We start from the raw sequence: 55,722 nt of genomic DNA, 5'->3' as shown, positions 1-55,722 counted from the left end.
AGTCGCGCCTCGACGCCGCCATCGAGACCGCACGCGCTCAAATTCGCGTCGCGGACGCACGCCGCGAGGCAATCGAGCAGGCGCATCAGCGCGCGGAGGGACGCGCCGAAGCAGGCGCTGCGAGAATTGCAGCACTCGAGGCCGAACTCAAGGCCCTGCGCGCCCAGGGATCGGATGCGCAAGTCGGCTTGCGTGAAGTCATCGCTCGCTGGGAAAAGGAAAACGAGGCGCTATCCGAGCGCTTGCAGCAGGAGCGAGAGTCGGCGGCGCGACTCCGGGACCGTGTCGACGAATTGCAGGACGAACTGCGCCACAACGCCGAGCACTACGCCCAGCAGATCAAGGACGCGGTCAAGGAAGCGGAACGGCGTGTCCATCCGATGCTGGTCGAGCTCGACTCCTTGCGCGGCATGGCGGCCACGTATCAGGCGGGCGCACGCGAGGCGGGTCAGAAAGAATTTGATTTTATTCAACAACTTAGCGCGGCCCGAAGCCGCGCCGATCGCCTCGAGTCCCAGGTGCGTTCCCAGTCCGACGAAATCGACGCACTGGTTCGCGAGCGCGACGCACAGCGCGTTCAGTCCGGAGCCAGCGCGGAGGTTGGTGCGCTGGTTGCATCGCTTGCAGCGGAAGGACGCCTGAGCACCGCCGAGATCGCCGGCCTGGGCACGCAACTAGACGCGCACGTTGTCGCGCCCGGTACCTGTCCGGCGTGCGAACTCGGTGAACTGGAGTTGCAGCGTCACGAAGACGAGTACGAACTCTCCTGCCCGAACTGTGAGCGGACGTCGGGCGCGGTGTCGTCGAAGCTCGCGGCCATCGACGGATTCGTCCGATCCGCTCGCGTCAGTACATCGTGACCGGCGACGCGGCCAACTTGCGATCAAAGGTGAGCGTTTTCGGGATCGTCGATCGGACCCTGCGCGTCGGCATCCTGATTCGCGCTGACGCGCGCCCGAGCGATATCCCGCTCCCGTATTTGCTCACCCATCCATTCCTGCCACGCGCGATGCAGCCGGTGAACCGAGATCATCTGCTGGAATCCGAGCCACTGTCCGACGCGATCGGGGTCTGTTCCGTCCTCGAACAGCTCCGCCGCGTAGGTGTTGCGCAGAGTCTGCGGACTCGCCCGCGCGACGCGCGAAGCGGCAATTCCCGAGGCGGCCACGACCGCGTCGATTGCACGCAGCATCGTCGCCTTGTGCATCGGGCGGCCTGAGGGCGCCGCCGGAAACAGCAGTTCGCCCGCGAGCTCCGCCGTCTTGCGCTCGCTGATCCAGTTGTCGAGCAAGTCGACGGCGAACGGCGCGAGACGCGCCTGCCGGATCAGCAGCGGATTCGAAGCGTCGACGGTGATGTACGGCGCGCCCGCCGCGTAGCAATCGACGTTCAACGGCGCCGCTTCGCCGGTTTTCACGCCGGCGCCCAGAAACACCGCAACCAGCGCCCGGTCGCGCCGCTCGCGCCAGCGCTGTCCGGCCGCAAGCGCGCCAACCGGCGAAAACAGATGCGCGACGAGCAGCGCGCGTTCGTCGTGAGTGAGAAAACCGGTCGGCTCGTTGTCGCGCGCTTTGCGCCACGCGGCGTTGCCATCCTGCGCGATGTACCGCGCCGGGTTCGTCGCCGCCGATTCCACTTCCCGCACGTGATCCAGCACGCGTTCGATCAGCCTCAGGTAGCGCATGCGCTGCGGACGACGAATATCCAGTTGGGCGACGAATTGCTCGATGACGGGGCGCTGCACGGTATGCAAGGTCGCGCGCTTCGCGGCGAGCCACTCGAGAAAATTGCCCCATTGCGCACGATAGACATCCGCCGATGACGCCCGAAACGACTGCTGGGCGAGCCATGCATCGAACGCGGCGTGCGGGTCCGCTTGCCAGTCGGCGCGCTGTTGGTCGAAGAGATCGGAAGTGTTCGGCATGGTGTCGGAAGGCGCGTTACGCGCTGTATTGCACTGCGCACAGGGTCGGGCTTCGAGCGCCTGTCGTCAAGCGATGGCGTTCGCCGAAGTGTCGATAACTGTCTTGCCGGGTGTGCACGTCGTCGCCTACTGTCGTCTATACGGCTTACTTCCACCCGCAAACATGAAGCGCAAAGAGGAGTGAACGATGGCCCGGCAAACCTGGCAGGAACGCCGCGCGAACGGACGCGCCGCGCGCGAGCGCACGCCGCGCAGCGCGCACGAGGCGATCGGCGATGTGGATCGCGATCCCATCGAACTCCTGCGAATGAGCAGCAAAGGCCGCGTCGACGCACTGATTCCATTGCGCTACGGACGCATGCTCGTGTCGCCGTTCACGTTCTACCGTGGCAGCGCGATTGTGCAGGCGCACGATCTGGCGGCGACCCCGGACAGCGGCATCGCCATCCAGATTTGCGGCGATTGCCACTTGTCCAACTTCGGCGGTTTCGCGACGCCCGAGCGTGCGCTCATCTTCGATCTCAACGACTTCGATGAAACCGCGCACGGACCGTGGGAGTGGGATCTGAAGCGCCTCGTCGCCAGCTTCACGATCGCCGGACGCCATTTGGGCCACGGCGATCTCGCCGCCGACGAGTTCGCGTTTTTCGCCGCGCGCAGCTATCAGACGCATCTACGCGAGTACGCCGAAATGAGCGTGCTCGATCTCTGGTACGAGCGCATCACCTTCGATCGCATGTACGACACCGTGCTGAGCGACGACGCCCGGCGGCGCATCAAGCGCGGCATTGAACGCGCGTCGCGTCGCACGCACGAGACGATGCTGCCGAAGCTCGCCGATCGAACCGGCGACACATGGCGTATCCGCGATGCGCCGCCCGCGGTCTTCCACATCCGCGGCAAGCACACGCTGATCGACGGGAACGACACCTGGATGACGCTGAAACGCAGCCGCGAGGAGATTTTCGCGGCGCTGTTGCGCGACTATGTCGCGACGTTGACGCCGGAGCGCGCGCGGCTGCTGGCGCAGTTCACGTTTCAGGATGTCGCGTTCAAGGTCGTCGGCGTGGGCAGTGTCGGCACGCGCTGCCTGGTTTTGTTGCTGACCGACCACCACGACAGGCCGCTCTTCCTGCAAATGAAGGAAGCGTCGACGTCGGTGGTCGCGAGATACGCGAAACATACAAACGAGTCGGAACACGATGGTCAGCGCGTGGTTCACGGACAACGTCTGATGCAGGCGGCCACCGACCCGTTTCTCGGCTGGGCGACGGGCCCGCTCGGGCGCACGCTTTACATCCGCCAGCTGCGCGACATGAAGATTTCCGCTGAGATCGAAACCTACAGCGACGAAGCCTTTCGCGAATACGCCGCGCTGTGCGGCTGGGCCCTCGCGCGCGCCCACGCTAAATCGGGCGGTCTGGCGCTGGAAATTTCAGGCTATATCGGCAACAGCGATCGAATGGCCGAAGCGCTGGTGCGCTACGGACGCGGTTATGCGGACCAGGTGGAAAAGGACTACGAGGTGTTTCGCACGGCGTGTCGCGACGGCAAGCTTCAGGCACGTTCCGATGCGGACATGGCGGCCGACTTCGCGCCCTGATGCTATTCGAATGAATTCGCCTGGAAATAGATGAACCGGGGGCACGCGGGTAGGACCGCGTGCCGGATGCAGGGGAGTCAGTGGGCGGCGATGGCGAGTTGCGGTCGACCGTGTCGGGCGGCACGCTCGTAGGCGTCGACCGCGAAGGCGAACACGGCTGGCAAGGCGTCGGAGCAGGCGACGTCGACTACATCGTCCGTTTCGGGGAAATGAAAGTTATCGGGCCGCGCGAACAATTCGCGTAACGCGGGTTCATGCCGTCCGGCAAAACCCAGGTCCGCCACAGCCTCGGCCTCGATGGCATGCAGCAGCCGCCACGTCAGCGGCACGCCCTGGTCGATGTAACGCCCCGCTACTTGACGCGTGATGCGCTCGAGGTCGCGCACCGCACGGGAGAACTGCTTCCTGCTTAGATTTTCGCCGTTCGACTCCATGATTCACCCCTTCCCACCTGGTCTTATTGTACTGTACAAACATACAGTACTTGTTGCAATGAAAATAGCGTCGCGCTACTCGACCTGGGTGTATGTGCGATTCCGCCTACGTGCATTTCAGACATCCGCCGCTTTGCGTGCTGGCGAACGAAGCGCATCGTGGAACCATGCTTAGGAAATCTCCTGAGCGGAACGCGCAGCCGCTTTCGGGCGTTCGTTTGAAGGCACTGCGCCACCACATAGCGTCGCAAACCACGGGAGAACTGAGATGAACAAGGATCAAGTCGAAGGCGTTGGCAAGCAGGTCAAGGGCAAGATCAACGAGGGTGTCGGGAAAATGACCGGCGACAAGGCTCAGGAAGCCAAGGGTGATTTGCAACAGGCGGCCGGCAAGGTTCAAAAGGGCGTGGGTGATGCACGCGAAGACCTGAAGGACAGTGTCAAGAAGAACCCGTAACACGGGCATCACGGCAACGCGTACGCGATGCCGCTTCGAACGGGACGCGCTGTTTCACGCGTCCCGTTTTTCTTTTGATGATGGGCGCCCGCGAGCACCGACTTTCTGCGCATAAAGTCGGCAGCAGCGGCGCGGGCGCTGGGGTCAGCGTTGACGGTCAGCCGTGAACAACCACCAGCAATGCTCGGGCATCGGCGCGGCCCACATTGCGGATCGCGTGCGCTTCATCCGCTGCATAGCGCGCGGTTTCTCCAGCCTTGAGCCGCCGCGTTGTCCCTGAGGCCTCCACTTCGATCGATCCGTTCAGGACGGTGAGATGTTCGCGGGTGCCGGGTTCATGCGCGTTCGACGTAAGCGCCGCGCCGGATTGCAACGTGAGTTCGTACCACTCGAATTTGCCCGCGAGTTCTATCGGGCCCCACACGCGCAGCTGATAGCCGCCGTTGTCGCCGCTCAGCGTGGGTATTTCGTGCGGCCCGGCGATGCGGATCGCCTCGACCGGTCTTTGTTGCGCGAACAACTGATCCAGACTGATGCCGAGCGCATTGGTCAGTCTCCAGGCGACCGCGATGGTCGGATTGGCCTTGTCGCGCTCGATTTCCGACAACATCGACTTCGACACGCCGGCGGCCCGCGACAGATCGTCCAGCGTCAATCGTCTTTCATTGCGTAATCGTTGAATCGTCTCTCCGACGCGCGGCGGCGCCGCACCGGTCGCCGTGAAGTCGCCTGCTTTTCCTTCCGAACCCGTGCTTGCCATGAATCGACCAATCCCTTAAAGTGTTCGTCATATCGGAATTTGGTTCGATATATCGAACGTGTCCGATGCGATGGATGCACTATAACAGGGCTATGGGCCGCGTGCGCGAGCAACGGAGCGCGGATTGCAGCAGCAGGCCGAGAACAAGGATTACGATGAAAGATCGATACCTCTCCCATCTTCGCTCGACGCTCGACGAGATCCGCGCCGCGGGGTTCTATAAATCGGAGCGCGTGATCGCGAGTCCGCAGTCATCGGGCATTCGGCTCGCGAATGGCAGTGACGTGCTCAACTTCTGCGCGAACAACTACCTCGGACTGGCGGACGATCGTCGTCTCATCGAGGCCGCGAAAGCCGGTCTCGACGCCGACGGTTTCGGCATGGCGTCCGTGCGCTTCATCTGCGGCACGCAGACCGTGCACAAGGAACTCGAACACGCGATCGCGCAATTTCTCCAGACCGATGACGCGATCCTCTATTCGAGCTGCTTCGACGCGAACGGCGGTCTGTTCGAAACGCTGCTCAGCGAAGAAGACGCGATCATCAGCGACGAACTCAACCACGCCAGCATCATCGACGGTGTGCGCCTGTCGAAAGCGCGGCGCCTGCGCTACAAGAACAACGACCTCGCGGATCTCGAAGCCAGGTTGCAGGAAGCCGACGCCGCCGGCGCGCGCTTCAAGCTGATTGCGACTGACGGCGTTTTCTCGATGGACGGCATCATCGCCGACCTCGCGGGCATTTGCGATCTCGCCGATCGCTACGGCGCGCTCGTCATGGTCGATGACTCGCACGCTGTTGGTTTCATCGGCGGAAACGGACGCGGCACACCGGAGCATTGCGGCGTGCTCGATCGCGTGGACATCATCACCGGAACGCTGGGCAAGGCGCTCGGTGGCGCGTCGGGCGGTTATGTCGCTGCGCATCAGGAGATCATCGACTTGTTGCGCCAGCGCAGCCGGCCGTATCTTTTTTCAAACACGTTGGCGCCGAGTATCGCGGCGGCATCGCTGAAGGTGCTCGAACTGCTTGATAGCGATGAAGGCGCGACCCTGCGCCACCGCGTACGCGAAAACGGCGCGCACTTCCGCCGCGCGATGTCAGCGCTCGGCTTCGATCTCGTTCCGGGTGAACATCCGATCATTCCGGTCATGCTTGGCGATGCGCAACTCGCATCGAAGATGGCCGATGCGTTGCTCGAGGAAGGCGTCTATGTGATCGGCTTTTCCTACCCCGTGGTGCCCAAGGGACGCGCGCGCATCCGTACGCAGATGAGCGCGGCGCACACGGCAGAACAGATCGATCGCGCGGTCGATGCGTTCGCGCGCGTCGGCCGATCGCTCGGCGTCATCAGCTGAGCGCCGCCGCAGACTTTATGCGCATAAAGCAAGGGGACCGGGCCACAAGTCCGCGTCCTTCGAAGCAGCACCACGAAGACCAAACGTCAGGATAAAACGCAATGAAAGCCCTCGCCAAACTCGAACGCGCACCCGGCCTCACGTTGACGCGCGTGAAGCGGCCGGAAGTCGGCCATAACGACGTCCTTATCCGCATCCGCAAGACTGCGATCTGCGGCACCGACATCCACATCTGGAAATGGGACGAATGGGCGCAGAAGACGATTCCCGTGCCGATGCATGTCGGTCATGAGTACGTCGGCGAGATCGTGGAGATGGGGCAGGAAGTGCGCGGCTTCGCCATCGGCGATCGTGTGTCCGGCGAAGGCCATATCACCTGCGGGTTCTGTCGCAACTGTCGCGCGGGCCGTCGCCATCTGTGCCGCAACACGGTGGGCGTCGGCGTGAACCGCGAGGGTGCGTTCGCTGAATATCTCGTGATTCCCGCCTTCAATGCGTTCAAGATTCCGGCCGATATCTCCGATGACCTCGCCGCGATCTTCGATCCTTTCGGCAACGCGACGCACACCGCGCTCTCGTTCAACCTCGTCGGCGAGGATGTGCTGATCACCGGCGCGGGCCCGATTGGCGTAATGGCCGCGGCGATCGCGCGGCATGTGGGCGCGCGCAATGTCGTCATCACCGACGTGAACGACTACCGGCTCGAACTCGCCCGCAAGATGGGCGCGACGCGCGCGGTCAACGTGGCGAACGAAGATCTTCGCGACGTGATGAGCGAACTCGGCATGACCGAGGGCTTCGACGTCGGTCTGGAAATGTCCGGCGTGCCGAGCGCGTTCACGGCGATGCTCGAATCGATGAATCACGGCGGCAAGGTCGCGCTGCTCGGCATTCCGCCGGCGCAAACCGCGATCGACTGGAATCAGGTGATTTTCAAGGGACTGGAAATCAAAGGCATCTACGGGCGCGAGATGTTCGAGACCTGGTACAAGATGGTCGCGATGCTGCAAAGCGGCCTGGACCTGTCGCCGATCCTGACGCACACCTTTCCCGTCGACGACTATCAGCGCGCATTCGACACGATGCTCTCGGGCGATAGCGGCAAGGTCATCCTCGACTGGACCGCGGACGCCGCCTGAGCGCCGCGCCCGTCACTGAGCGGCGTCCGCTGGCGCTTTCGAAAATTCGGCCTGAATGGCGACGTGCACATCGTCGCCGACGGCCGGATACCACGTCGTCAATCCGAACTGCGCGCGGCTGAAATGTCCGTCGGCTGAAAAGCCCAGCGTCTCCTGCTTTGTCAGCGGGTTCACCGCGTGGCCGTTGAAAGTCACGTTGAGCGTGACTGGCTTAGTCGTCCCGCGTATCGTCAGATCGCCCGTCAACACGCCCTTGTCGTCGCCGGTGCGCTGGAAAGCCGTACTGGCGAAGACGATGTCCGGATAGCGCGCCACATCGAACATATCCGGCCCTTTCAGCATTCGATCGAGCAACGGAACATTGGTGTTGACGCTCGACGCATCGATGGTCGCGCGTACCGAGCTTCCGGACATGCCGTCCGCATTCCAGGCGAGCTGCGCCGTCGTCTTGTCGAATCGGATCACGAAGCGCGAATAGCGGAAATGATCGACGTCGAACGTCACGTTCCAGTGATGCGGATCGAGCTGATAGTGCCCCGGCGGCACGCTCGCCTCGTTCGACGACACGCGATGCGTGACCACCTGCAGCGGCGTGCAAGCCGTCAGCGCGGCAGCAGCCAGAAACGAAACGACACGCTTATAAAACTTCATCGCGCTTTGCCTCAATTCCGAAAAGAGAAACTTCGACAAGTTTCGCCGAGAACGCAAAATCGTGCGCGAGTCGTCACGCGCTTTTCGTCAGCACACACGAAAATGGCGCGATCAGGTAGAGTTCGCCTCGACCACCATCTCAAAAAAAGGCGTCATCGCGCACGCGCGTTGACCGAGAACATATGTGCACATGGCTGTCCCGTTTCCGAACTTTCCGCGCACGTTTATTGACGGCGGCTGCGCTGGCCGCGTCGGCCTGGATGCCTGCCGCACATGCGAGCTGGTGCGGCGACGGTCTGTGGCTCGACGCGATGGTCGCCTCGCATCACTTTCACCCGGACAAGGATTTCGAGCAGTTCAATCCCGGCATCGGCGTGGAATGCTGGGTCGCGCCGCAATGGGCAGTGACGGGCGGCTACTTTCGCAATTCGCTGTCGAAACCGTCGTTCTATGGCGGCGGCGTCTGGGGGCCGGACTTCCTTCATTGGCATTACATCAGGCTCGCCGTGATGGCCGGCCTGATCTCGGGTTACGACTACGGCAGCTACGGCATCGGACATAACCATACGGTCGGGCCCGTGGCCGCGCCGCTCATCATGCTCGAATACAAGCGCGTAGGCGCGAACATCATCCTGATTCCGCCGATTCCTTCGAGCGATCTGCCGTTCACGCTCGGCTTCATGCTCAAGGTGAAATTCTAGGTATTCCGAATCAAATCACCCCAACGCCCTTTCGAATCTCGGATCATTCAAATAAGCAACATTGAAGCGGCACCACGGCGACACGCTGTTCGCATGCGCCGCGAAGATCGTCCCCGGAGCGAGAATCACATGCTTGTCCAGCATCTCCTTCGCGAACGCGATGGAATCGTCGCGCCCCGGCAAGCGCGCCCATAGATAAAGACTCTGGTCGCTGACCTTGAAGATGGTCGCGTTCAGACGCGTCAGCGCTTCGACGCCCGTCGCCGTCGCACGCTTGAGGCGGTCCTGCAAGCGATTCGTGTGGCGCAGGAAATGACCATCGCTCACGATCGCATCGAGCGTGCGCTCGCAATACTCACTGCTGCTCACATGCGTGAGCATCTTCACGTCGGCGAGATCGCTGGCGAGATCGGCATCGCAGGCGAGAAAGCCCACGCGCAGCGCAGCCGACACCGACTTAGAAAAGCTGCCGATATAAATCGTGCGACGCAACTGATCCAGCGCGCTGATGCGCGTGGCCGAGCGCGGCTTGAGATCGGCGAGGGCGTCGTTCTCGACCACGATCAGATCGTGCGCCTCCGCAAGTTGCAGGATGCGATGCGCCTTTGCCGCGCTGATGTCCGTCGCGGTCGGATTGTGTCCGACCGACTGCGTGAAAAAGAGCCGTGGCCGATGCGTCTTCAGACATTCTTCGAGCGCGGCGATATCCGGCCCGTCGACACCGCGCGGCACGCCGACGATATTCGCGCCCGACAGCTTGAGCTTGCCGAACAGCGCGTAATAACCCGGATCGTCGACGAGCACGGTGTCGCCCGCGCGCACGAAGTAACGCACGACCATGTCCATCGCCTGATTCGCGCCGTGCGTGAGGACGATCTGCTGCGGCGCGGCTTCGATCTCGTAGCCGGCGAGTTTCTGCTGCAAATGCTGACGTAAAGGCAGATAGCCGAAACGGCTGCCATAGCGAAACAGCGACGCAACACCCGTTCGCACCACGCGCTGATGGAAGTGATCGAGCCGCGTTTCTTCGAGCCATGCGACCGGCGGAAAGCCTTCGCCGAGATTGAGAAAGTCCGGCTTGCTCTGCAACTGTTCGCGCATGAGCCACACGGAATCCATCGCGCGATCGAGCGTGGGCGCGTCTTCGTCGTGTGGCTGCGGCTTCACCACGCTCGCGACGTAAAAGCCCGCGCCGCGACGAGGCTCGATGAGACCGTTCGCCGTCAGCGTGTCGAATGCGCTGATGACGGTGTTCTTCGAGCATCCATTGGCCTCAGCGTATTCCCTGATCGACGGGAGTTTGTCTCCCGCGCGCAGGACACCTTCGGTGATCTGTCTGGCGAGATTGTTCGCGAGTGTCGCCGACAGGCTCGGCTTCTCATGCCGCATCGTGTTGATCCGTTCTGAAAGTGACCCGGCCGTATTAGGTACAGTGCGCTCACTGTTTGCCGAAATTGTACCTTTGCAATGGGTACAGCCAGCCTATTATTGGCCCAGCCGATGCGTCGCTGCAAGCGCCGCGAGCAGACAGTCGGAAACACACCGCCAGTCAGAGGAAGACACATGATCGATTCGAAGTTGCCGAATTTCCGCGCGCTATCGCCCGCGCAGCGCCTCAGTCACATCGCGCAGGCCGCCGGTCTCGACGACGCCGAGCACGCGCTGCTCGCCAAACCCGGCGCGTTGCCGCTCGATACCGCGAACGGCATGATCGAGAACGTGGTCGGCACCTTCGAATTGCCGATGGCAGTGGCCGGCTACTTCCAGATCAACGGGCGCGACGTGCTGGTGCCGATGGCGGTGGAAGAGCCGTCGATCGTCGCGGCGGCGTCGTACATGGCGAAGCTCGCGCGCGAGGCGGGCGGCTTTCGCACGTCGAGCACGGGGCCGCTGATGCGCGCGCAGGTTCAGGTGGTCGGCGTGTCGGACCCGTATGGCGCGCGGCTCGCGATCCTGAAGCATCGCGACGAACTGATCGAGATGGCCAACGCGCGCGACAAGGTCTTGATCGGTCTGGGCGGCGGCTGCCGCGACATCGAAGTACATGTGTTTCCGGACACGCCGCGCGGCGCGATGATCGTCGCGCATCTGATCGTCGACGTGCGCGACGCGATGGGCGCGAACACCGTCAACACGATGGCCGAAACGGTCGCGGGCCGCATCGAGGAGATCACGGGCGGTAAGGTGCGCCTGCGCATCCTGTCGAATCTCGCCGATCTGCGCCTCGCGCGCGCGCAAGTGCGCTACAGCGCCGCGACGCTGCGATCGAAGGAATACGCGGGCGAGGACGTGATCGCCGGCGTCGTCGATGCGTACCTCTTCGCCGCGATCGATCCGTACCGCGCCGCGACGCACAACAAGGGCATCATGAACGGCATCGATCCGGTGATCGTCGCGACCGGCAACGACTGGCGCGCGGTCGAAGCGGGCGCGCATGCGTACGCGAGCCGCGGCGGACGCTATACGTCGCTGACGACGTGGGAAGTGGCGAACAACGGCGACCTCGTCGGCACGATCGAAATGCCGATGCCGGTCGGTCTCGTCGGCGGGGCGACCAAGACGCATCCGCTCGCGCGGCTCGCGTTGAAGATCCTGAACGTGAGTTCGGCGCAGGAACTCGGCGAGATCGCGGTCGCGGTCGGCCTCGCGCAGAACATGGGCGCGTTGCGCGCGCTCTCGACCGAAGGCATCCAGCGCGGCCACATGGCGCTGCACGCGCGCAATATCGCGCTGGCGGCGGGCGCAAGCGGCGCGGACATCGACTGGGTCGTGAAGAAGATGGTCGCCGCGCGCAACGTGAGTGTCGACTACGGCATGACGCTTCTGCAAGGACCGCGCGATGAGTGAGATGCCCACGCGCGTGCGCATCGTCGAAGTCGGGCCGCGCGATGGCTTGCAGAACGAGCCGTCGCAGGTGTCCGCCGACGTGAAGGCGGAACTCATCGAACGCTTGATCGATGCGGGTGTGCGCTATGTCGAAGCGGCGTCGTTCGTGTCGCCGAAATGGGTGCCGCAAATGGCCGATGGCGCGCACGTGCTCGAACGCGTCGCGGCGAAAGCGCGCGCCACGCACACGACGCTCGCCGCGCTCGTGCCGAACATGAAAGGGCTCGAAGCGGCGCTCGCATCGCGCGTCGATGAAATCGCCGTCTTCGCGGCGGCGTCCGAATCGTTCTCGCAGAAGAACATCAACTGCTCGATCGATGAAAGCATCGCGCGCTTCGCGCCGGTGATCGCCGCCGCGCGCGAGGCGAATGTGCGCGTTCGCGGCTACGTATCATGCGTGCTCGGCTGTCCGTTCGAAGGCGAGATCGCGCCGCAGGCCGTCGCGCGCGTCGCGAAGACGCTCTTCGACATGGGCTGCTACGAGATCAGTCTCGGCGATACCATCGGTGCCGGCACGCCATCGAAGACGCAGGCGATGCTCGATGCGTGCATCGAACACATGCCCGTCGCAGCGCTGGCCGGCCATTTTCACGACACGTGGGGCATGGCCGCGGCGAACGTGCATGCGGCCTTGCAACGCGGCGTCGCGGTATTCGACAGTTCGGTGTCGGGCATCGGCGGATGTCCGTATTCCCCGGGCGCCACGGGCAATGTCGCGACGGAGGACATCGTCTATCTGTGCGACGGCATGGGCATCGAAACGGGCATCGATCTGAACCGGCTGGCGCAAGCGGGCGCGTTCATTTCGGCTGCATTGAAACGCGAGACCTCATCGCGCGCGGCGCGGGCGCTGGAAGCCCGACGCCGACGGCAAGAGCAGCAGTGCAACTAGAAACTCCATCGAAGGAGGAGACATGGAACAGCAACTCGCCGCGCATGAGCGCGGCCATGCGCCGTCGCAGAGCGCGGAGCGGGCGGACTATCGGCTCGTCGAAATCTGGGGCGATACGGTCGATACGCGGCATCTCGCGTGGTCGGTCGTGCTCGGCATCGCAATCAGTTACGGCGCGTTCGCGATCGCCAATCGCGTGCTCGCCGCCCATGTGCCCGACGCCGCGATGGCCCGCGCCTACGCGATGCTCGTTGGCCTCGGCGGATGTCTGCTCGCGGGCGCGGTCTGCGCGAAGCTCTTCAGGCCGAAGCGCGAAGTGATCGAGGAAGCGCACGGCGCAGCGGGCCGCGAGGAAGTGCTCAGGCAGCTCGCGAGCGAAGCGGGCGGTCTCGGGCGCGTCGCGGACCTGCCGCCGGCCGTGGTCGCGGAAATGAAGGAGCTCGGCCTGTACGAACTTTTCGCCGACTATGAAAAACGCGAGGGAGCACGCTGATGGAACCGTTCGTCACTCAACTGCTCGTCGCGCTCGGTATGGGGCTGATCGGCGCGATCGTGTTCTCGGGCATCGGCCTCATCTCCGGCACCGATGAAACCACCACGCTCGCGCCGCTCACGCTGCTCGTCGTGTTGCTCGGCGTGCCGCCCGTCGGCGTGTTTTCGTTCTTCATGGCCGGCGCGGTGTCGAAGCACATGACGCACGCGATTCCCACCGCCTTGCTCGGCATTCCCGGCGACACGCTGGCCACGCCGCTGCTCCAGCAAGCGACGATGCTGCGCAATCTCGGCGTGCCGCATATCGCGCTGCGCAAGATGATCTCGGGCGCGATCGTCGCGGCGTTCGTCGCCGTGCCGCTCGCGGTGCTGTTCGCCGTGCTGCTCGCGCCGTTCGGCCCGGTCATCACGAAGGCCGCCCCGTGGGTGTTTCTCGCGGCATCGGTAGCGATCGCGTTCTTTTCTTCGGGACGCTGGGCTTCGGTGTTGCTGCTCGTGCCGTTCGTGCTGGTGATCGTCGGCTTGCAGGCGCTGACGGGCAAGTACGGCGTGAAGCTCTCCGTGAGTTATTTCCTCGGCATCGCGATCGGGCCGCTCATCGCCGATCTGTTCTCGATTCTTTCGCCCGCCGACCGCGCCCGCATGCGCCGCGAACGCGTACGCACCTTCTCGCTCGCGCCGGACGTGAAGGGCTGGAGCGGCTACTTTCCGAATCCGCTGAAAGTGCTCGACGGCCAGCAACGCGGCTGGGTCGCGGCGACGGCCGCCGTATCGAGCGCGACCTTCGTGTTCAGTCCCGTCGCGATGACGGTCGTGCTCGGCGAGCTCGTCGGCTCGCGCGTGAAGCATGCGTATCACCGGCTGACGACAGTGATCTCCGCGCGCAACGGCGTGACCGAAGCGACGTACATCGCCGAGGCGCTGATTCCGCTGATCGCGTTCGGCCTGCCGCTGAGCCCGGTCGCGGCGGGGCCTGCCGCACCGCTTTTCAACGCACCGCCGCGCTTTTTCGTCGATACGGCCACGGGCCACATCAACAACCTGCACACGATGATGACGACCTGGCAGTTCCTCGGCTTCGGTCTGCTCGCGGTCGTGCTGGCGGCGCTCGTCGCGTATCCGCTGTCGATGAACTACGCGCATCGGGCGGCGTCGTTCGTCGCGAGAAAGCTGAGTCACGAAGCGATCATCGCAACATTCGTCGGCCTGATCGTCGTGATCAGCGTGTGGGAAGGGCAGTTGCTCGGTCTGCTGGTAATCCTGAGCGTGGGCCTGCTCGGCGGATTGCTGTCGCGGAACTTCGGCTTCAATACCGGCGTGCAGTTCATGGGGTATTACACGGCGGTGCTGAGCGTGCCTGCGCTCACGAAACTATTCGGCGCATGAAGCACCACGCGGCGCGCTCGCTTCACTGCGAACGCGCCGCGTGCTGCAGACATTCCAGCAACAACGTGGCGGCGGGCGTCAACGGACTGTCCCGCCGCGTCACGACTCTGACCGACACGGCCGGCAACGGATCGGCGATCGGAAAAATAGCGAGTCCCTCGCCGACCCATTGATGTTCGAGCAACGCGGAGGGCAGCGCGGCCAGCGCATCCGATCCGCGCAACAGCCCATGCGCGATGATGAAGCTCGGACACTCGATCACGCGTTTGGGCACCATCAGGCCGCGCTCGGCATATGAATCGAGCAGCGCCTGCGTCGAGCTTTCCGGCGACGGATTCAACAGCCACTCCGCCTCCGACAATTCCGCCAGCGACGTGCAATGCCGCAACGGATGATCAGCACGCCCGACGATCGCCGAGCGGCTTTCATACAACTCGATGTGATCGAACTCCGGCGCGAGATGCTCGGGCACCACCACCGCGACGACGAAGTCGAGCGAACCGTCGCGCAAACGCGGCATCGCGACGCCCGGAAAGCCTTCGATGAAACTCACGCGCGCATTCGGCATCTGCCGCCGGAACGCGCGATACGCCTGCGGCAGGATCGACAGCGCGGCGGTCGGCGTGACGGCCGCGCTCACGCTGCCCGCGCCAGCGCCTTTCATCTGCGCGATGTCGTCTTCGGCGCGGCGCATCTCGCTCACGATCAGATGCGCGCGCACGCGCAGTTGCTGCCCGAACGCGGTCAGCTGCACGCCGCGCGCGGTCCGCAACACGAGCGGCACGCCGAGATCCTGTTCCAGTTCCTTGATGGCCTTCGTCAGCGCCGCCTGCGACAGATGCAGACTGCGCGCGGCCGCGCGGATGCTGCCTTGCTCGGCGGTCGTCAGGAACGCGCGCAACTGGTGGTATTTCATGCTCATGGCGACATCCTAGGGTTAGTACCGACAACCAATAGTCATCACGCATTGAATTTACCGTCTTTTGGTTTGCTTTTCGGCTTTATATGCTTGGGACACTTTGAATCCGCATTGAACAAGGAGTCGTCCCCATGCTGTCAGTCAAGCCCGTCATTCCCGGTATTGCCGCCATCGCGTCGGAATTCGTCGACGTGCGGCGGCGCATTCACGCGCATCCGGAGCTTGCGTATGAAGAAACGCAGACCAGCGATCTCGTCGCCCGATTGCTCGCGCAATGGGGCTACGAAGTGCATCGCGGTCTCGGCAGGACGGGCGTCGTCGGCGTGTTGACGGAAGGCGAGGGCGGCAAGCGCATCGGCCTGCGCGCCGACATGGACGCCTTGCCGATCGAGGAAACGACGGGCCTGCCGTACGCCAGCCAGCACGCGCGCACCATGCACGCATGCGGCCACGACGGCCACACCGCGATGCTGCTCTGCGCCGCGCGCTATCTCGCCGAAAGCCGCCAGTTCTCCGGCACGCTGATCGTGATCTTCCAGCCCGCCGAGGAAGGCGAGGCGGGCGCGCGCGCGATGATCGAAGACGGCCTTTTCGAGCAATTCCCGTGCGATGCCGTGTTCGGCCTGCACAACATGCCGGGCTTGCCCGCGGGCGACATGTTCTTCACGCCGGGTCCGGGCATGGCGTCGTCGGACCGCGTGAACATCACCGTGCGCGGTGTCGGCGGGCATGGCGCGATGCCGCACGTCGCGCGCGATCCGATGCCCGCGGTCGCATCGATCATGCTCGGGTTGAACAGCATCGTCGCACGTGAGGTGGATGCGCAAAAGCCCGCGGTCGTCACCGTCGGCAGCGTGCAGGCGGGCGACGCCTGCAACGTGATTCCGGAAACCGCGCTGATGAAGCTCTCGGTGCGGGCGCTCGACGCGGGCGTTCGCACGCTGCTGCAGGAGCGCATCACGGCGCTCGTGAATGCGCAGGCGCTCGCCTACGGCTGCACGGCGGAGATCGATTACGAACTCGGCTATCCGGTGCTCGTGAATCACGCCGAACCCACCGCCTTCGCCACCGAAGTCGCGACGAAGATGCTCGGTGCGCAACGCGTCGAGCCCGCCGCGCGGCCGCTGATGGGCAGCGAGGACTTCGCGTTCATGCTGGAAGCCTGTCCGGGCACGTATGCGTGGATCGGCAACGGCATCGGCTCGAAGGGCGGCTGCATGGTCCACAACCCCGGTTACGACTTCAACGACGACATCCTCGCGATCGGCGCGAGCTACTGGGTGCGCCTGGCCGAAGCCTGGCTCGCCGACTGATCGAATGATCCCTCCGGAGCACATCATGAACGCACCCACCCTCGCCAGCGCGCCGGCGAATGCATCGACGCCCAGGAGCCGTGCAGCGCGCACGCGGCTCGTCATGGCGGCGGCCGTCGGCAACGCGCTCGAGTTCTACGACTTCACGGTCTATGCGTTCTTCGCGCTCATCATCGGCAAGCTGTTCTTTCCGGTGCACGATCCGGTCGGCCAGTTGCTGCTCGCGGTCGCGAGCTTCGGCGTCGGGTTCTTCACGCGGCCCGTCGGCGGCCTGCTGATCGGCATGTACGCCGACCGCGCCGGCCGCAAGAAGGCGATGCTGCTCACGCTCGGCCTGATGGCGCTCGGCACCGCGATGATCGCGGTCGCGCCGACCTTCGCGCAGGCCGGCATCGCCGCGCCGGTCATCCTCGTGATCGCGCGGCTGATCCAGGGCTTCTCGGCGGGCGGCGAAGTGGGCGCATCGACCACGCTGCTGCTCGAACAGGCGCCGTCGAACCGGCGCGGCTTCTATGCGTCGTGGCAGTTCGCGAGCCAGGGTCTCTCGGCGCTCGCGGGCGCGTTGACGGGCGTCGCGCTGACGGCTTCGCTGAGCACGGCGCAACTGGAAAGCTGGGGCTGGCGCGTGCCGTTCATCATCGGCACCGCGATCGTGCCGGTCGGCTGGTGGCTGCGCCGCACGATGGAAGAAGCGCCGCGCGAGAGCGTCGCGGCCGCGCCGAAAGCGCCGAAGATTCCGCTCTTCACGGTGCTGCGCGAACACGGCCGCGCGGTGCTCAACGGCCTCGGCGTCACGATCGGCGGTACGTCGGCGCATTTCATCATCGTCTTCTATCTGTCGATCTACGGCGTGAAGACGCTCGGCCTGCCGGGCTGGACGTCGATGCTCTCGGGCTGCGTATCGGGCGCGATCCTGTTCATCGTCGCGCCGATCGGCGGCTATCTGTCCGATCGCATCGGCCGCAACCGGCTCATGCAGACGACGCGCATCCTGCTCATGCTCGCGATCTGGCCGGCCTTCGCGCTGCTGAATCAGTCGCCGACCACGGGCACGCTGCTCGCGGTCGTCACGGCGCTCTCGATCGTGCATTCGCTCAATGTCGGTCCGACCGGCGCGATGCTCGGCGAGCTGTTCCCCCGTTCCGTGCGCGCGACGGGCGCGGCGATCGTCTATAGCCTGGGCGTCGCGATCTTCGGCGGTTTCGCGCAATTCTTCGTGACCTCGCTCATCATCATCACGAAGAGCGTGATGGCGCCCGCGTGGTACGTGATCGGTTGCGGCGTGCTTTCGGTGATCGCGGTGGCGTGCATGCGCGAACGTTCGCAGGAGGCGCTCGACTGATCGTCAAATCTTGCGCTGGACGCGCGCCGGATGCGTGACGAGGTGTATAACTCGACGTATCCGGGTTTTGAAAGAGGCCGCCCGCGCGGCCTTTTTTACTGGATCCCACACTATGAAGAACGCGCGATAAAAGGGGACATCCAATGCGCAAGCTACGCTCGCAAAGCTGGTTCGGCGGTACTGGCAAAGACGCCTTCATCCATCGCTCGTGGATGAAAAACCAGGGTATTCCTCACGATCAGTTCGACGGCAGGCCGGTCATCGGCATCTGCAATACGTGGTCGGAACTCACGCCCTGCAACGCGCATTTTCGCGAGCTCGCCGAATACGTGAAGCGCGGCGTGCGCGAGGCGGGCGGCCTGCCGCTCGAATTCCCCGTGATGTCGCTCGGCGAATCCAATCTGCGCCCCACGGCGATGCTGTTCCGCAATCTCGCGTCGATGGACGTCGAAGAGTCGATTCGCGGCAATCCTATCGATGGCGTGATTCTGCTCGTCGGCTGCGACAAGACCACGCCCGCGCTGCTGATGGGCGCGGCGTCGTGCAATCTGCCGGCGCTCGCCGTGTCGGGCGGTCCGATGCTCAATGGCCGGTTTCGCGGCGGCACCATCGGCTCGGGCACGGGCGTGTGGCAGATGTCGGAGGAAGTGCGCGCGGGCACGATGACGCAGGAAGAATTCGTCGAAGCCGAATCGTGCATGAACCGCTCGCGCGGCCATTGCATGACGATGGGCACCGCTTCCACGATGGCCTCGATGGTCGAATCGCTCGGCATGGGCCTGCCGCACAACGCCGCGATTCCCGCCGTCGATGCGCGCCGGCAGGTGCTCGCGCATGTGGCGGGGCGGCGCATCGTCGAGATGGTCAAAGAGGATCTCACGATGGACAAGATCCTCACGCGCGAGGCCTTCGAGAACGCGATCCGCACGAACGCGGCCATCGGCGGATCGACGAACGCGGTCGTGCATCTGATCGCGCTGGCGAAGCGTATCGGCGTGGAACTGACGCTCGAAGACTGGGAGCTCGGCTCGAACGTGCCGTGTCTCGTGAACCTCCAGCCATCGGGCGAGTACCTGATGGAAGACTTCTATTACGCGGGCGGCCTGCCCGCGGTGTTGCGTCAGCTCGGCGAGCAAGGCCTGCTGCATCGCGACGCGCTCACAGTGAATGGCCGCACGCTGTGGGACAACGTCAGCGACGCGCCGAACTACGACGAAAAGGTCATCACGCGATTCGAGCAGCCGTTCAAGCCGCACGCGGGCATTGCGGTGCTGAAGGGCAATCTCGCGCCGAACGGCGCGGTCATCAAGCCATCGGCGGCGACCCAATCCTTGCTGAAGCATCGCGGGCGCGCGGTCGTGTTCGAGAACGTCGAGGAACTGCACGCGAAGGTCGACGACGATTCGCTCGATATCGACGAGCACTGCATCATGGTGCTGAAGGGCGCGGGCCCGAAGGGCTATCCGGGTTTCGCGGAAGTCGGCAACATGCCGCTGCCGAAGAAGGTGCTGCAAAAAGGCATCACCGACATGGTCCGCATCTCCGATGGCCGCATGAGCGGCACCGCCTATGGCGCGGTGGTGCTGCACGTCTCGCCGGAAGCGGCGGCGGGCGGTCCGCTCGCGCTCGTGCGGACGGGCGACATGATCGAGCTGGATGTCGAGGCGCGGCGTCTCAATCTCGAAGTCTCCGACGACGAACTGGCCAGGCGCCGCGCCGCATGGCAAGCGCCCGAGCTGCCGAAGCGCGGTTATTACCGCTTGTACGTGGAGCACGTGTTGCAGGCGGATCAGGGCGCGGACCTGGACTTCCTTGTCGGGTCGAGCGGCGCGCCCGTGCCGCGCGATTCTCATTGAGCGGAGACGATCGATGACGAGTCATCAAACGCCGCCGTCCGGCATGTGGCCGGTGCTCTATGCGTATTTCGACGCGCTGAACCGCATCGACCGCGAGGCCACGCGCAAGCAGATCGACACGACCATCGCGGCGGGCGCGCCCGCCATCGTCACGCTCGGCCTCGCGACCGAAGTGAACCGCCTGTCCGACGATGAAAAGCGCACCATGATCGATGATTGCGCCGCGCATATCGCGGGCCGTGTGCCGCTCGCGGTCACGATCAGCGGCGATACCGTCGAACGTCAGGTCGCGCTCGCCAGCTACGCGCTCGAACGCGGCGCGTCGTGGCTGATCCTTCAGCCGCCATCGATGCGCAACGAGCCCGAGTCGTTCTACTACGACTTCTTCTCATCGGTGCTCGAACGGACCGGCGCGAACGCAGGCATCCAGAACGCGCCGGAATATCTGGGCGTGGGCTTGTCGGCGGAATCGATCGCGGCGCTCGCCGCCGAGCGGTCCAACTTTCGCCTGCTGAAAGGCGAAGGTCCGGCCGTGACGATCCGCGCGACCATCGAACGCCTGCGCGCGCTCGATCAGACGCTCGCGGTATTCAACGGGCGCGGCGGCCAGGAATTCGTCGATAACCTGCGCGCGGGCTGCGATGGGCTGATCGTCGCGCCGGATGCGTTCGATCGACAGGTCGCCATTCACGGCGCCTTCGTCGAAGGACGCGAGCACGAAGCCGAATCGCTCTATGCGCAAACGCTGCCGGAAATCGTCTTCGTGATGCAGTCCCTGGAAACGCTCACCTGTTACGGCAAGCGGATCGCGGCGTGGCGCATGGGCTTCGACGTGCTGCACGATCGCGGCGCGCGGCCCACGCAGTTCGGCATCGAATGCGCGCGGCGTTTCGCGCAACGGCTCGGTCCGACATCGCGCGTCGTGCGCCGATGAAGCATCAACGCGGGCGTCGGCGCGTAAAACGTTGCTCGATCACCGATGTGCCCCATTGCGTGCCTTCGGCTTCGTCGGTCAATACGAAGCCGAAGGACTCGTACACGTGGCGCGCAGCGTCGAGACTCTTGAAGGTCCAGAGATAGGTCTCGTCGTAGTGCGCATCGACGAAGTCCATCGCGCGCGACATCAGTTGCCGGCCCACGCCGCTGCCACGCAATGCATCGTCGACGATGAACCAGCGCAGATGCGCGACGCGCGTGGCGAGATCGCCGTCGATCGCGAGCGAGCCGAGCGTGCGCTCGCCTTCCATCACGAGCCACAGCGCCTTGTCTTTTGCGGGCAAGGCTTCGGCGAACGCGGCCAGTTCCGTCGCGACCTTGCGCTCGAAGTACACGCCGAAGCCCGCATGATGCGCGTAAAAGCGCGCGTGCAGCCCCGCCACATCGCCGATGCACCCCGGCCGATATCCCTCGACGATGCGCGTGCTTTCCGTATGCGCGGCGTGCGGCGTCCCGCTCGCGTGGTCGCGCGCGAGCGCATCGGCGTAGAGCGCGAGCGAGCGCACGAGCGCCTGCTGATCTTCCGGAACCATGCGGCGCAGCGCGTCGGACACCTGATCGGTCGCGAACTTGTCGATCTTTCTGCGCAGTTTCTGTCCGGCGGGCGTCAGATAAAGCTCGGAGGAACGCGCGTCCTCGCCCGATGTTTCGCGCCTGACGAGGCCGGTCGCTTCGAGCCGCGCGATCTGCCGGCTCGCGTTCGATTTGTCGAGCCGCAGGATCGTGGCGATGTCGCGCGCCTGGATGCCGGGCGTCGCGCCGATCTCGATGATCGCGTGCACCGCCGACGGCGCGAGGCCGCTGTCCGCGAGCGTGTTGCGCATGAAGCCCAGTTCGCGTACGAGCTTGCGTGAGAATTCGCGCAGTTCGAGGATGGTTTTATCGCGGGATTGAACGGGTGTGTCGATGACGTCCATGGCGGCTCCGTCGGTTGCGAAGCGCAACCATATGCGCTCAATCTAGTTGCGTATCGCAACTTTTGCAAGCGAAATCGCGCTCCCGGAAGTGCTCACCTTTAGGTGGCCGGCTCCGGCGTGCGCGCGTACCCGAACACATCCGCGAAGCCGCCGTGCATCGCGCCGGTCGATTCGATCGCGCGCGCGACGCGCGGCGAGCACAGGGCGGCCAGTTCATCGGCATGGCGATAGTCGCGCATCGATGGCGTCAGCGGGCCGCCTTGCGTCGCGGGATGGCTGTAGATTTCGAGCACGCCTTCGGGCGCTTTCGCGAGCACGGCGAGTAACGCGGCTTCATCCATGTGACCCGTCGCGGCGATACCCGCGACCCGGTCGTTATGGAAGATGCCGGCGTCGTCGAGGCGTTTTTTCATCAACGCGATCCAGGGGCCGAGAAAGATCGAGCCGGGCGTCTCGCGTGGCAGACGCATCGCGCGCATGCCGAACTGCGGCCCGATTTCGAGGATCAGCGCCAGAATCGTCGGATGCAAATGAAAATGCTTGTGCACGTTGACGTGATCGAGTTCGAGGCCGGTTGCCGCGAAGGCCTTGAATTGCGCGTAAATTTCGACCGCGAGCTGCCGCCGTACGTCCGGCCGAAAGAAGAAGCGCACGGCGTTCTCGAACATCGAGCCTGCGAAAGCGCCGCGCGCATCGACGAGATCCGGTATCGACCAGTGCGGCAGCGACGCGGCGCCATCGGTCAGCACGAGATGCAAGCCCACGCGCAGCGCCGGCAAGTCGCGTGCGATCTTGACGGCCTCGTAAGCGGCGCGTGCGCCGACCATCAGGCTTGCGCAGGTGAGCACGCCCTCGCGATGCGCGCGCGCGACCGCGTGGTTCACGCGTTCGTGCAGCCCGAAGTCGTCGGCGGTGACGATGACTCCGCGCACCGCGTCACGCGTCGTGCGCGCTCAGGACAAGGAAGAACTCGACGCCGTCGCGCAGGCGTCGCGTCATCATGTCCCAGCTCGTGAGCATCTCGCGCACGAGCTCCCCGAGCGTCGCGGAGCCGTCGGAAGAGGGCGCCTGGAGAAAGAGCGTGTGCTTCATGGTGCGAAGTCCGGTGAATGCGTCATTGACTGTCGGAGGCGTTGGCGTCGTAGTGCTCGCGTGCGTCGTCGAGCGGCATGCGCACGCCGCGCCACACGACGCTCGATCCGAACAGCGCGGCGAGCCATTGCAGCCACATCAGCAGATCGCGCAACGCAATGAGCGGAAGGTCGCGCCAGAACGCGCGCCACGAGCGCGCGCCGCGTCTGTGCAGCAAAAGCCGCGCGGAAAGGCCGAGCGACGTGCTCAGATCGACGACGGTATCCGCGATGCCCTGCGTGATCTCGGTGCCGTGCTCGTAGCCGAGCCCGAGCAGGGCGCTGGTCAGAAGCCAGGGCGTGGTGAACGTGACGCACAGGCACGCGAAGCCGAGCGGGTTGAGCGAGCGGATCGTGCGTAGCCAGCGTGTTTCGCGGTGCCACAGCGAGGCGAGATCGCGCTCGATCACATCGGTTGCGACGACCACGTCGGACAGTTCGGTGCGCAAGCCGAGCGCGCGGACGCGCTCCGCGAGCCAGTAATCGTCCGCGAGACAGTCGCGCACGGCTTCGAAGCCGCCGCTTCTCACGAGCGTGTCGCGCCTCACCGCGAGCGTCGCGCCGAAGCCGAAGCGCCTCTGACCGAGCACGTTGGCCACGTGCACGGAAGGCGCGAACCATTCATCGATGAAAAGCCCGCCGACGCGCGACCAGAAGCCGCCCACGCGCCGCGCGCGATACAGGCACGTGACGACGCCGACGTCCGCATCGGCGAGCGGCGCGGTCACGCGCACGAGATAGTCGGGCTCGACGGCGATGTCGCTGTCCGCGATCACGATGAGATCGTGCTTCGCGCGCGCGGCGAGATTGATCAGGTTGCCGACTTTGCGGTTGCCGCCGTGCGCGGTGCCGTCGATCACGAGTTCGATGTCGCGCTTCGGAAAGGCGCGCGCGAGCCGCTGGACGACGCCCGCCGCGGGATCGGACGCGCTCGCCACGCCGAACAGCAGTTGATATGACGGATGCGTCTGCGTGCAGAAGGTTTCAAGGTTGGAGTAAAGGCGCGGCTCGATGCCGCACAGCGGCTTGAGCACGCTGACGGAAGCGGACGCGTCGCCGCGCTGCCGCTTGCGGGCCGTGCCGCGCAAGCCGGGAAAAACCAGCGCGGCGAGCGTCGCGTGGCACGTCGCGGCACAGCACAGCGCGATGACGAGCCATTCGAACAACGAAACCGGATGCGCCGTCATGATCGTCACGTCCGGATGCGGCAGATGAACCACGGCATGAGAATCTCCACAGTGATTCGAATGCGTGTCGGGAACCCGAAGCCTGCCTTCGCGAACCTTAAGAGATGCTTAGATAAGCGAACGAATGCACATTGAAATGCCGATGAAAGGCATGTGTATCGTCACGCCTTGCAATGGCCGTGGCCGAAAAAAAACCCGGCGCTGAGGCCGGGTGAAGGGGAGCGGGCGCGTTTCCGAGGTCACGCCCGTCCGCGTGGCACTCTGCAGGATGCCGCCGCGCGCGGACAGTCTTGCGCGGCGCTCAGCCGGGAGCCGGCGGGATGAAGTTCGACATGAAGCTGCACCAGCCAGTCGCGTGGAGAGGTTCCGTCGATCACGAGTTCGTGCGCGCTCCATCCGATGCGATGCGCCATGCGGGCAGCGTCGAATGCGAGCTTCGCGATGCGCCGCACGACGAGCACGATGCCCATCGCGCTCACGAGGGTCGCAAGACGCACCGCAGTGCTTTCGAGCGCATGCACATGGCCGGAGCAGCCGCAGACCGTGAGCCACGCCGCATCCGACGCGGCGATGCACAAGGCGATCAGCACCGCATTCGCACGCAGGCAAACGAGAGTGGACGATCGCATCTGCATCTCCGAGGCCGCACGGCCGCGAATCGGCGCGCTCGACGGTATAGTGAGCGGACGAACCTTATGCGATGCTTAAGCCAAACGCGCGCCGCGCCGATAACGGGGGCACACTGTGCGGCGGCGCGCAAAGCTTAAGTAGCGCTTAAGCATGCAGGCCGGACAATCGGCTGCGACGTGTTCGCGCCTGGAGAAAACGCATGCGGCTGTTACTGGTGGAGGACGACGAGATGATCGCGGAAACCGTGCTCGCCGCGTTGCGCCGTGCGAGCTACACGGTCGACTGGGCGCAGGACGGCCGGGCCGCGGAGCTTTCACTCGACAATGGCGTGTACGACCTCGTGCTGCTTGATCTGACCTTGCCCCGGCGCGATGGCCTCGACGTGCTCGCCGCCTATCGCAGCAACGGCGGCGATGCCCCCGTGATGATCCTGACCGCGCGCGACGCCGTCGACGATCGCATCCGCGGCCTCGATGCCGGCGCCGACGACTATCTGATGAAGCCCTTCGATCTCGACGAACTCGCTGCCCGCGTGCGCGCGCTCCTGAGACGGCGCACGGGGCAGAAGCATCCGGTGTATTCGCACGGCGAACTGACGCTCGATCCCGCCGCGCACGAAGCCGCCAAGGGCGGCGTCGCGCTCAACCTCGTACCGCGCGAGTTCGCGTTGCTGCAGGCGCTGATCGAAGAGCCGTCGCGCGTGTTCCGCCGCTCGGAGCTTGAAGAAAAGCTGTACGGCTGGGGCGAGGAAGTGGGCAGCAACGCGATCGAAGTGCACATCCACAGCTTGCGGCGCAAGATCGGCGCGGAAGAGATCGTGACGGTGCGCGGCGTCGGTTACCGGCTGAAGAGAATCGGATGACATCGATTCGCCGATGGCTGCTCGGATGGCTGATCTGCGGGCTGGGCCTCGCGTGCCTGATCGCGGGCATCGGCATATTCAGCACTGCGCGGCTGGAGGCGGGCGAACTCTTCGATTACGAACTGCGCACCGTCGCGCTCTCGCTACCGCACAACATCGGCGCCGAAGACGTCGCGCAGGGGCGCAATCCCGAACTGCACGGCATCGCGGACGACCGGCTCGTCATCGACATATGGGACCGTTCGGGGCGCCTCATCTATCACTCGCCGCGCGAGCCTGCGTTGCCGCGTTTCGGGGAAGGCTTCCACTCCGCCGCGCGCGAAGGCATTCTCTGGCGCGCGTTCGGCGTCGCGCAGCCGGACCGCTTCGTGCAGGTGTCGCAGCCGTATTCCATTCGCGACGATCTCGCCATCACGCTCGCGCTGCGTGCGATCTGGCCGCTCGCGCTGCTCATTCCGGCGCTCGTCGTGATCGTGCTCGTCGTCGTGGCGCGCGGGCTTGCGCCGGTGCGCGGGCTGTCGCAGTCGCTCGCGGCGCGCTCGCCGGAATCGCTCGAACCCATCGCGTTCGAAAGGCCGATGCCGGATGAACTGCGACCGCTCGTCGACGCGTTGAACGATCTGCTTGCGCGGCTGAACGAGGCGTCGCAGGCGCAGCGCACGTTCGTCGCGGACGCGGCGCATGAACTGCGCACGCCGCTCACTGCGCTGAAATTGCAGATCCAGGGCGCAACCGGCGATGGTTCGCTTCAGGTCGATGCCGCGACGCTCGCCAGGATCGACGGCCGCCTGAATCGCCTCATCCATCTCGCGCAACAACTGCTCAGCATGGCGCGGGAAGATGCCGCGCGCGAAGCGGCCATCTTGCCGATGAGCCTGCGCACGCTGTGCGAGGTGCGCGTGGGCGATTTTTCGTTGCTGGCGGAGGCCCGGTCGATCGACCTCGGGCTCGAACTCGAACAGGCGCTGGATGATCACGATGCGTTCACCATCATGGGCGATACGCACGCGCTTGCCGTGCTCGTCAACAACCTGCTCGATAACGCGATCCGTCATACGCCGCATGGCGGGCGTGTCGATGTGATGCTGCGGCGGGATACGGAAGGCATTTCGCTGACTGTGCTCGATTCCGGAACCGGCATTCCGGAAAGCGAGATCGATCGTGTGTGTGACCGGTTTTATCGCTGCGCCGGCACGACGGGGCATGGCAGCGGGCTTGGACTCGCGATCGCGTTGCGCATCGCGCAGCGGCATCATGCGACGCTGGAGGTCAGAAATCGCGTCGGTGCGAGCGGGCTTGTCGTGGCGGTGCGCGGGTTGCGCGCGGTCGCGGCGATGGCGCGCGCGAAGGATATCCTCGGCGGAATGCATGCCTGAATGAAAGCGCAAGAAGCGGGGCGTGGCGCGCGTCTTGCGCGCCGAAGCTTGCTGTTTCATCCTCATGACGGGCCTATCATGAAGAAGTTCGTGCTTCTGTGCGCATGTCTCGCGTGGATCGGCGCCACGCATGCGACGGACGCAGCCGCGCCTGCCTCGACCGCGCGTGAGACATCCGAACCCAAAACCCTCAAGGAGCGCCTCGGCGACAAGGCGAGCGACGAGCAGCGCGTGGACAATTGCCATGTGCCGGCGGACCGGCGCGGCACGAAAGTTCGTCCCGATACCTGCGCGCACTGAAACAGCGCGGATGTGGTACCTTTTCGTGATGAACTAACTGGTACAAATTCGAGGAATCCGCCATGTCTTCCACTCAAGCATCCTCCGTCCTGCGCCTCGGCATTCTCGGCGGCGCAAACATCGCGCGACAATTCACGCGTGACGTCAAGCCGAGCCAGACCGTGCGTGTCGACGCAGTCGGCAGCCGCAGTGAGGAAAGCGCGAAAGCCTTCGCCGACGCAAACGGCATCGAACGCTGGTTCGGGAGCTACGACGCGCTGCTCGCGAGCCCGGACATCGACGCCATCTATCTTCCGTTGCCCAACAGCCTGCATGCCGAATGGGCGATCAAGGCAGCGGACCAGGGCAAGCACATCCTCTGCGAAAAGCCGCTCGCGCTCGATCGCGACGAGGCCGCGCGCATGTTCGAAGCCGCCGATCGCAACGGCGTGATGCTGCTCGAAGCGTTTCCGTATTACTTCCAGCCGCAAACCGCCGCGATGATGACCCTGATCGGCGAAGGCGCGATCGGCGACGTGCGCGCCATTCAGGCGAGCTTCGGCTTCACCGTGGGCAATCCCGGCGCGAACATCCGCATGAAGCCCGAACTCGGCGGCGGCGCGCTGCTCGATGCGGGCAGCTATCCGCTGAGCCTGATTCGCCTCGTGATGGGTTGCGCGCCGCAACGCGTCGATGCGGTCGCGACCTGGGCCGACAGCCGTGTCGACATCAGCCTCATGGCGACGCTCATCTATGCCGATGGCCGCCGCGCGCAAGTCTCGTGCTCGATGGACGCGGCCAATCATCGTTACGCGACGATCATCGGCACGCAGGGCACCATCGACACCGAGTACCTGAATCACACGAGCGCGCAGCCGGCCGGCGATCGGTACGGCTATTTGCCGAGCCAGTTGCGCGTGCGGCGCGGCATTCCGAATTCGGTGCCGTTCGAACCGGTCGCGTCGGAGCCTGGCAGCGGCTTTCTGTTCACCGCGGAAAGCTTCGCGCGCATGATCGCGACGGGCGACGCCGCCGCGATCGAGTACTACGCGCAGGTGAGTCTGGACAACGCGGCGACGCTCGCGGCGATCATCGACAGCGCGCGTCGCGAAGCGCCCGTCACGCTCTGATTGCAGCAAACGCTTCACGCGCCGCGCGGGCGCGTGAAGCATCAACGCTTGACGATCACCACTTCCATATACTCGCTCGGCACCACCAGCGACGACGTTCCTCCCACATTGCAGCGCTCCAGCAAACCGGCGATATCGCGTTCGAGATCGGCCTGTTTCGCGGAATCGAGCGTCGCGAACGCGCGATGCACCGGGCCGTAAAAATCGCGGAACACCTGAATCCAGTGCGCGGCCGATTCATAACGCATATTGAAGTGCCTGCGCACGCAACGAATGTCGGCGGCCTGAGCGCCGAACAGCGCCACGAGATGCGGCTCGGTGCCCCATAGCGCGGGCGATTGCAGCCCCACGGGCGGCGGCACGTAAGCGCCGATGATCTTGAAAAGCTGGCCGATGAAACCCTCGGGCGTCCAGTTCGCCATGCCGATGCGCCCGCCGCTCTTCGCCACCCGCAACATCTCGCCTGCCGGGCGCGCGTGATCGGGCGTGAACATCGCGCCGAAGGTGGACAGCACAACGTCGAAACTGCCGTCGTCGAAGGGCAGGTCTTCCGCATCGGCCACTTTGAAATCGACGGCAAGTCCTTCGGCCTGCGCGCGTGCGCGGCCCTTTTCCAGCAGCGCGGGCACATAGTCGGTCGAGGTGACGTGCGCGAAGCGTCGCGCGGCGGCGAGCGTCGCGTTGCCGTTGCCGGCGGCGATGTCGAGCACGCGTTCGCCCGCGCGCAGGTCGATCGATTCGGCGAGCATCTCGCCGACGATCTGCAAAGTCGTGCCGATCACGGCAAAGTCTCCGCTGGCCCAGGTGGCTTGCTGCCGGGTCTTGATCGCGGCGAAGTCGGGTCGTGCGGTGTTCGGCTCGTCGCAAATCGCGGATGTATTCAACGCATGCATGGTTCCGTCTCCAGATTCCAGATGAGGGGTCGAGCATCGCCCTGATGGCGGGCACATGCAGTATCCCGTTACCATCCTTTCGACGCCTGTCCGCGAGTCGCCGCGAATTGCCCGATCGTCCGCTTCTCGCAGCCCATTCGTTTCGGCGTCGCGATGCTTTCGATCGACGGGAGCCGACATGAGCCATGACATCCTTTCCGACGTGCTGCGCACGGTGCGCCTGCGCGGCGCGCTCTTCTTTCACGTAAGCGGCAACCGCAACTGGGCGGCGGCAGCGCCCGCCGCGTGCGATATCGCAGCCATCGTCATGCCGGAATGCGAGCACGTCATGGAGTATCACGTCGTGACGCACGGGAGCTGCTGGGGCGCGATCGACGGCGAAGCGCCGGTGCGGCTCGCGAGCGGCGACATCATCGTGTTTCCGCACGGCGACGCGCACGTGATTTCGAGCGCGCCGGGCATTCGCGCGGACGTGGACGTCGCGGCGCTGTCGACGAAGATCGATCAGTTGCCCTTCGCACTGACCTTCGACGCGGTCGAAGCGGGCTACAATCCGTCCCCCGGCGACATCTATGAAACGATGCTCGTGTGCGGCTTTCTCGGCTGCGATCTGCGGCCGTTCAATCCGCTGATCGCCACCTTGCCGCGGCTCCTTCATCTGAAGGAAAGCGGTGGTCATGGCTGGATCAATCACTTCATGCAGCAGGCCGTGGTCGAATCGCGCCACAAGCGCCCGGGCGGCGAAGCGATGCTCGAGCGCATGAGCGAAATGATGTTCGTCGATGCGGTGCGCCGTTATGTCGACGTGCTGCCCGAGGAAAGCCGCGGCTGGCTTGCGGGCCTGCGCGATCGTTTCGTCGGCCGCGCGCTCGCCGTGATGCACGACGCGCCCGCGCACGAATGGACCGTGGAAGAACTCGGCGAGCGCGTGGGTCTCTCGCGTTCGGCGCTGCATGAGCGTTTCGTCGACATGATCGGATTGCCGCCGATGCAGTATCTCGTCAACTGGCGCATGCAGGTCGCGGCTGGCCTCCTACGTAATACGAATGCGACGATCGCGGCCGTGGCGCAGGACGTCGGTTACGCATCCGAGGCGGCGTTCATCCGCGCGTTCAAACGTCTCGTCGGCAAGCCGCCCGCGACGTGGCGGCGCGAGAAGACGCGCGTGGAAGCCGCGACGCATTCAGGTTGACGCCGGATGAGTCTCTGACTAAAGTCAGAGATATGAACCCGACCGACATCAGCCAGATTCGCAGCTTCAACCGCACCGTTGCCGATGGCATCGGCGCGCTCAACGACCACTTTCTCGGGCGCGGCCGTCCGATGGGCGAGTCGCGGCTTCTCTGGGAGATCGGCGCGCAAGGCGTCGATCTTCGCGTGCTGCGCGAGCGTCTCGGTCTCGACTCGGGCTATCTGAGCCGCACGCTCGCGGCGCTGGAGCGGCAAGGGCTTGTCGCGGTCGAGTCGCGTCCCGATGACCGCAGGGTGCGCCGCGCCAGTCTGACCGAAACAGGCCGCGCCGAACGCGATGAGCTGGAACGGCTATCGGATGCGGTCGCCGGCGGCATGCTCGCGCCGCTGAACGACGCGCAGCGCCAGCGCCTGATCGCGGCGATGGCCGAAGTCGAGCGGCTGCTTCAGCCGTCGCTGGTGCGCTTCGCGATCGAAGATCCGGCGAGCGTCGATGCGCGTTGGTGCATCGATCAATACTTCGCGGAGCTGAACGCGCGCTTCGATGCGGGCTTCGATCCGTCGCTCAGCCTGTCCGCCGATGCGCGCGAACTGACCGCGCCGCACGGCGCGCTGATCGTGGCGAGGCTGCGCGGCGCGGCGATCGGCTGCGTCGCGCTCAAGTTTCACGGCACGGCCCCAGCCGAATTGAAACGAATGTGGGTGAGCGCGGACGCCCGCGGATTGGGGCTCGGGCGGCGCTTGCTCGACGAGGCCGAACGGCACGCGAGCGAGCGCGGCGCGAAGGTCGTGCGCCTCGAAACGAACCGGACGCTCAAAGAGGCGGTCAGGCTGTATCGGCAATCGGGGTATATGGAGGTCGACGCGTTCAGCGCCGAGCCTTACGCGGATCACTGGTTCGAGAAAACATTGCGCTGACGTGATTCGTCAGCGCTGTCCCGTCAGCGCGATGACGAGATCGAGAAACGCGCGCGTCTTCGCCGGCGGATGATGCCGCGACGGATAGAACGCGTAGAGCGGAAAGCGCTCGTCGGGCCAGTCGGGGAAAAGGTCGATCAGCTTGCCATCGGCGAGCAGGTGTTCGTGACCGAGCGCGAGAATCTGCGCGATGCCATAGCCCGAGAGCAGGGTGCTCAGCATCGTGCCGGGATCGTTGAGCGTGAGACGGCCGCGCGTCTCCACGGTGATGCGCTTTCTCTTGCGATGAAACTCCCAGACGAACGGCCGCCCCGTTTCGGGGTCGCGAAACTCGATGCAGGTGTGCGCGTCGTCGGCGAGCGCTTGCGGCGTCGCGGGCTTGCCGCAACGTTTGAGATACGACGGCGCGGCGACGGTGTGCACTGGCGTATCGAGCAGCTTGCGCGCGATTAGGCTCGATTCGCGCGGCGCGCCGAAGCGGATGGCGAGATCGAAGCCGTCGGCGATCATGTCGCCAAGGCGGTCGCTCGTGATGAGTTCCAGTTGCAGTTCCGGATGCGCCTTCAGGAAGGCATCGAGCTTCGGGCCGAGCAGCAGCCGCGAGAAGATCGGATCGACATTCACGCGCAGGCGCCCGCGCACGGCCGTCGCGCCCTCCGATGCGGTGGCCGCCGCTTCCTCCAGTCCCGCGAGATGCGGCATCACGTGCGCGAAGAAACGCCGGCCTTCGTCGGTGAGGGAGACGCTGCGCGTCGTGCGGTCGAACAGACGTATCTTCAGACGCGCTTCGAGGCGCGCGATCGCACGGCTCACGCCCGGTTGCGACATGCCGAGCCGCTCGCCCGCCGCGGCGAACGTGCCCGCATCGACGATCGCGGCGAACACGCCGATGCCGTTGAGGGTGCGCTCGTTGAAGCCCGTCATTCATGCCTCCGTGTCATCGATGAGATGGCATTGATGTTATCGCGAAACGAACACCAAAAAAAACGGGCCCCGCAGGGCCCGGCAAATCACTCCAGCACAGTCATCGTTACGCGTGGTGCGCCTTGGCGACTTTTTCCACGGAGATCGAGTCGGCACGCAGACGCTCGTATTCCTGCTCGCTCATCGGCACTGCGTCCTTCTTGCCCAGATCGTTCAGGCGGATGCGATAGGTTTCACGCGCCGAGTACGCCGCGATCGCCGCAATGATCGTCACGCCGAACGCAATCGAGCCGACGATCACCGGGATGTTGTTCGATCCCGGCGGCGCCACCGCTGCGAACAGCGCGGGCAGCAGCGCGGTGATCGTGGTGCCGATGTTCTGCGCAATCGCCATCGCCGAGACACGCGAGCGGGTCGGGAACAGTTCCGGGTAGAAGCTCGGGAAGATCGCGTTATAGCCCTGGTACACGACACCCCACATCAGGATCGACATCGCGAAGGCGAGCGGCACGCTGTGGATGCTGATCGCGTAGAGATAGGCGAACGCCAGCACACCCGAGAGCAGCGCGCCGACGATGATCGGCGGCTTGCGGCCGATCTTGTCCGACAGGTTGCCGACGAACGGAATCACCAGCACCGCGACGATGTTGCCGACCACCGGAATCCACAGATACACGCTCTTGTGGAAGCCGACGCCGTACGAAGCCTGCACCGCATACGCCGCACCGAAGATCGTCGCGACGACCGGAATCACGTTCATCAGCGCCATGCAGACGACGCGGATCATGTCGGGCGTGCTGTTGGCGAACGCTTCCTTGATCGGCGACTTCGGCAGATCGCCGTGCGACTCTTCGGACGTGAACGCCGGGGTTTCGTGTACTTCCTTACGGATGATGTAGCCCGCGACCAGCACGAAGGCCGACAGCAGGAACGGAATGCGCCAGCCCCACGAATTGAACATGTCTTCCGGCATGAACATGGCGAGCGGCAGGAACACGGCGGCGGCGAGAATCTGGCCGGCCTGCACGCCCTGCAGCGTGAAGCTCGCGTAGAAGCCGCGTCGTCCGAACGGTGCGTGTTCGAGAATCATCGAGCTGGCGCCGGAGATTTCACCGGCCACCGCGAAGCCCTGGACCAGACGCAACACGACCAGCAATGCCGGAGCCAGCATGCCGACGCTGTGATACGTCGGCAGCAGACCGACGGCCATCGTCGAGAAACCCATCAGGAACATGCAGATCAGCAGTACGTTCTTGCGGCCGTGCGTATCGCCCAGATGGCCGAGCACGAATGCGCCGATCGGACGGGCGACGTAGCCCACGCCGTAGGTCGCGAGCGACGCGATGATCGCCACTTTCGGATTGCCCGACGGGAAGAACAACTGCGGGAAAATGAGTGCTGCCGCCTGGGCGTAGATGAAGAAGTCGTAATACTCCAGCGCCGAGCCGATCCAGCCGCTCGCAGTCGCTTTTTTCGCCTGGCGTCCGCCGTGCGCGTCGTCCTTGGGGCTAGCCATAGAGATGTCTCCGAAATGGGTTTATGGAGTTGAGCCTGGGAACCTGATCGAGCGGCGGAGCATTCGACTCACGGGAATTTGCGCGTCGCTCTGAAAGTGATTGGAGAATAAGAGCGCAACCCCTTTCGATCAACGCTTTGTGATAAATTTTGCGCGATTATCGTACGCGAGTGTCCGATAATCGATCACTTTGGGGGTTAGCACTAGCAAATGGCTTTGGTGGAGCGCCGAAACAGCCTGCGTTCCATAACTAAACAAGCATGTCAGCATGACTAAACCGGAACTCGACAAACGCGACTGGATCGCTGGTCTGGAAAAGGGTCTCGCGATCCTCGAAGCCTTCGACGATCAGCATGCGCGCATGACCCCGACGCAGGCCGCGACGCGCACCGGCCTCACGCGCACCGCCGCGCGCCGCTATCTGCTGACGCTCGCGCATCTCGGCTACGTGCAGACCGACGGCAAGCTCTTCAACCTGACGCCGCGCGTGCTGCGCATGGGCTGGTCGTATTTCGAATCGGCGCGGCTGCCGCGCATCGTTCAGCCTTATCTGCAGCAGTTGAGCGCGTTGATCCACGAGTCGGTGTACGTGAGCGTGCTCGACGACTGGGATCTCGTGATCATCGCGCGCAACGGCTCCACACGCGTGATGACGACGGGCTTCGTGCTCGGCGCGCGCGTGCCGGCCGCGCTGATGTCGGGCGGCATCGCGATGCTCGCGTACATGAACGAGACGGCGGTGCGCGGCTGGCTCGAGGCCACCGAGTTCAAGCCCTTCACGCCGCTCACCATTACCAACAAGGACAGGCTGTACGAGAAGATTCGCCAGGCGCGCGTGGATGGTTATGTCGCGATAGAGCAGCAACTGCAGATGGGCGTGCGCGGCGTCGCGGTGCCGATGAAGAACCGCCACGGCGAGGTGGTGGCGGCGTTGTCGGCGAACATGCCGATGGGCAAGGAGACGGGCGAGGCGGCGCTCGCCCGCGTGTTGCAGCCGTTGCAGGAGACGGCGTTGTCGATGCTGAACGTGATCTGACGTTTATCGTTTTTATCGTTTGGACCAGAAGTCGCGCTGCACGCGCAGCACTTCGTCCTCGACTTCCGCGATCGGGCCGAGCAGTTCGACCGGCTTCTGGCAATGATCGTAGACATAGCGCGACGAGACGCTCATCGTCGGATTTTCAGCGTGATTGCCGGTGGCTTCGAGCAGACGCGCTTCGGTGAGTCCGTACACGACCCGTCCGATGTTGGCCCAGTACGCCGTGCCCGCGCACATGCAGCACGGCTCGACCGACGTATAGAGCGTGCATCCCCACAGATACTCCGGCGTGAAGTTGAGCGCCGCGACACGCGCGAGCACCGACTCGGCGTGATTCACCGTATCGACGTTGCCTTGCTCCATCAACACGGTTTCCTGATCCGGCCCGACCAGAATCGCGCCGAACGGATGATGGCCGAGCAGGGTCGCGCGCTCGGCGACGGCGCTCGCGTGCCGCAGATGCCGCACGATCTGCTCGCGCGTGGGCGTGAGACCCTGGGGCGGAAGATCGTCGTGTCGGGTGCTGGGCGTGGTGATGGCCATGTAGGTGTCTCCTTCGCATGCTGATGGGAAGGGCAGGATAGCGCGGCAAAAAGCCGGGTGATTACGCGTGCGGCGATAGCGGGAATAAGCGCAAGGTGAGGGTTTTCGGGAGCGGGTGCTGGCTGGGGGCGCGGGGCCATGTCTGGCGGGGCTTTGCGGCTTCCGTGCGCCGCCCGGAGGTGAGGGTTTTCGGGATCAGCGCTCATGCCTCCTCACTCTCGCCTAATTCACCGTCCCTAAACTTCGATCCATGGTTGCGGCGACACCGCCCGACATCGACAAAAGGAAAGGGGAAACGACATGGCCCGACTCAACGTTTCGGCACGCAGCAGCATGCTTCTCAAGCTATCGGTGTTGAGCGTCGTCACCGCGCTCTCGCTGGGCGTCGGCTCCGCGCCGGTCTATGCGCAGTCGCTTCCGATGGACAACCCTCCGGCGGCCCACGTACAACCGCTCGACATACGCACGCTGCACGATCGGCTGAACCTCACCGCCGATCAGGAAGTCCGATGGCAGGCCGCGCTCGACGCGATGCGCCAGAGCCATGCTTCCGAGCGCATGAACGCCGATCAGATGCAGGCGCGCATGCAGACGATGCTCAAGCAGCCGATCCTCGATCTCTCCGCCCTGCACGCGATGGACGAGAAGTTCCGGCAGCAGGACGCGCCCTTATCCGAGCAATCGGCGAAGGCCTGGCTCATGTTCTATAGCGGACTGAACGATCAGCAGAAGACCACCTTCAGCGATGCGATCAGGCCGCAGTTCGAAAGCATCGCGCACCATCCGGCGCGGCCCTACGATCCGCGAACCGGGCTCTGACGCGATGATGCCTGGAGTGTGTTGGGAGTCATGCTAAGGAACGCAAAGTTGCTTGGCTAAGGTGCCTGATACGCTTTGGGCTCTTCTTTCGCCGGATCCCGTGAGCGTGTTGGTCTATTAGCGTTGCCCCTGTGCGGGGCGGCAGTCACTTTCTTTGCTGCTGCAAAGAAAGTAACCAAAGAAAGCAGCTCGAGACGCCCGCGGTCACACGCAATTTGGGTGTTCTTCTCGTTGTTCGTGGGCTCAGTAGCGAGTGCCCTCGTAGGCCCCATCGGGCTTGGACCGCGCACGGTCTGTCACATCGCACCACATAACACGCTGGTTCAGCACGAAATGGCTCCGGCCCGCTTCGCGGCCGATGGGTCAATCGGGTCTGCGTGTGCTTCTGCGTTTCTCTTTTCTCGTCGGTTTCCCTTGCAGACCCGACGGCAGCGCGCAGCGCTGTGCCGAAGCTATTTCGTGCTGAACCAGCGCGCTTAAAACAACTAGCTAGTCAGACCGTGCGCGGTCCAAGCCCGGTTAGGCCTACGAGGGCACTCGCTACAGAGGCCACGAACAACGAGAATAGTGGCCAAATTGCGTATGACCGCGGGCGTCTCGAGCTGCTTTCTTTGCCTACTTTCTTTGCAGCAGCAAAGAAAGTAGGTGCCGCCCCGCACAGGGGCAACGCTAACCGACCGACACGCCAACGGGATCCGGCGGCTAAGCCCCGCCCGTAAAGATCGGCCCTTGTCCCCCCGGCATGAACGCACGCGGCGCGTGATCAGCACTTGCACCGGACTGCTCACGCGAAGCCGTCGCCGGTGCAGGATCGCGCAGCGTGACGGCCGTCTCCGACGTGATCGGCACGCTGGGCTGCGCGAGCAGCTCGGTCTTGCGCATCGAGCCCGCCGAAGTCCCGAAGTAATAGCCGATGATGCTGATCCACGCGGTACCGAGCGCGCCCACCACGACGTTCACGAGATCGCGGTTCGCTTCGGGCAGCGCGCGCAGCGCCATCAGCAGCAGGATGCCGAAGAAGCCGGCCGTGACGCTCATCGCGAGCACCTTCGGCACCCAGTCCTTGTTCGCGATGCCCATGGCGCGCGCATCGGCGCGATCGCCCGCCGCGATGCGCGCCATGTCGGCTTCGAACGACAGGCGCGCCTGCGCCGCCGCCACCACGAGTTGCTGCAACTGCAACGAGTTCGCGCTTTCCGCCTGACTGATTTTTTCCAGCGCGGCGGGGTCGTTGAGCGCGGTCTCGACGACATCCGGATCGCCCGGCGTGCCGAGCGCATGCGAGATGATCGCGGCCGCCGTCGTCACACCGAGCCCGACCGGCCCGCCGATGAGACCCGCCAGAAGAGGCGCCTTCGCGCCGATCGTTGCCGCCACTTTCGACCAGTCCATCATGCTGCTCCCAGAAGAAGATTCGTCGCCATGCGCTCGGTCCAGCCGCGGCTGAACGTCGGCCAGGCATGCAGGCCCTTCAGATAACGCAATCGATACGCAATGAAGCGCAACACGAAGCGCATCGGATCGGCGGCTTTCACGGCATCGACGGTATCGGGGCCGAACTTCCCGTCTTCCTTCGCGCCCGATGCCTTCTGCATCCACAGCACGACGAGGCCGCCGTTGTAGTTCGCATCGAAAATCTGGAAGGCGACGCGCGGATCGAATTCGTCGAGATGCAGCGGATCCCAGTACTTCTGCTTGGCGATGCGTTTCGCGAGTTCGAGCGGCAGGTCCTTCATCGCGCCCGCATAGCCGTAGCCGCGCGCGACGCGCGCCGTCACGCCCCACATCGTTTCGCCGCCCGGGTCCGCCGGATGGAACGAGTAACCGCCTTCGCTGCCGATCAGCGCTTCGAAGGCGTCATCGAAACTGTTCATGGTGATCTCCTTGGCGCCTGCACGTGCCGCCGGAACTTCGCGAGTCGAATCGCGGCGCCGGAAGAAACGGGCCGGCGCGCGAGGCGACCGGCCCGGTCGCGTCAAACAGTGGCAGGCAGTCATGACGCGACGGCAGGGCTTAATGCACCAGCCGTGCCAGATCACGCCTGAAATGCATGCGAGCCTTGTGTGACAAGGCTCGGCGCGCGAAAGGAGATGTGCGGAGAAAAGCGAACTGTCGTGCGCCGGCGAACGCTTTTGGAGGGCGTATGTTCGGCCTGCGCAGACAGCGATCAGTGGATCAGTGGATCAGTGGCTCAGTGCGGGGCGGGCGCGAGCGACGTGTCGGCTTCGCGCTCGTTCGAACGGATCGCGATGACCGCGAGCAGCGCTGCGGCGAGCGGCACGGCGAGCGTCAGATAGAAGCCGCTCGGACCGCCCATGTTGAGGAACGTGCCGCCGACGGCCGATCCGGCGATCGCGCCCACGCGCCCCATGCCGATGGCCCAGCCGGTGGCCGTCGCGCGCAGCGTCGTCGGATACGCGCCGACCACGAGATAGTTGAGCGCGATCTGTTGCCCGCCGATGCCGAGCCCGGCCGCGCCCCCGAGCGTGAACACGAGCCCCCACGACGTACCCGCATACGCAAGCCCGATGACAATCGCGATACCGAGCGCGAGCAACGCGATCAGCAGGCGCCGCGTGCTGATCTTCGGCAACACGATGGAAAGCGGAATCGCGCAGACGATGAACACCGCGTTCACGACCACCGTGCCGAGCGGCGCTTGCGCGGCGGGCAGACCCGCGGCCTTCAGCACGGTCGGCAGCCACGACAGGAACATGAACCACGCGATCCAGTTGAAAAAGTAGACGGCCCAGATCGCCAGCGTGTTGCGCGCGTTGCCTTCGCGAAAGAGCGCGGCGACGCTCGCGCGCGTGCTCGCCTCATGCACCGCGAAGCGGGCGTCGTCGGCGAGCGGCCAGGTCACGATGCGCGAAAGCATGTCGCGTGCGGCGCGGTGATCGTCACGCGAACGCGTCACGAGGTAATGCAGCGATTCCGGCAGCGCGAACCAGAGCACCACGAGCAACGCGAGCGGCGCCGCACCGCCGACGATGAACACGCCTTGCCAGCCGATCACGGGCATCATGCGCGCGGCGAGCAGGCCGCCGAGCATCGCGCCCGCGGGCAGGCCGAGCAGCACGCCGGTCATGATCGCACCGCGATGCCGCGCGGGTCCGAATTCCGCCGCGAGCGCTAGCAGCACCGGCGTGCAGCCGCCCATGCCCAGTCCCGCGATGAAGCGCAGCACGAGAATCTGCTCCGTGCCGCTCGCGAACGCCGTCGCCAGCGATGCGATGCTGAACAGCGCGACACCGCCGAGCAGCGCCGGACGCCGCCCCACGCGATCGCCAACGAGCCCGAGCGTCATCGCGCCGATGGTCATGCCGAGCGTGCCCGCGATCAGGATCGGAGCGAGATCGCCGGGCGCAAGACCGAAGGCCGCGACGATGGCGGGCCCCGTGTACGCGATGGCCTGCGTGTCGAAGCCATCGAAGAGGGTGGTCGCGAAGCACAACAGGAAGATGGCCCACTGAAATGGCCGGATGCGTTCCTTGTCGATCAGCGACGCGATATCGAGAGGCGTGCTCATGGTTATCTCCGTTTTTGGTATCCGCCGGAGCGTACGAGAGCAACGCGCGCCGCGTCCAATACCGATGCGGACTAGGCCCATACCGTGCGGGTATGACGCGCTCATTCGATGCTCATTCTCCGTCCCTACGATGTGATTCAACCAGGCGGCGCGGTCTCATCGAAAACACTCGCACCGCTTTTCGTCGACCACGTTTCATCGAGGAGAAGAGTCATGCGCCACTATCCATCGGACAGTCCCCGTGCGGCCGCGCGCATCGTCGTGATGTCGCTGATCGCGGACGGGCATATCGGCAGCGCCGAAGTCGAAGAACTCGAACGGCGCGGTTTCTACGCGCGTCTCGGGCTCGATCCCGGCGAGCTGCACGAGATCGTGCAGGAGGTGTGCGAGGACCTCATGCGTGATGCGTATCTCAGTTGGGAAGAGGCGTGCCGCGTCGATCCGCATGTCGTGCAGCAGCTCGCCAAAGAAGTGCGCTGCGAGCGAATGCGACGCGATGTGCTCACGCTCTGCGAATCCGCGGTGGTCGCGGACGGCGTGATGACGTTCACCGAAGCCGCCGTGATCGATGCAGTCAGGCGCGCGTGGCGCATGCACTGAAGCGCGCGACGTTCGATACAAGGAGACGACATCATGCAACAGCACATTCTCGTCGCGGTGGGGCCGGGCCTGAGTCATGCCGCGCTCGCGCTCGGCATCGCGCGGGCCCGCGAATTCAACGCGCGCCTCACGGCCCTTCACGTGGTCGACCGTATGCCGTTCTGGGCCGTATCGTCCGCGCAGCATGATTTTGGCGCGGCGTTCGCGCACGTCGAACAGCTCGCGCGCGAAGTCGAAAAGCGCACCTTGCAGGCGATACGCGCATCGAGCATCAACGGCCTGTGCGTGACGATGGACCTGCCGAGCGGCACAACGCTCGCACGCACGATCGCGCAGGCGGCGCGCGAGTTCGATGCGGACCTCATCGTGATCGGCCGCAGCAGGGCCACGAACTGGCGCTTCTGGGAAGAGCGCGTGTGCGATGCGGTGAGCCGTCACAGCAACCGGCGCGTGCTGATCGCCACGAATCACGCGGACAATGAAGCGCCCGTTGCAACAAAAGCGACACCGTTACGTTTTACCATCGGCGATTCGACGCAGCACGCCACTACCCCATCGTACAGTTCGAGAGGAAGCTCGCCATGCCGGATCGCATCGTCAAACCGTCCCGACGCACCTTGCTGAAGGGACTCGTTTCCGGCACGGGACTCGCCCTCACGGGAGCGGGTCTCGCCGATGCACTCGCGCAAGGCGTCGCGCCCGCCGTCGTCACCGCCGACAAGCTGCGTCCGCAACTGCCCGGCGGCGTGATGAGCGGCGACGTCACCGCGACGAGCGGCATCGTGTGGAGCCGCGCGGACCGGCCGGCGCGCATGATCGTCGAATATTCGACGAGCGAGAACTTCAGGACGTTTCAGCGGCGCATCGGGCCGGCGGCGCTCGAGGGCAGCGACTTCACGGCGCGCGTCGATCTCACCGGCCTGCCGCCCGGCGCGGACGTGTTCTATCGCGTGCGCTTTCAGGATCTCGTCGATGGCAAGGCGCATAGCGAGCCCGTGACGGGACGTTTGCGCACGGCATCGCTCGATGCGGACAAGCCGGTGTGCTTCGTCTTTTCGGGCGACGAAGCCGGGCAGGGCTGGGGCATCAACGAGCGGTTCGGCGGCTATCGCATCTATGAAGCGATGCGCCGCGAGTCGCCGGATTTCTTCATCCATCAGGGCGATCAGATCTACGCCGACAGCGTGATCGAAGCCGACGTGCGTCTGCCCGATGGTACGCTGTGGACCAATATCGTCACCGAAGGCAAGTCGCACGTCGCGCAGACGCTCGACGATTATCGCGCGGCCTTCGCCTATAACCAGCTCGACAAAAACAAGCGCCGCTTCGCCGCCGAGGTGCCGTTCCTCGTGCAATGGGACGATCACGAAGTGCGCAACAACTGGTATCCGGGTCAGCGCATCGGCGAGGCGGAGAAGCGCTATCAGACGCGCTCGATCGATCTGCTCGAAGCGCGCGCGAAGCAGGCGATGTTCGAATACAACCCGTACCGCATCAATCAGCTCGATCCGGAGCAGGTCTATCGCGGCTTTCAGTTCGGCCCGCTGCTCGATGTGTTCATGCTCGACGAGCGTTCGTATCGCGGCGCGAATTCGCCGAACCGGCAGACGCGTCTCGATGCCGATGCGGCGTTCCTCGGCTCGCAGCAGACGGCGTGGCTGAAGGCATCGCTGAAGGCGTCGCACGCGACGTGGAAGGTGATTGCGAGCGACATGCCGATCTCGCTCGTCGTGCCCGATGCGAACCCCGATGTGCCGAAAGGCACGTTCGAAGCCTGGGCCAACGCGGAAAACGGCGCGCCGCTCGGACGCGAGCTGGAGCTGGCGGAGATCCTGCGCTTCATCAAGCAGGAGGACATCCGCAACGTCGTGTGGATCACGGCCGACGTGCACTACGCGCAGGCGACGCACTACGATCCGTCGCGCGCGAAGTTCACCGAGTTCAAGCCGTTCTGGGAATTCGTCGGCGGCCCGATCAACGCGGGCACCTTCGGCCCGAACGATCTCGACATGACTTTCGGGCCGGAACTGCGCTACGTGAGCGTGCCGAAGGACAACCCGCAGAACCGCTCGCCCGCCGCGCTGCAACAGTTCTATGGCCGCGCCAAGATCGATCCCGCGAGCCGCGCACTGACCGTCTCGCTGCATGATCTGAACGGCCGCTCGCTCTACGAAGTCAAGCTCGATCCGGAGGCGTGAAACTGGCCTGCCCGCGTGGATGCGAAGCGTTCATGGACGCTCCGGCCTTCGTTCGCGCACACTGACGGGCATTCGAACGGACCCGCAACCGCCATGAACGGCCACGTCTTTTTCAGCGCGAATCTGCTGATCGCTTACTCGGCGTATTTCGTCGGCACGGCAAGTCCCGGGCCGAGCAATCTCGCGATCATGTCGATTGCGAGCACGTCGGGGCGGCGCGCGGCGTTCGCGTTCGCCGCGGGCGTGATGTCCGGCTCGTTCTTCTGGGCGATGCTCGCCGCGCTCGGCCTCTCCGCCGCGCTGACGGCGTATTCGGGCTTTCTCATCGGCGTGAAGATCTGCGGCGGGATCTATCTGCTGTGGCTCGCGTTCAAGTCGGGGCGCGCGGCATGGAAGCCGCCGGTGCGTCAATCATCGGCGGATGCGAGGGGACAAAGCGGCCGCAAGCTCTACGCGCGCGGCGCGCTGCTGCATCTCACCAACCCGAAGGCGATTCTCGTGTGGATGTCGGTGGCGGCGCTCGGATCGTCGGCGGGCGAGGGGCCGGGTCATATGCTCGCGGTCGTCGCGGGGTGCCTGTGCATCGGCGCGTGCGTGTTCGGCGGCTATGCCGCGCTCTTTTCGATGGCCGCCGCGCGGCGCATCTACAAGCGCATCCAGCGCGGTCTCGATGCCTGCCTCGCGCTCGTGTTCGGCGCGGCGGGCATTCGGCTGCTGACTTCGCGCGTGTAGCGGATTTGCCGCATCTTTTGCGGTTCGGCTTTGCTTCTGGACGATCGGCGGCTACGCTCAAGGCACACGCCTGAACAATCGCCAGAACGATGCCCACCGACGATTCCCCGCGCCACGCCCATCCCATACAACACGAAAGCGCAGCGGCGCTAGGCGCGCTTGCCCACATCATCCGCGATGCGTTCGGCGCGCTTGGGCGCGAACTCATCGCCATCAGACCGACGCCGGCGCGCGCGCTCTTCGCCACGCAGGCGATGTTGTCGGTCGGACTCGCCGTCGCGCTCGCCTATGCGTTCCACCTGAGCAACATCTGGTGGGCGGCCATCAGCGGCTTTGCCGTCATGCAGTCGAAGTTCTCGGCGTGCGCGCAACGCGGCGTGCAGCGCGTGGTCGGCACGGTCGCGGGCGCGCTCATCGGCGCGGTGGCGGGGCCTGTGATCGGCGATATGCCGTGGTTTTTCGTGCCGCTGCTCGGCGTGATCGTGGGCGTGTCGGTGTATCGCGCGCTCGTGTCCGACGCGGGCTACGCGTGGGTGCTCGGCGCGGTGACGGCGCTGATGGTGACGTTCGAGGCGCATCGGCTCGTGTCGGCGGCGGCGACGGCGTCGTTCGCGCTGCTGCGGGTGGCGGAGGTGATCGTCGGGACGGTAGCGAGCGTGGCCGTGTCGGCGCTGTTTCATGCGGGCGTGCAGCACTATCGGAAGTCGCGCGGGACGGCGCCGGTGCCGCGCGCGCAGGCGGCATCGACGGTCGATCGCGTCGATGGCGTCAACGCGCAGACCGTCACCGTGATTCCTTCCGATGCCGCGCAGGCCGTGCAGGCGCTCGATGCGATGCATATCGCGCGCGCCGAGCAGACCGCGCTCGCGATGCGCAAGCGCCTCGCGTGGCAGGCCGCGTGGTCGGTGATGATTCTGGCGGCGCTCGCCTACACGTGGAATCTGCCGGGCTTCGCGCAGGCGATGGTGACGGCGGTCGCCGTGCTGATCCTGCCCGCATCGGCGCTCGGCAAGCCGACGCACAAGCCGGTTGCGGAGCGCATGGCGCAGCGGTTCATCGGTTGCCTGCTGGCGGGTGCGGTGAGTCTTGCGCTACTGCCCGTGCTCGGCGATAACGCGTTCGCCTGCATGATCGCGCTGTGCGCGGGCGTGTGGATAGGGTGCCACGTGCAGACGGGCGCGCAAGGCGCGAGCTATGTCGGACGGCAGTTCAGCATCGCGTTCATCATGGTGTTCGTGCAGGACCATCATTGGTCGTCGGATCCGATGCCGGCGGCCATGAGGCTTGCGGGGATACTGGGTGGGGTCGTGGTGCTGTCGGGGGTGATGGCGGTGGGGGCGGGGTGGAGGGCGAGGCGGGCGCCGCACACCGCGATGCGGTGACACCGCGCCACCCGCACCGCCGTGTACATCACGATTCAGCGATTCAAGCCTCTTCCGCCCAGGCCTGATTCTCCCGCGCCATCAGCGCGCTCGATGCCGCCGGCCCGAACGTCCCCGCCGTATATCCACGCGGCCGATCGCCCAGTTCCTTCCAGCCATTGAGGATCGGTTCGACCCACGTCCACGCCGCTTCCAGTTCATCGCGCCGCATGAAGTGCGTGAGCCTGCCGCGAATCACGTCGATCAACAGGCGCTCATACGCTTCCGCGCGCCGCTGCGTCATCGCCTGCTGGAGATCGAGATTGAGCGTGACCGGCTGCATGTGCATGCCGCTGCCCGGCTCCTTCGCCATCATCTGAAGCTGAATGGATTCTTCCGGCTGCAGCGTGATGGTGAGCCGGTTGCCGTAGTGACGCGGGCCATCAGGAATGATCGAGAACGGCAGGTCCGCGAAGTCGATGACGATCTCCGAGCGGCGGTTCTGCATGCGCTTGCCTGTGCGCAGGAAGAACGGCACATTGGCCCAGCGCCAGTTGTTGATATGCGCGCGCAACGCGACGAAGGTTTCCGCGCGGCTGTCGGCCGGCACGTTCGGCTCCTCGAGATAACCCTTCACCGCCTCGCCGCCCACCGCGCCCGCCGTGTACTGGCCGCGCACGGTATCGCGCGCGGTATCGGCGACGGTCATCGGCCGCAGCGACTTCAGCACCTTCAGCTTTTCGTCGCGCACCGCGTCCGGATCGAGCGATACGGGCGGCTCCATCGCGACGATGCACAGCAGTTGCAGCAAGTGGTTCTGCACCATGTCGCGCAATGCGCCGGTGTGATCGTAGAAGCCCGCGCGGCTGCCGACGCCAACCGTCTCCGACACCGTGATCTGCACGCTCTTGATGTACGGCGCCTGCCACAGCGGCCCGAAGATCGCGTTGCCGAAGCGCAGCACCATCAGGTTCTGCACGGTTTCCTTGCCGAGATAATGGTCGATGCGATAGATCTGCTCTTCCTTGAAGTGCTTGCCGACCGCATCGTTGATCGCGCGCGCGGAGGCGAGATCGTGACCGAGCGGCTTTTCCAGCACGACGCGCGCGTGGTCATCGAGAATGCCGGCGCTGTCGAGGTTCTCGCAGATGGTGACGAACAGTTCCGGCGACGTCGACAGATACAGCACGCGCTGCGAGCCGGGCCGCACGGCCTGCGCAAGACGCTGGAAGTCGCCGGGGTTCTCCACGTCGACCCGCACGTAGTCGAACAGCGCGAGGAATTTGTCCCACGACTGCGCATCGAACGCCTTGGCGTCGATGAACGGGCGCGCCTGTTCTTCCATGAAGTTTTTCAGGTAATCCTCGCGCGCCCAGTCCTTGCGGCCGATCGCGAGAATGCGCGTGTCGGCGGGCAGGTTGCAGTGCATGTGCGCCATGTAGAGCGCGGGCAGCAGCTTGCGCGCCGCCAGGTCTCCACCGCCGCCGAAGATGATCATGTCGAGCGGGCGTTCATTCGAGGGAGAAGTTGGATTCGTCATGGTGCGTGAGCCGGTAAAGGTTCAGGAAAGCCGAAAGCGCGGCGATCGGTGCGATCGTTCGAGACAGCTATGTTGCATGTTTTGCCGGCATTTTGCACGGCAGTCGTGCTAACGGCCGTTCGATTCGACCGACGATGGACGAAATGTCACCGACAGCGCGTATGTTTAGCGCGCCTTAGCGCAACGATTCATCGGCCCGCAGGGTGGCCACGGCGAGGTCGAGAAACGCGCGCACCTTCTGCGTGACATGGCGTCCTTCGCGATGCACGAGATGGATCGGCAAGGGCGGCGGCTCGAATTCGGGCAGCACGATGACTAAGCTTCCCTCGTTCACATGCTGCGCGATCTGATACGACATCAACCGCGCGATGCCGAAATCCGCGAGCGCGGCGGCGATGGCCGAATCGTTGGTGGTCGTCGTGAAGCGCGCATGGTTGCGCACGAGAATCTGCCGCTCGCCGTCGTGCAGCCGCCATTCCGGCGGCGTCGACGAGCCCGTCGACGCAATCACGACATGCGCGGCGAGATCGTCGGGATGACGCGGCGTGCCGTGCTTCGCGAGATAGGCGGGCGACGCGCACAGCACCCGCCGCACGCGCCCGACACTGATCGCCTGCAACGATGAATCCGGCAGTTGCGCGATCCGCACCGCCACGTCGATGCCCTCGTCGACGAGATTGACCACGCGGTCGACGAACCAGCAGTTCGCATCGGCTTCGGGATAGCGCTGGAGGTAGTCGAGCACGATCGGCGTGACGTGCAGCCTGCCGAACATCGCCGGCGCGGTGATCGAAAGCAGGCCGCGCGGCGACGAGTGCGTGCCTGTGGCGGAGAGTTCGGCGGAGTCGATGTCGCCGAGGATGCGGCGGCAGTCCTCGAAATAGCCGCTGCCGGCGTCGGTGAGGCGCACGACGCGCGTCGTGCGCGTGAGCAGGCGCACGCCGAGATGCTCTTCCAGCTCCGTCACGACCCGGCTCACGACGGAAGGCGAGACGTCGAGTTTGCGCGCGGCCGAGGCGAAGCCGCCGGTTTCGACCACCGTGACGAAGGTCGTCATTGCCTGTAAACGGTCCATGAGAAAGCACGAGGCATGCGGGCTTGAAGGATGCCGTGCATTCTCGGGGATATGCGCGCGGGGCACAATCGTTAAAGATCCAGCTTGAGCGTGTCTCCTTCTTCGGCGGCCGGCATCGCGCAGCAGATCAACGCTTCATCGTCGCCGACATGGAACGCGGGCTCGCTTTCATACGACACCGCGCCCTGCACGATGCGCGTGCGGCATGTGCCGCAGGTGCCGCCCCTGCAATTGAACTCCGGCGCCAGGCCGCTCGCTTCCGCGAGTTCCAGCAACGTGCCGCCGCCCGGTTTCCATTGCGCGCTCGTGCCCGACTTCAGGAATTCGATTTTCACCGGTTCGGTCGCGGCGGGGCGCATCGGCTTGATGTCCGCGCCGCGATCCGCCGTGCGTTTCAGCGCCGACGGTCCGAACGCCTCAGCATGAATGCGCGTATCGGCGACATTGAGCGCGCGCAGGCCGTCGTAGATCGTCTGCATGAACGTGCCCGGTCCGCACAGATAGAAGTCGTAGTCGTTGAAGGGCAGGCGGCTCGTCAGCAGATCGATGTCGATGCGCCCCGATGCGTCGTAATCGCGCGTCAGGCTTGCGCCGTCCGTGTCGCTCAGCACGCGGATCACGTTCACCGCGCCGCCGGCGCTTTGCTCGAGCGCGTCGATTTCGCGCGTGAACGCGCGGCTCGCGAGCGAATGCGCCGACACGATCATCCAGACCGGCCGCACGCGCCGCTTGCGCAGGCCTTCGTAGACGATGTGCCGCAGCATCGCGAGCATCGGCGTGATGCCGACGCCCGCCGCCATCAGCACGGCGGGACGCCGCTCGAATGGATCGATCGTGAAGTCGCCCGCGGGCGCGCGCGCTTCGATGACGCCGCCGACTCGCAACGTGTCGTGCAGATACGCGGACACGCGTCCGCCGCGCTTCACGCTGATCCGGTACACGCCGTCCGACGGCGCGACCGAGAGCGTGTAGGTGCGAATCACCGGCTTCGCTTCGCCCGGCAGCGTCACGCGAATCGGCAGATGCTGGCCGGCCAGATGCGGCACGATGCCCGCGTCGTCGGCGGGTTCGAGATGGAAGGAGCGGATCGCATCGCTTTCATCGACGATCTTGCTCACGCGGAACGTCCGCCACACGTTGGCGAGCGCGGCGGCCTTGAGGCGCTCGGCCACTTGCGCCCAGTCGCCGGTCATCAGCGAATTGGGCGATGCGCCGTCGCCGCGCGCCTGCCACCGTATCGGCAGCGCTTCTGCGCGATACACGATGCGGCGCGGCGTGAAGCGCCACAGCCGCTCCGCGCCCTGGAACGCGGCGGTTTCGGGAGAATCGAGCAGCACTTCGGCGTCGCCCGCGAGTTGCAGCAGGTCGCCGCTCTCGAAGTCCGCGAACACGAGGCCCGCGCGGCCGTTCACGAGAATATTGCCAAGCGTGTTGAAGAACAGATTGCCCGCGAAATCGGGAATGGTGAACGAGCCGTCGTCCGCGAGACGCACGAAGCCCGGCTTGCCGCCGCGATGCGACACGTCCACTTGCCGATGCCCGTCCTCCCGATCGAAATACGACGCGACGAAGAACGTGTCCGCGTCCGCGATCATCGCCGTGGCGCGCGGCGAAAGCGCGTCGAGCACGACCGGCGGCACGGGCGAAGGCGCGGCCGGATCGCGCACGAAGTCGAAATCGCGCAGCTGGATGTACTGCGGGCAATTGCCGTAACTCTGCTCGACGGCCACGGCGAATTCGGCACTGGCGGCGTTCGCGCCGTCGCGGCGGATCACGCCGTTCATGCGGTTGCGCCGCCGCGTGTGCAATTCGATGCCGAGCAGTCCGACCGATGCGCCGTCGTCCATGCCGGCGTCGGCGGGATCGAGCGGATCGCGCGCGCGGCTCAGCGACAGCGTTTTGGCGTCGGGCGTGTGCATGAAGCCGGGATGCCCGGCGATGAGCGTCGCCCACGGATCGCCGTGTTCGTCGACGGCGCCCGCCACGATGAATGGCAACTGCGCGAAGAACTGGCGATGCTGGTCCGGCATGTAATCGCGCACGACGCGCCGCCCGACGCTCTCCATGCGCTCATGCGCGCCGAAGGCCTTCTGGATGGCGATTTCACCGCGATGCCACGGCGAAGGCGTGGCGACGGAAGCTGTATTCGGGAGCACGGAAGTGGACATGATCGTATGCCTCTTCGAGTCAGGCGCGGCGGCGAGCCGCCGCGCTCACTTTACGCCGCGAGACCCGCGGCCGTCTTTTGAAACGGAAGGAAACCGGGCAGCGCCTCGACACGCTTGAGCCACGCGTTCACGTTCGCGTAAGCGGCGAGATCGACGTTGCCTTCGGGCGCGCTCGCGATGTAGCTATAGAGCGCGACGTCCGCGATGGTCGGATGCGCAGCGCCGATATCCGCGATCCAGTCGCGGTTCGCCAGTTCCGCGTCGATCACTTTCAGCACGTTGTGCGCGCGGGCGATGACTTCGTCCGCGTCGAATTTCGCACCGAACACCGTGATCAGGCGCGCGGCGGCGGGGCCGAACGCGATCTGCCCCGCCGCGACCGACAGCCAGCGCTGCACGGCGGCGGCTTCGACGGGCGTGTCGGGCAGCCATTTCGCAGCGCCGGATTTCTTCGCGAGATAGACGAGAATCGCGTTCGAATCAGCGATGACCGTCTCGCCGTCCACGAGCACCGGAACCTGGCCGAAGCGGTTCAGTTTCAGGTACTCGGGCGTCTTGTGCGCGGCGGCAGCGAGATCGACGAACACTTCCTCGTGCTCGATGGAAAGCAGATTGAGGAAAAGTCGCGCGCGGTGCGAATGGCCGGACAGCGGATGGTAGTAGATCTTCACGGCAGGTTCCCTGATTCGGTTGGCGGCCGGGAGAAGTCCCGTCCTGTGAACCAAGTATGGGTTCCTGCGCAAAGAAGGAGAATAACAGGCAAATTCAAATCACTGTTCTCGATACGAGAACAGTGGCGCGTTTCCTACGACGCTGGCGAAGCGCCGCAGCCGCGCTCAGTTCGGCTTGGTCACGTTCGCCTTGTTGCCCGCGAGCGGCGAGCCGTAGCCGCCGCTGCTCGCGTTGTTCGGCAGGCCGTTGACGAGCTGAGCGCGCGGATCGCTGGGATTGAGATTGAGTTCGCCGGCCTGCGCGTTGCCGTGCGTCGGATACTGGCTGCCGAGCGGCGCGTCAGGCATGAGCTTCGTGCTGTTCTGCGGCGCGTACATGTCGGTTTCGACGCTCGGATGCAACTGCGCGAAAGCCGAAGTGGCCGCAAAGACTGAGGCAAAAGCGAATGCAATACAAGGCACTTTCATGGCGGACTCCTGCGAAGTCTTATTCAGTGTAGTCCGCGAGCGCGATGAAAATCGCCATCACCCTTTCGCCAACCAGTCCAGCGTTTGTTCGTTCGCGCCGCCTACTTCCGGTGCTTTTTGAGCTTTGCCTTGCGCTTCGGCCTGTCGTCGATGATCCGGATGCGATGCTTGTCCTTCATCTTCTTCCATTGCCTGCATTCGTCCTTCGTGCGCAGGCAGCCGACGCAAAAGCCGGTCTTCTCGTCGAACTTGCAGATGCTGATGCAGGGTGAATCGACTGCCATGATGTCCTTTCCATGAACGGCGGCGATCGTCAATGTCGCACGCGCCGTACCCACGCATCCAGCTGATAGTTTCGATCGTGCCGATAGACCGGTCACCGCTCCCGAACTTGCTCACCATTGCAATGAATGCAGTAGAATTCGGCTCCCGAATAGTCTCACCTCATCAGCGTCGGCGTGGCCGCGGCGGCATGGGCCTTGCTTGAGTACCGGCTGATCCCTGCACGTGTCCGCGTGCCGCTCGCTCCGCCTCTCACCGCCTCATACATTAACGAGCCGTTCCCATGCCGCAAGCACCCGGGCCGCGCCGGCCACCCGCGAAGATCCTGCCGCCCGAAGCGCCCGGCGTGCGCGCGCTGGCGTCGCTGGTGACGGGCGTCATCATCATATGTGCGCTGTACTTCGGGCGCGCGGTCATGATCCCGATCATCCTCGCGATTCTGCTGAGCTTCCTGCTCGCGCCCTTCGTCGACTTCCTGCGGCGGCTGCGCCTCGGTCAGGTGCCGTCGGTGATGGTCGCGGTGGTGATCGCGCTGTCGGTGCTGACGGCGGTCGGCGCGCTGATCGGCGCGCAGGTTGCGCAGCTCGCGGGCGATCTGCCGAAGTATCAGGTGGCCGTCGAGCGCAAGATCGAAAACGTGCAGCGCATGACGGTCGGCCGCGCCGATGAGTTTCTCGGCCGCGCATCGCGTGCGTTGAAGCGCCTTTCCCCCGCGCGCGAGCAGGAGCCGAAGAACGAGGACAATCCGGCCGCATCGCCGATCGATCAGCCGATGCCCGTCGAAGTGCACGAGCCCACGCCGACCCCGCTGGAGCTGGCGCAGCGCTTTCTGTCGCCTATCATCAGTCCGCTGGAAACCACCGGCATCGTGCTCGTGGTCGCGGTGTTCATCCTCCTGCAGCGCGAGGATCTGCGCGACCGCCTGATACGGCTCTTCGGCTCGCGCGACCTGCATCGCGCGACCACCGCGATGGACGAGGCCGCGCGGCGTCTGTCGCGCTATTTCCTCGCGCAGCTCGGCATCAACGTGAGCGTGGGCATCATCATTTCGATCGGGCTCGCGATCATCGGCGTGCCGGGCGCGCTGCTGTTCGGCGTGATGACCGCGCTGCTGCGCTTCGTGCCGTACGTCGGGACGTGGATCGCGGCGATCGTCGCGGTCGTGTTCGCGGCGGCGGTCGGCCCCGGCTGGGCGATGCTCGTGTGGACCATCGTCCTGTTCGGCGTGACGGATATTGTCGCGGGTCAGGTCGTCGAGCCGCTGCTGTACGGGCACAGCACGGGCCTGTCGCCGTTCGCGGTGATCGTCGCGGCGATCTTCTGGAGCTGGATCTGGGGGCCCATCGGTCTCGTGCTTTCGACGCCGCTCACGCTGTGCCTCGTGATTCTCGGGCGTCACGTCGACCGTCTCGAATTTCTCGATGTGCTGTTCGGCGACCGGCCCGCGCTCACGCCCGCGGAAAACTTCTATCAGCGCCTGCTCGCGAACGATCCCGACGAAGCGCTGGTGCAGGCCGAGACGCTGCTCAAAGAGCGCTCGCTGATCGCCTATTACGACGAAGTGGCGCTCGAAGGCCTGCGCTACGCCCACAACGACGTGCTGCGCGGCGTCGTGACGGCGGATCAGTTGCGGCGCATCAACGAATCGGCGCTCGACATCATCGAAGGGCTGGAAGATGCCGATGACACCGCCGTGAGCATCGAGCGCAGGGACGCGCCGCCCGCGAGCCTCGATTCCCCCGACGATGCGTCGCACCTCGCGCACGAAACGCCGCCCGCGCGCTTCGACGCCGAGCAGGAGGGGCATACGGCGTCGGTGCTGTGCATCGCGGGCCGCAGCGAACTGGACGATCTCGCGGCGACCATCGCCGTGCAGCTCTTTCGCAAGCACGGCCTGTACGCGGACCTCGCGGGTTACGAGCGGTTCTCGCGCGGACGCTTCAGCGAAGTGGATCTCGCGGGTGTGTCGATCATCTGCGTGGTGTCGTTCGATGCGGCCGAGTCGCCGCCGTATCTGCGCAATCTGCTGCGACGCCTGCATCAGCGGGCGTCATCGGCCGAGCTGATCGTCGGACTCGTGTTTCCCGAAAGCCCGCTGCAAGGCGAAGTGCTGGTGCGAACGAGTTCGGCGGCGGTGTCGTTCAAGGAACTGGTCGACGCCTGCGTGGCCGCCGCGCGACGTCAGTCCACCGACGGCGTGCCGTGGGCGGGTCTCAGCGACGCGGGCGCCGAAGCCGCGCTGAATGGCCCGGGCGAGACCGTGCCCGAACTGCGCAACGCATGAGGCGTCGCGCGCTTACCGGTTGCCGTCGAACAGATCGTTGAGCATGGTGTCGAAGGCCGCCTGCGCGTCTTCGAGTTCCTGGAGCGCGGCGTCGAAGGTCTGCAGCGCGATCTGCGACGGGCGGCCGTCGCCTTCGGGCGGAAACTGCGTCTGCAGCGCGAGGAAGGCGGACTGAACCTGGCGGGTCGCGTTGACGATACGTTCCATCGCTCGCGCTTCTTCCGCGCGATTGTTCTCAGCGGTCATCGGAGACACTCCTTGTGGGCAATGCTCCGATAGTACCAAGCGATGCGCGTTCAGGCCTTCGCGACGGTGAAAAGCCGCACGGCTTCATCGAGCACGACGGCGCGCTCCGCGAGGCGCTTGGCCGTGGCCGCCGCCTGCTCGACGAGCGCGGCGTTCTGCTGGGTCGAATCGTCGAGATGGGCGACCGCCTGATTCACCTGCGCGATGCCGTCGGCCTGTTCGCCGCTCGCCTTCGCGACTTCCATGATGATCGTCGATACGCGGTTCACCGCTTCGTCGATCGCGCGCATCTGGCTCGTCGTGCGCGTGACGAGGCTCGTGCCTTGCGCGATCTGCGCGACGCTCGTCGCCACCACGCCCTCGATTTCCTTCGCCGAAGCCGCGCAGCGCTGCGCGAGATTGCGCACTTCAGTCGCGACCACGGCGAACGAGCGGCCCGCCTCGCCCGCGCGCGCCGCCTCGACGGCCGCATTCAGGGCGAGGATATTGGTCTGGAACGCGATGCCGTCGATGACATCGGTGATATCCGCGATGCGCCGCGACGCCGTCGTGATGCCCGCCATCGTCTGCTCGACCTGACTCGCGATGCGCGCGCCGTCGTCGGCCGCGGCCTGCGCTTCCTTGACGAGTTCGAGCGCGCGGACGGTGGCGTCGGCATTGCCCTGCACGGTCGTGGTCAGTTGATCCATCGTCGCAGCGGTCTGTTCGAGCGATGCGGCCTGCATCTCGGTCCGGCGCGACAGGTCCGTGTTGCCGCTCGAAATCTCGTTGGCGGCGTCGAGCATGCCGCCGATCTGGCCGCGCACGTCGAAGACGATCGCCGCGAGATTCGCCTTCAACTGGCCGAGCGCGCGTTGCACGTCGCCGAGATCGTCGTGGCGCGCATCGGGCATGTCGACGGTCAGATCGCCGGCGGCCATGCGCGCGGCGAAGCCGGACATCGTGCGCACGGGCGCATCCACCTGCCGCGACAGCGCGATCCATCCCGCGAGACTCACGGCCGAACTTACGCCGAGCGCGATCCAGAACGGCAGCGGCGGCGCGCCGCGCCAGCCGGCCAGCGCCGCGATCAACGCGGTGACGGGCGCGGCGGCGAACGCCGTGCCGAGACGCGCGCTCACCGGCATGTGCGCGAGCGCCGCGAGCCTGCCCGCGAAACCATGCTTCACGAGCGCGCCGCGCACGAGTTTGTGCGACGCGTGGCCGGCCTTCATCTGTGCATAGAGCGCGGTCGCCTCGCGCACTTCATCGTGCGCCGGCTTCACGCGCACCGAGAGATAGCCGACGACCTTGCCGTGCTCCATCACCGGCGTGACGTTCGCGCGCACCCAGTAGTGATCGCCGTTCTTGCGGCGGTTCTTGACGAGCGCGGTCCACGAACGGCCGGCGCGCACCGTCGCCCAGAGATCGGCGAAGGCTTCGCGCGGCATGTCGGGGTGTCGGATGATGTTGTGCGGCTGCCCGATCAGCTCCTCGCGCGAGAAGCCGGATACCGACACGAACGCCGGATTGCAGTACTGGATGTTGCCGGAGAGATCGGTGGCGGAGACGAGCATCTCCGAGGCGGGGAATTCGAACGCTTGCTGGGTGACGGGTTGGTTGTTGCGCATGATGTCCTTGGCTCTGTCGATGCGCGCGCCGCCTGGTCCACCGGCGGCGCGCTTCGAATTACAAGGTCATAACGGCCTTTATCCCCACGATCTTTAGGGGAATCGGAGAGAAAGGCTCAAGTGCGGCGGAATGTCGCCGATAGGCTCCGCTTGCCTTACTGCGCGCTCCATCCCCCGTCGATCTGCAGGGCCGAGCCGCGCATTTCGCTGGCGGCGTCGGAACAGAGGAACACGGCCATGTCGCCGATTTGCTGCGCCGTCACGAATTGCGCGGACGGTTGCTTGTCGCCGAGCAGTTTCGCGCGGGCGGCGTCGGGCGTGAGCGAATCGCGCGCGGCGAGATCGTCGATCTGTTTCTGCACGAGCGGCGTGAGCACGAAGCCCGGGCAGATTGCGTTGACGGTCACGCCGGTGCGGGCGTTTTCGAGCGCGGCGACTTTCGTGAGGCCGAGAATGCCGTGCTTGGCCGCGACATAAGCCGACTTGCCTGCCGAG

Annotated in this window: 55 protein-coding genes (2 of these 55 running past the window's edge); 28 read left to right on the top strand and 27 right to left on the bottom strand. The window is 65.1% G+C overall.

Annotated elements, in window-relative coordinates; all coding sequences use genetic code 11:
* Positions 1-860: the 3' portion of a DNA-binding protein gene (locus BTHE68_RS21275; RefSeq protein ID WP_162068183.1), read on the top strand. 340 nt of this gene lie to the left of the window's left edge; only the last 860 of its 1,200 coding nucleotides appear in the window; the start codon falls outside the window, past its left edge; it ends in the stop codon at positions 858-860.
* 23 nt (positions 861-883) lie between these two features.
* Here the strand turns inward: BTHE68_RS21275 and BTHE68_RS21270 are convergent, their stop codons facing one another.
* Positions 884-1,924 carry a tyrosine-type recombinase/integrase gene (locus BTHE68_RS21270; protein ID WP_162068182.1) on the bottom strand — a complete coding sequence of 347 codons (1,041 nt, stop codon included), beginning with the start codon at positions 1,922-1,924 and terminating at the stop codon, positions 884-886.
* A gap of 187 nt (positions 1,925-2,111) precedes the next feature.
* Between BTHE68_RS21270 and BTHE68_RS21265 the strand changes: the two genes are divergently transcribed.
* Entirely contained in the window at positions 2,112-3,527 is a 1,416-nt protein-coding gene (locus BTHE68_RS21265) for a DUF2252 domain-containing protein (RefSeq protein ID WP_162068181.1), read from the top strand.
* Between the two features lie 77 nt (positions 3,528-3,604).
* Here BTHE68_RS21265 and BTHE68_RS21260 read toward each other — a convergent pair whose 3' ends face one another.
* Positions 3,605-3,961 carry a DUF2471 family protein gene (locus tag BTHE68_RS21260; protein ID WP_162068180.1) on the bottom strand — a complete coding sequence of 119 codons (357 nt, stop codon included), beginning with the start codon at positions 3,959-3,961 and terminating at the stop codon, positions 3,605-3,607.
* A gap of 268 nt (positions 3,962-4,229) precedes the next feature.
* Here BTHE68_RS21260 and BTHE68_RS21255 point away from each other — a divergent pair, with 268 nt between their 5' ends.
* Positions 4,230-4,418, top strand: a complete 189-nt coding sequence (locus BTHE68_RS21255) for a CsbD family protein (protein WP_061147643.1) — start codon at positions 4,230-4,232, stop codon at positions 4,416-4,418.
* Positions 4,419-4,575: 157 nt separating this feature from the next.
* Here the strand turns inward: BTHE68_RS21255 and BTHE68_RS21250 are convergent, their stop codons facing one another.
* Positions 4,576-5,178 (bottom strand): helix-turn-helix domain-containing protein, encoded by a 603-nt coding sequence (locus BTHE68_RS21250; RefSeq protein ID WP_162068179.1) that lies wholly within the window; start codon positions 5,176-5,178, stop codon positions 4,576-4,578.
* Between the two features lie 155 nt (positions 5,179-5,333).
* Between BTHE68_RS21250 and BTHE68_RS21245 the strand changes: the two genes are divergently transcribed.
* Together BTHE68_RS21245 and tdh are read left to right on the top strand one after the other, a co-directional pair.
* Entirely contained in the window at positions 5,334-6,536 is a 1,203-nt protein-coding gene (locus BTHE68_RS21245; protein ID WP_162068178.1) for a glycine C-acetyltransferase, read from the top strand.
* Between the two features lie 101 nt (positions 6,537-6,637).
* Positions 6,638-7,675, top strand: coding sequence for an L-threonine 3-dehydrogenase (tdh, locus tag BTHE68_RS21240; protein ID WP_162068177.1), 1,038 nt, complete (start codon positions 6,638-6,640; stop codon positions 7,673-7,675).
* A 12-nt stretch (positions 7,676-7,687) separates the two neighbouring features.
* On the opposite strand, the gene BTHE68_RS21235 is transcribed toward tdh, so the two are convergent.
* Complete coding sequence (locus tag BTHE68_RS21235) at positions 7,688-8,326, bottom strand: YceI family protein (RefSeq protein WP_162068176.1); 639 nt, start codon at positions 8,324-8,326, stop codon at positions 7,688-7,690.
* 182 nt (positions 8,327-8,508) lie between these two features.
* Between BTHE68_RS21235 and BTHE68_RS21230 the strand changes: the two genes are divergently transcribed.
* The gene (locus tag BTHE68_RS21230) at positions 8,509-9,027 is read left to right on the top strand and encodes a hypothetical protein (RefSeq protein ID WP_162068175.1); all 519 of its coding nucleotides are present in this window, start codon (positions 8,509-8,511) and stop codon (positions 9,025-9,027) included.
* 15 nt (positions 9,028-9,042) lie between these two features.
* Here BTHE68_RS21230 and BTHE68_RS21225 read toward each other — a convergent pair whose 3' ends face one another.
* Positions 9,043-10,416: an aminotransferase-like domain-containing protein gene (locus tag BTHE68_RS21225; RefSeq protein ID WP_162068174.1), complete on the bottom strand. Its 1,374-nt coding sequence runs from the start codon at positions 10,414-10,416 to the stop codon at positions 9,043-9,045.
* A 174-nt stretch (positions 10,417-10,590) separates the two neighbouring features.
* Between BTHE68_RS21225 and BTHE68_RS21220 the strand changes: the two genes are divergently transcribed.
* Genes BTHE68_RS21220 through BTHE68_RS21205 form a run of 4 tightly spaced genes read left to right on the top strand, consistent with a single transcriptional unit; the run spans position 10,591 to position 14,683 of the window.
* The gene (locus BTHE68_RS21220) at positions 10,591-11,874 is read left to right on the top strand and encodes a hydroxymethylglutaryl-CoA reductase, degradative (protein WP_162068173.1); all 1,284 of its coding nucleotides are present in this window, start codon (positions 10,591-10,593) and stop codon (positions 11,872-11,874) included.
* Positions 11,867-12,805, top strand: a complete 939-nt coding sequence (locus BTHE68_RS21215; protein WP_162068172.1) for a hydroxymethylglutaryl-CoA lyase — start codon at positions 11,867-11,869, stop codon at positions 12,803-12,805. Before BTHE68_RS21220 ends, BTHE68_RS21215 begins: the two co-directional genes overlap by 8 nt.
* A 22-nt stretch (positions 12,806-12,827) precedes the next feature.
* Positions 12,828-13,298 (top strand): hypothetical protein, encoded by a 471-nt coding sequence (locus BTHE68_RS21210; protein ID WP_162068171.1) that lies wholly within the window; start codon positions 12,828-12,830, stop codon positions 13,296-13,298.
* Positions 13,298-14,683: a tripartite tricarboxylate transporter permease gene (locus tag BTHE68_RS21205; RefSeq protein WP_162068170.1), complete on the top strand. Its 1,386-nt coding sequence runs from the start codon at positions 13,298-13,300 to the stop codon at positions 14,681-14,683. Before BTHE68_RS21210 ends, BTHE68_RS21205 begins: the two co-directional genes overlap by 1 nt.
* Positions 14,684-14,705: 22 nt before the next feature.
* Here BTHE68_RS21205 and BTHE68_RS21200 read toward each other — a convergent pair whose 3' ends face one another.
* Positions 14,706-15,599 carry a LysR substrate-binding domain-containing protein gene (locus BTHE68_RS21200; protein ID WP_162068313.1) on the bottom strand — a complete coding sequence of 298 codons (894 nt, stop codon included), beginning with the start codon at positions 15,597-15,599 and terminating at the stop codon, positions 14,706-14,708.
* 134 nt (positions 15,600-15,733) lie between these two features.
* On the opposite strand from BTHE68_RS21200, the gene BTHE68_RS21195 reads away from it, so the two are divergent.
* The 4 genes from BTHE68_RS21195 (at position 15,734) to BTHE68_RS21180 (ending at position 21,047) form a co-directional block, all read left to right on the top strand.
* Positions 15,734-16,915 (top strand): M20 aminoacylase family protein, encoded by a 1,182-nt coding sequence (locus tag BTHE68_RS21195; protein ID WP_162068169.1) that lies wholly within the window; start codon positions 15,734-15,736, stop codon positions 16,913-16,915.
* 25 nt (positions 16,916-16,940) lie between these two features.
* Positions 16,941-18,257 carry an MFS transporter gene (locus tag BTHE68_RS21190; RefSeq protein ID WP_162068168.1) on the top strand — a complete coding sequence of 439 codons (1,317 nt, stop codon included), beginning with the start codon at positions 16,941-16,943 and terminating at the stop codon, positions 18,255-18,257.
* A 143-nt stretch (positions 18,258-18,400) separates the two neighbouring features.
* The gene (locus BTHE68_RS21185) at positions 18,401-20,113 is read left to right on the top strand and encodes an IlvD/Edd family dehydratase (protein ID WP_162068167.1); all 1,713 of its coding nucleotides are present in this window, start codon (positions 18,401-18,403) and stop codon (positions 20,111-20,113) included.
* Between the two features lie 13 nt (positions 20,114-20,126).
* A complete protein-coding gene (locus BTHE68_RS21180; RefSeq protein WP_174258085.1) occupies positions 20,127-21,047 on the top strand; it encodes a dihydrodipicolinate synthase family protein in 921 nt (306 codons plus the stop codon).
* A 4-nt stretch (positions 21,048-21,051) separates the two neighbouring features.
* Here BTHE68_RS21180 and BTHE68_RS21175 read toward each other — a convergent pair whose 3' ends face one another.
* From BTHE68_RS21175 to BTHE68_RS21155, 5 genes are all read right to left on the bottom strand, one after another.
* Positions 21,052-22,026: a bifunctional helix-turn-helix transcriptional regulator/GNAT family N-acetyltransferase gene (locus BTHE68_RS21175; protein WP_162068166.1), complete on the bottom strand. Its 975-nt coding sequence runs from the start codon at positions 22,024-22,026 to the stop codon at positions 21,052-21,054.
* Positions 22,027-22,124: 98 nt separating this feature from the next.
* The gene (gene hpnK / locus BTHE68_RS21170; protein ID WP_162068165.1) at positions 22,125-22,958 is read right to left on the bottom strand and encodes a hopanoid biosynthesis-associated protein HpnK; all 834 of its coding nucleotides are present in this window, start codon (positions 22,956-22,958) and stop codon (positions 22,125-22,127) included.
* 4 nt (positions 22,959-22,962) lie between these two features.
* Positions 22,963-23,118 carry a hypothetical protein gene (locus BTHE68_RS21165; RefSeq protein ID WP_162066893.1) on the bottom strand — a complete coding sequence of 52 codons (156 nt, stop codon included), beginning with the start codon at positions 23,116-23,118 and terminating at the stop codon, positions 22,963-22,965.
* Between the two features lie 22 nt (positions 23,119-23,140).
* Positions 23,141-24,343, bottom strand: a complete 1,203-nt coding sequence (gene hpnI, locus BTHE68_RS21160) for a bacteriohopanetetrol glucosamine biosynthesis glycosyltransferase HpnI (RefSeq protein WP_162068311.1) — start codon at positions 24,341-24,343, stop codon at positions 23,141-23,143.
* 239 nt (positions 24,344-24,582) lie between these two features.
* On the bottom strand, positions 24,583-24,972 hold the full coding sequence (locus tag BTHE68_RS21155; RefSeq protein ID WP_162068164.1) for a hypothetical protein: 390 nt from the start codon (positions 24,970-24,972) through the stop codon (positions 24,583-24,585).
* Between the two features lie 200 nt (positions 24,973-25,172).
* On the opposite strand from BTHE68_RS21155, the gene BTHE68_RS21150 reads away from it, so the two are divergent.
* The 4 genes from BTHE68_RS21150 (at position 25,173) to BTHE68_RS21135 (ending at position 28,620) form a co-directional block, all read left to right on the top strand.
* On the top strand, positions 25,173-25,835 hold the full coding sequence (locus tag BTHE68_RS21150) for a response regulator (RefSeq protein ID WP_061175082.1): 663 nt from the start codon (positions 25,173-25,175) through the stop codon (positions 25,833-25,835).
* On the top strand, positions 25,832-27,211 hold the full coding sequence (locus BTHE68_RS21145) for an ATP-binding protein (RefSeq protein WP_162068163.1): 1,380 nt from the start codon (positions 25,832-25,834) through the stop codon (positions 27,209-27,211). Before BTHE68_RS21150 ends, BTHE68_RS21145 begins: the two co-directional genes overlap by 4 nt.
* A 78-nt stretch (positions 27,212-27,289) precedes the next feature.
* Positions 27,290-27,511, top strand: a complete 222-nt coding sequence (locus BTHE68_RS21140) for a hypothetical protein (RefSeq protein WP_225936300.1) — start codon at positions 27,290-27,292, stop codon at positions 27,509-27,511.
* Between the two features lie 62 nt (positions 27,512-27,573).
* Entirely contained in the window at positions 27,574-28,620 is a 1,047-nt protein-coding gene (locus BTHE68_RS21135) for a Gfo/Idh/MocA family protein (protein ID WP_162068161.1), read from the top strand.
* Positions 28,621-28,661: 41 nt separating this feature from the next.
* On the opposite strand, the gene BTHE68_RS21130 is transcribed toward BTHE68_RS21135, so the two are convergent.
* Positions 28,662-29,513 carry a class I SAM-dependent methyltransferase gene (locus BTHE68_RS21130; RefSeq protein WP_162068160.1) on the bottom strand — a complete coding sequence of 284 codons (852 nt, stop codon included), beginning with the start codon at positions 29,511-29,513 and terminating at the stop codon, positions 28,662-28,664.
* Between the two features lie 178 nt (positions 29,514-29,691).
* On the opposite strand from BTHE68_RS21130, the gene BTHE68_RS21125 reads away from it, so the two are divergent.
* Positions 29,692-30,705, top strand: coding sequence for an AraC family transcriptional regulator (locus BTHE68_RS21125; protein ID WP_162068159.1), 1,014 nt, complete (start codon positions 29,692-29,694; stop codon positions 30,703-30,705).
* Between the two features lie 32 nt (positions 30,706-30,737).
* Positions 30,738-31,622 (top strand): bifunctional helix-turn-helix transcriptional regulator/GNAT family N-acetyltransferase, encoded by an 885-nt coding sequence (locus BTHE68_RS21120; RefSeq protein WP_162068158.1) that lies wholly within the window; start codon positions 30,738-30,740, stop codon positions 31,620-31,622.
* A 9-nt stretch (positions 31,623-31,631) separates the two neighbouring features.
* On the opposite strand, the gene BTHE68_RS21115 is transcribed toward BTHE68_RS21120, so the two are convergent.
* Positions 31,632-32,546 carry a LysR family transcriptional regulator gene (locus BTHE68_RS21115; protein ID WP_162068157.1) on the bottom strand — a complete coding sequence of 305 codons (915 nt, stop codon included), beginning with the start codon at positions 32,544-32,546 and terminating at the stop codon, positions 31,632-31,634.
* 106 nt (positions 32,547-32,652) lie between these two features.
* On the bottom strand, positions 32,653-34,062 hold the full coding sequence (locus BTHE68_RS21110) for an MFS transporter (RefSeq protein WP_162068156.1): 1,410 nt from the start codon (positions 34,060-34,062) through the stop codon (positions 32,653-32,655).
* A 268-nt stretch (positions 34,063-34,330) separates the two neighbouring features.
* On the opposite strand from BTHE68_RS21110, the gene BTHE68_RS21105 reads away from it, so the two are divergent.
* On the top strand, positions 34,331-35,098 hold the full coding sequence (locus BTHE68_RS21105) for an IclR family transcriptional regulator domain-containing protein (RefSeq protein WP_162068155.1): 768 nt from the start codon (positions 34,331-34,333) through the stop codon (positions 35,096-35,098).
* 12 nt (positions 35,099-35,110) lie between these two features.
* On the opposite strand, the gene BTHE68_RS21100 is transcribed toward BTHE68_RS21105, so the two are convergent.
* The gene (locus tag BTHE68_RS21100) at positions 35,111-35,644 is read right to left on the bottom strand and encodes a nucleoside deaminase (RefSeq protein WP_162068154.1); all 534 of its coding nucleotides are present in this window, start codon (positions 35,642-35,644) and stop codon (positions 35,111-35,113) included.
* A gap of 300 nt (positions 35,645-35,944) precedes the next feature.
* Between BTHE68_RS21100 and BTHE68_RS21095 the strand changes: the two genes are divergently transcribed.
* Positions 35,945-36,463, top strand: coding sequence for a Spy/CpxP family protein refolding chaperone (locus BTHE68_RS21095; protein WP_162068153.1), 519 nt, complete (start codon positions 35,945-35,947; stop codon positions 36,461-36,463).
* A 702-nt stretch (positions 36,464-37,165) separates the two neighbouring features.
* Here BTHE68_RS21095 and BTHE68_RS21090 read toward each other — a convergent pair.
* From BTHE68_RS21090 to BTHE68_RS21080, 3 genes are all read right to left on the bottom strand, one after another.
* On the bottom strand, positions 37,166-37,855 hold the full coding sequence (locus BTHE68_RS21090; RefSeq protein WP_162068310.1) for a hypothetical protein: 690 nt from the start codon (positions 37,853-37,855) through the stop codon (positions 37,166-37,168).
* A complete protein-coding gene (locus BTHE68_RS21085; RefSeq protein ID WP_162068152.1) occupies positions 37,855-38,337 on the bottom strand; it encodes a glycoside hydrolase family 108 protein in 483 nt (160 codons plus the stop codon). The genes BTHE68_RS21090 and BTHE68_RS21085 overlap by 1 nt, the downstream gene beginning before the upstream one ends.
* 317 nt (positions 38,338-38,654) lie before the next feature.
* Positions 38,655-39,998: an MFS transporter gene (locus BTHE68_RS21080; RefSeq protein ID WP_502710595.1), complete on the bottom strand. Its 1,344-nt coding sequence runs from the start codon at positions 39,996-39,998 to the stop codon at positions 38,655-38,657.
* A gap of 207 nt (positions 39,999-40,205) precedes the next feature.
* Here BTHE68_RS21080 and BTHE68_RS21075 point away from each other — a divergent pair, with 207 nt between their 5' ends.
* The 5 genes from BTHE68_RS21075 (at position 40,206) to BTHE68_RS21055 (ending at position 44,904) form a co-directional block, all read left to right on the top strand.
* A complete protein-coding gene (locus BTHE68_RS21075; protein ID WP_162068151.1) occupies positions 40,206-40,592 on the top strand; it encodes a tellurite resistance TerB family protein in 387 nt (128 codons plus the stop codon).
* Positions 40,593-40,625: 33 nt separating this feature from the next.
* A complete protein-coding gene (locus tag BTHE68_RS21070; protein ID WP_162068150.1) occupies positions 40,626-41,216 on the top strand; it encodes a universal stress protein in 591 nt (196 codons plus the stop codon).
* Entirely contained in the window at positions 41,174-42,790 is a 1,617-nt protein-coding gene (locus BTHE68_RS21065; RefSeq protein WP_162068149.1) for an alkaline phosphatase D family protein, read from the top strand. Before BTHE68_RS21070 ends, BTHE68_RS21065 begins: the two co-directional genes overlap by 43 nt.
* A 93-nt stretch (positions 42,791-42,883) precedes the next feature.
* A complete protein-coding gene (locus tag BTHE68_RS21060) occupies positions 42,884-43,522 on the top strand; it encodes a LysE family translocator (RefSeq protein ID WP_162068148.1) in 639 nt (212 codons plus the stop codon).
* A gap of 89 nt (positions 43,523-43,611) precedes the next feature.
* On the top strand, positions 43,612-44,904 hold the full coding sequence (locus tag BTHE68_RS21055; RefSeq protein ID WP_162068147.1) for an FUSC family protein: 1,293 nt from the start codon (positions 43,612-43,614) through the stop codon (positions 44,902-44,904).
* Positions 44,905-44,947: 43 nt separating this feature from the next.
* Here the strand turns inward: BTHE68_RS21055 and zwf are convergent, their stop codons facing one another.
* The 6 genes from zwf to BTHE68_RS21025 all read right to left on the bottom strand — a co-directional run bounded on the left by zwf (position 44,948) and on the right by BTHE68_RS21025 (position 51,089).
* Positions 44,948-46,423, bottom strand: a complete 1,476-nt coding sequence (gene zwf, locus BTHE68_RS21050) for a glucose-6-phosphate dehydrogenase (protein ID WP_162068146.1) — start codon at positions 46,421-46,423, stop codon at positions 44,948-44,950.
* Between the two features lie 175 nt (positions 46,424-46,598).
* Positions 46,599-47,498 (bottom strand): LysR family transcriptional regulator, encoded by a 900-nt coding sequence (locus BTHE68_RS21045; protein ID WP_162068145.1) that lies wholly within the window; start codon positions 47,496-47,498, stop codon positions 46,599-46,601.
* A gap of 71 nt (positions 47,499-47,569) precedes the next feature.
* Positions 47,570-49,666, bottom strand: a complete 2,097-nt coding sequence (locus tag BTHE68_RS21040; protein ID WP_162068144.1) for a 2Fe-2S iron-sulfur cluster-binding protein — start codon at positions 49,664-49,666, stop codon at positions 47,570-47,572.
* 50 nt (positions 49,667-49,716) lie between these two features.
* Positions 49,717-50,337 (bottom strand): glutathione S-transferase family protein, encoded by a 621-nt coding sequence (locus tag BTHE68_RS21035; RefSeq protein WP_162068143.1) that lies wholly within the window; start codon positions 50,335-50,337, stop codon positions 49,717-49,719.
* Between the two features lie 165 nt (positions 50,338-50,502).
* Positions 50,503-50,715 (bottom strand): hypothetical protein, encoded by a 213-nt coding sequence (locus tag BTHE68_RS21030; RefSeq protein WP_232078028.1) that lies wholly within the window; start codon positions 50,713-50,715, stop codon positions 50,503-50,505.
* Positions 50,716-50,906: 191 nt separating this feature from the next.
* Positions 50,907-51,089 carry a DUF1289 domain-containing protein gene (locus BTHE68_RS21025; RefSeq protein WP_162068141.1) on the bottom strand — a complete coding sequence of 61 codons (183 nt, stop codon included), beginning with the start codon at positions 51,087-51,089 and terminating at the stop codon, positions 50,907-50,909.
* Between the two features lie 281 nt (positions 51,090-51,370).
* On the opposite strand from BTHE68_RS21025, the gene BTHE68_RS21020 reads away from it, so the two are divergent.
* Positions 51,371-53,371, top strand: a complete 2,001-nt coding sequence (locus tag BTHE68_RS21020) for an AI-2E family transporter (RefSeq protein ID WP_162068140.1) — start codon at positions 51,371-51,373, stop codon at positions 53,369-53,371.
* Positions 53,372-53,383: 12 nt separating this feature from the next.
* On the opposite strand, the gene BTHE68_RS21015 is transcribed toward BTHE68_RS21020, so the two are convergent.
* From BTHE68_RS21015 to BTHE68_RS21005, 3 genes are all read right to left on the bottom strand, one after another.
* The gene (locus BTHE68_RS21015; protein WP_061175052.1) at positions 53,384-53,617 is read right to left on the bottom strand and encodes a hypothetical protein; all 234 of its coding nucleotides are present in this window, start codon (positions 53,615-53,617) and stop codon (positions 53,384-53,386) included.
* A gap of 50 nt (positions 53,618-53,667) precedes the next feature.
* Positions 53,668-55,227 carry a methyl-accepting chemotaxis protein gene (locus tag BTHE68_RS21010; protein ID WP_162068139.1) on the bottom strand — a complete coding sequence of 520 codons (1,560 nt, stop codon included), beginning with the start codon at positions 55,225-55,227 and terminating at the stop codon, positions 53,668-53,670.
* 155 nt (positions 55,228-55,382) lie between these two features.
* On the bottom strand, positions 55,383-55,722 hold the final stretch of the coding sequence (locus BTHE68_RS21005) for a 3-hydroxybutyrate dehydrogenase (RefSeq protein ID WP_162068138.1). Its footprint extends 455 nt past the window's final position; 340 of the gene's 795 nt are visible here — the last part of the coding sequence; the start codon falls outside the window, past its right edge — the gene reads right to left on this strand; it ends in the stop codon at positions 55,383-55,385.

Origin of the sequence: Burkholderia sp. THE68, assembly GCF_009938265.1 — a bacterium.
In the GTDB taxonomy this organism is placed as follows: Bacteria; Pseudomonadota; Gammaproteobacteria; order Burkholderiales; family Burkholderiaceae; genus Caballeronia.
This window is presented reverse-complemented; position numbering and strand designations above follow the sequence as displayed.

Coding starts and splice junctions, on each gene's coding strand:
- tdh (WP_162068177.1), top strand. CDS start 6,638: ATGAAAGCCCTCGCCAAACTCGAACGCGCACCCGGCCTCACGTTGACG.
- BTHE68_RS21135 (WP_162068161.1), top strand. CDS start 27,574: ATGTCTTCCACTCAAGCATCCTCCGTCCTGCGCCTCGGCATTCTCGGC.
- BTHE68_RS21020 (WP_162068140.1), top strand. CDS start 51,371: ATGCCGCAAGCACCCGGGCCGCGCCGGCCACCCGCGAAGATCCTGCCG.
- BTHE68_RS21215 (WP_162068172.1), top strand. CDS start 11,867: ATGAGTGAGATGCCCACGCGCGTGCGCATCGTCGAAGTCGGGCCGCGC.
- BTHE68_RS21175 (WP_162068166.1), bottom strand. CDS start 22,026: ATGGACGTCATCGACACACCCGTTCAATCCCGCGATAAAACCATCCTC.
- BTHE68_RS21075 (WP_162068151.1), top strand. CDS start 40,206: ATGCGCCACTATCCATCGGACAGTCCCCGTGCGGCCGCGCGCATCGTC.
- BTHE68_RS21130 (WP_162068160.1), bottom strand. CDS start 29,513: ATGCATGCGTTGAATACATCCGCGATTTGCGACGAGCCGAACACCGCA.
- BTHE68_RS21045 (WP_162068145.1), bottom strand. CDS start 47,498: ATGGACCGTTTACAGGCAATGACGACCTTCGTCACGGTGGTCGAAACC.
- BTHE68_RS21070 (WP_162068150.1), top strand. CDS start 40,626: ATGCAACAGCACATTCTCGTCGCGGTGGGGCCGGGCCTGAGTCATGCC.
- BTHE68_RS21140 (WP_225936300.1), top strand. CDS start 27,290: ATGAAGAAGTTCGTGCTTCTGTGCGCATGTCTCGCGTGGATCGGCGCC.
- BTHE68_RS21230 (WP_162068175.1), top strand. CDS start 8,509: ATGTGCACATGGCTGTCCCGTTTCCGAACTTTCCGCGCACGTTTATTG.
- BTHE68_RS21210 (WP_162068171.1), top strand. CDS start 12,828: ATGGAACAGCAACTCGCCGCGCATGAGCGCGGCCATGCGCCGTCGCAG.
- zwf (WP_162068146.1), bottom strand. CDS start 46,423: ATGACGAATCCAACTTCTCCCTCGAATGAACGCCCGCTCGACATGATC.
- BTHE68_RS21115 (WP_162068157.1), bottom strand. CDS start 32,546: ATGACGGGCTTCAACGAGCGCACCCTCAACGGCATCGGCGTGTTCGCC.
- BTHE68_RS21155 (WP_162068164.1), bottom strand. CDS start 24,972: ATGCGATCGTCCACTCTCGTTTGCCTGCGTGCGAATGCGGTGCTGATC.
- BTHE68_RS21040 (WP_162068144.1), bottom strand. CDS start 49,666: ATGTCCACTTCCGTGCTCCCGAATACAGCTTCCGTCGCCACGCCTTCG.
- BTHE68_RS21185 (WP_162068167.1), top strand. CDS start 18,401: ATGCGCAAGCTACGCTCGCAAAGCTGGTTCGGCGGTACTGGCAAAGAC.
- BTHE68_RS21025 (WP_162068141.1), bottom strand. CDS start 51,089: ATGGCAGTCGATTCACCCTGCATCAGCATCTGCAAGTTCGACGAGAAG.
- BTHE68_RS21195 (WP_162068169.1), top strand. CDS start 15,734: ATGCTGTCAGTCAAGCCCGTCATTCCCGGTATTGCCGCCATCGCGTCG.
- BTHE68_RS21120 (WP_162068158.1), top strand. CDS start 30,738: ATGAACCCGACCGACATCAGCCAGATTCGCAGCTTCAACCGCACCGTT.
- BTHE68_RS21225 (WP_162068174.1), bottom strand. CDS start 10,416: ATGCGGCATGAGAAGCCGAGCCTGTCGGCGACACTCGCGAACAATCTC.
- BTHE68_RS21205 (WP_162068170.1), top strand. CDS start 13,298: ATGGAACCGTTCGTCACTCAACTGCTCGTCGCGCTCGGTATGGGGCTG.
- BTHE68_RS21165 (WP_162066893.1), bottom strand. CDS start 23,118: ATGAAGCACACGCTCTTTCTCCAGGCGCCCTCTTCCGACGGCTCCGCG.
- BTHE68_RS21145 (WP_162068163.1), top strand. CDS start 25,832: ATGACATCGATTCGCCGATGGCTGCTCGGATGGCTGATCTGCGGGCTG.
- BTHE68_RS21110 (WP_162068156.1), bottom strand. CDS start 34,062: ATGGCTAGCCCCAAGGACGACGCGCACGGCGGACGCCAGGCGAAAAAA.
- BTHE68_RS21180 (WP_174258085.1), top strand. CDS start 20,127: ATGACGAGTCATCAAACGCCGCCGTCCGGCATGTGGCCGGTGCTCTAT.
- BTHE68_RS21060 (WP_162068148.1), top strand. CDS start 42,884: ATGAACGGCCACGTCTTTTTCAGCGCGAATCTGCTGATCGCTTACTCG.
- hpnI (WP_162068311.1), bottom strand. CDS start 24,343: ATGACGGCGCATCCGGTTTCGTTGTTCGAATGGCTCGTCATCGCGCTG.
- BTHE68_RS21090 (WP_162068310.1), bottom strand. CDS start 37,855: ATGGACTGGTCGAAAGTGGCGGCAACGATCGGCGCGAAGGCGCCTCTT.
- BTHE68_RS21065 (WP_162068149.1), top strand. CDS start 41,174: ATGCCGGATCGCATCGTCAAACCGTCCCGACGCACCTTGCTGAAGGGA.
- BTHE68_RS21125 (WP_162068159.1), top strand. CDS start 29,692: ATGAGCCATGACATCCTTTCCGACGTGCTGCGCACGGTGCGCCTGCGC.
- BTHE68_RS21265 (WP_162068181.1), top strand. CDS start 2,112: ATGGCCCGGCAAACCTGGCAGGAACGCCGCGCGAACGGACGCGCCGCG.
- BTHE68_RS21085 (WP_162068152.1), bottom strand. CDS start 38,337: ATGAACAGTTTCGATGACGCCTTCGAAGCGCTGATCGGCAGCGAAGGC.
- BTHE68_RS21245 (WP_162068178.1), top strand. CDS start 5,334: ATGAAAGATCGATACCTCTCCCATCTTCGCTCGACGCTCGACGAGATC.
- BTHE68_RS21220 (WP_162068173.1), top strand. CDS start 10,591: ATGATCGATTCGAAGTTGCCGAATTTCCGCGCGCTATCGCCCGCGCAG.
- BTHE68_RS21150 (WP_061175082.1), top strand. CDS start 25,173: ATGCGGCTGTTACTGGTGGAGGACGACGAGATGATCGCGGAAACCGTG.
- BTHE68_RS21015 (WP_061175052.1), bottom strand. CDS start 53,617: ATGACCGCTGAGAACAATCGCGCGGAAGAAGCGCGAGCGATGGAACGT.
- BTHE68_RS21235 (WP_162068176.1), bottom strand. CDS start 8,326: ATGAAGTTTTATAAGCGTGTCGTTTCGTTTCTGGCTGCTGCCGCGCTG.
- BTHE68_RS21105 (WP_162068155.1), top strand. CDS start 34,331: ATGACTAAACCGGAACTCGACAAACGCGACTGGATCGCTGGTCTGGAA.
- BTHE68_RS21260 (WP_162068180.1), bottom strand. CDS start 3,961: ATGGAGTCGAACGGCGAAAATCTAAGCAGGAAGCAGTTCTCCCGTGCG.
- BTHE68_RS21190 (WP_162068168.1), top strand. CDS start 16,941: ATGAACGCACCCACCCTCGCCAGCGCGCCGGCGAATGCATCGACGCCC.
- BTHE68_RS21255 (WP_061147643.1), top strand. CDS start 4,230: ATGAACAAGGATCAAGTCGAAGGCGTTGGCAAGCAGGTCAAGGGCAAG.
- BTHE68_RS21010 (WP_162068139.1), bottom strand. CDS start 55,227: ATGCGCAACAACCAACCCGTCACCCAGCAAGCGTTCGAATTCCCCGCC.
- BTHE68_RS21270 (WP_162068182.1), bottom strand. CDS start 1,924: ATGCCGAACACTTCCGATCTCTTCGACCAACAGCGCGCCGACTGGCAA.
- BTHE68_RS21250 (WP_162068179.1), bottom strand. CDS start 5,178: ATGGCAAGCACGGGTTCGGAAGGAAAAGCAGGCGACTTCACGGCGACC.
- BTHE68_RS21095 (WP_162068153.1), top strand. CDS start 35,945: ATGGCCCGACTCAACGTTTCGGCACGCAGCAGCATGCTTCTCAAGCTA.
- BTHE68_RS21055 (WP_162068147.1), top strand. CDS start 43,612: ATGCCCACCGACGATTCCCCGCGCCACGCCCATCCCATACAACACGAA.
- BTHE68_RS21100 (WP_162068154.1), bottom strand. CDS start 35,644: ATGGCCATCACCACGCCCAGCACCCGACACGACGATCTTCCGCCCCAG.
- BTHE68_RS21030 (WP_232078028.1), bottom strand. CDS start 50,715: ATGTACGCGCCGCAGAACAGCACGAAGCTCATGCCTGACGCGCCGCTC.
- BTHE68_RS21200 (WP_162068313.1), bottom strand. CDS start 15,599: ATGAAATACCACCAGTTGCGCGCGTTCCTGACGACCGCCGAGCAAGGC.